This is a genomic window from Mucilaginibacter glaciei, assembly GCF_014773245.1.
GTDB lineage: Bacteria > Bacteroidota > Bacteroidia > Sphingobacteriales > Sphingobacteriaceae > Mucilaginibacter > Mucilaginibacter glaciei.
In genome coordinates, this window is the sequence record NZ_JACWMX010000013.1 from 1 (window position 1) to 57,671 (window position 57,671).

Below are 57,671 nucleotides of genomic sequence, written 5' to 3' on the forward strand. Positions count from 1 at the left end.
AAAAGCGGTAGAGGGCGAGATCTCGGGCGAGGTGCCCGCTACCTTCCTGCAGCTGTCTGATAATGTGGAGTTTGTTTTGGATGCGGATGCGGCTTCTGCCCTGACCCGTTTTGATACGCCCTGGCTGGTGAAGGATTGTGTGTGGGACAACTTGCTGAAGAAAAAGGCGGTGATCTGGTTATCGGAAGCCGTGGGCAAGCCTATTTTGAAATTAACCGAAGAGGATTACAATAATCACGGCATGGCACAGCTGGCTGTGGAGCAGGGACCGGTTTATGAGATCAACATCGATATCTTTAACCAGGTACAGCATACCATTACCGGATGGCCGGGGGGGAAGCCGGGCGCGGATGATTCTCAAAGGCCGGAGCGTGCCGAGCCTGCCCACAAGCGTTCTATCGTCTTCTCTCCTCACCCGGATGATGATGTGATCTCCATGGGGGGTACTTTTATCCGCCTGGTTGACCAGGGGCATGATGTGCATGTGGCTTACCAGACTTCGGGCAATACGGCTGTATGGGACGATGATGTTTTACGCTACATGGAGTTCGCTATCGATTTTAAAGCGAGTGTGGGCGAGGATACGGCTAAACTGAAGGGTATTTATGAGGATATGCGCAAATTCATCGGTACTAAGCTGCCTAACCAGGTGGATACGCCGGAGATCCGCGATGTGAAAGGTTTTATCCGCAAGACGGAGGCGATCTCGGGTGCCCGCTTCGCGGGGCTGCCCGACAGCAATATCCATTTCCAGGCTTTGCCTTTTTATGAAACGGGTAAAACTAAGAAGAACGCGGTGGGGGAAGAGGATATTTTGTTAACCATGGAACTGCTTAAAAAGATCAGACCGCACCAGGTGTTTGCCGCGGGTGATTTTGCTGACCCTAACGGGACGCATATCGTTTGCTTTAACATCATCATTGCGGCTTTGCGCAGGTTAAGGGAAACCGAGGACTGGGTGAACGATTGCTGGATGTGGTTGTACCGCGGTGCCTGGCAGGAGTTCCCTACGCATGAGATCGAGATGGCGGTGCCTCTTTCGCCTGCCGAGGTTTTGCACAAGCGTAACGCGATCTTTAAACACCAATCGCAAAAGGACCGCCCGGTATTCCCCGGTGATGATGCCCGCGAATTTTGGGTGCGTGCCGAAGACCGTAACCGCGAAACAGCCCAATGTTATGATAAACTCGGCCTGGCCGAATATGCTGCTATGGAGGCTTTTGTCAGGTATTATTTCTAAATAATAGAAAGCAATTGTGGGGGATTAGAAATCAGTTACCCATTACAAAGGCTGGTGTTGAATAACACCAGCCTTTGTTTTTTTACACCGCCGGTTTATTTTCAGCCAGCACATATTCAATGATCCGCTCCTGCGGATTAAATGGAGTAAGTTCATCCAAACCCATTGAGGTTACCGCCATATCAATCAGCGCAGCGTCTCCTACCTCAGCAGAACGGCCTCGTTTCTGCAAAAAATAGCTGCCTGCATCCAACATCGCCTTTAGCGGTATCATCCCTATTAATTCGCTTCCGGTTACCTTAACGCCGTGTTTGTTCGCTCTGTCGCAAACTTCATCGTAAGCAATATGGATGGGCGTAATCTTCACGTTTGTTAAATTCATTGATACCTGCGCTTTGCCATATTCTGCAATATACCAGCCAATGGACTTTACACTTTTTAATGAGCCGGAGATGTATTTAGATTTCCCATTTTCATCTGTACCTACCTTTCGGCCCGACTCCCTTACATCAAACGCAATCTCATTAGCCAATACAACCGAGTCGGTATTTAAATTAACGTTGTAAGCTATCAAAAAATCGCGCGCCCCAATTACGGTCGCGCCCCGTTTCAGATCATTCTCGGCCGGGCCGAAATCGGGCGCCCAGCCCTCCCGTTTTATCTTACTAAAAAAGCCCTCATACTCCCCTGCCCTTATTATAGATAGATTACTACGGCGTTTGTCGGGCTGTGAATGTTCATATAAATAAACCGGGATCTGCAGCTCTTCGCCAACCCGCCTTGCCAGTTGCACCGCATACACCACCGTTTCATCCATCGTAATATGCGCTATCGGTATCAGCGGGCATACATCCGTTGCGCCCATACGCGGGTGCTCTCCTTTTTGCACGCGCATATCTATCAGCTCGCCCGCCTTTTTAATCGCTAAAAACGCGGCCTCCACAACTGCCCCCGGCTCGCCGGCAAAGGTGATCACGGTTCTGTTAGCCGCTTTACCGGGGTCTACATTCAGTAGCTTCACTCCGGATATACCAGCTATTTCGCCGGCAATTTGTTTGATGACCATCGCATCAACACCCTCACTAAAATTGGGCACACACTCTATCAGTTGCTTTGCCCTGTTATCTGTGTTAAACATGCGTTAATTCGTTATATTATCGACTTCGAGTTTGGCTATTACCTTGCCTGATAAGTTGAATACCTTAAAATTATCTTCAAGCGCACTTAAAGCAGGTAAGATCTCCGCGATTTTAGGGTCGCTATCTGCCAGGTCCGTCATACTTATGGTGATAGCATCCCATACCGGCAAAATTTGCGTTAACAGGGCCAGTCCCTTGTCGGTAAATTGCACCAATTGCTTACGACCGTCATCAGTACTTACTGTAGTCTCGACCAATTCCCTGCTTTTTAAATTCGTAATGAGCTGGCTGGCAGCCGGGTGCGAAACACCGGTTTGCTCGCTCAATTCTTTTATGGATAGTGAATCATTTTTTGACAGCAAATAAAACACCGGGAACCAGCTCGCATCAAAATCAATCCCCTTACCCTGATAAATCCTGTTTATCTCCGTTAAAAAAGCTTCGCTCATCCGTCTTAAACGACTGCCGAAAACCAAGTAGCCCAAACTCTGATACAAATTCATATCGCAATTTACATAAGCGCTTATTAAATATGGCATCATACATCTGCCATAATACAATTTTTAATTTTCTTGACATCATGGTGGAATATAGAAACAAGAAAGGCTTCCCAAATTGGAAAGCCTTTCTTATTATGATTCGAGAAACTTTAATTATCAACCACCTAATGCTGCTGCACCGCTTACAATCTCGGTAAGCTCAGTAGTGATGGCTGCCTGGCGTGCCTGGTTGTATGAAAGTTTTAAAGCCTTCAGCAAATCACCGGCATTTTCGGTTGCCTTATCCATCGCGGTCATACGTGCGCCATGCTCAGATGCATTTGAATCTAAAACGGCACGGTATAACTGGATCTTAATATTTTTAGGGATCAGTTGTTCAACAATCTCTTCTTGAGAAGGCTCCAGGATGTAGTCAACCTGCACTTGCATTACCTCACCTTTCTTAGGGGCTTCTTTTGGCTTAACCTCTGGTGTTGGAACCGGCAGCAATTGCTCGGCAACCTGAAACTGTACCGCCGCGTTACGGAAGTGGTTATATACAAGCTCTACCCTGTCATAATCACCGTTAATAAAGCCTTGCATAATAGCATCGGTAATCTTTGATGCATTAATAAAGTTCAGGTCGAGGTATAAGTCGTTGTTGTTACCAATCACGTTAAACTTGCGGCGCTGAAAAAACTCCTGACTCTTTTTACCGATAGCTACGATAGATACGTTGCCCGCTCTTAACTGCTCGCTGTATTTTTCGGCAATCAGGTTGTTAGCAGTTTTAATTACGTTGGTATTGAAAGCACCAGCCAAACCACGGTTTGATGATACAACCACCACCAATACACGTACCGGCTCGCGCTGCTGCAAGTATGGCGATGCGCCATCCTCTAAACTTGCCGACAGGTTAGTCAACAATTCATTAAGCTTGTTAGCATACGGGCGTAATTGTACAATAGCATTGGTTGCCCTTTTCAACTTAGCGGCCGAAACCATTTTCATGGCCTTGGTGATCTGCTGTGTTGAGCTTACGGATGCTATTCTGTTTCTTACTTCTTTTAAATTAGCCATTCTTTTTGAGAGGTTCGAGGATCGGGGTGCGTGGTGCGTTGACTAATTTCCACGCACTCCGCACCTCGTACCTCGTAACTAAAATTAATTATATCTTCCGGATAGTTCTTTAGCTACTGTTTCCAGTACGCCTGTTAACTGATCGTCAAACTTACCTGCCTTAAGGGCGGCCAGCACTTCGGGGTGGCGCAGCTCTAACTGGCTGGTGTATTCTGCTTCAAACTCACGGATCTTGTTAACCGGTACGTTACGCATCAGGTTTTTAGTACCCAGGTAGATAATGGCAACTTGTTTCTCCACCGAAACCGGTGAGTACTGGCCTTGCTTCAAGATCTCTACGTTGCGTGCACCCTTGTCAATTACATTTTTGGTTGATGCATCCAGGTCGGATCCGAATTTAGAGAACGCCTCTAACTCACGGTATTGCGCCTGGTCAAGTTTTAGCGTACCTGCTACTTTCTTCATTGATTTGATCTGCGCGTTACCACCCACACGTGATACCGAGATACCTACGTTAATTGCCGGGCGGATACCTGCTAAGAACAAGTTCGACTCCAGGAAGATCTGGCCATCAGTAATCGAAATTACGTTGGTTGGAATATAAGCCGATACGTCACCTGCCTGTGTTTCGATAATTGGCAAAGCGGTTAATGAACCACCACCTTTTACGATGTGCTTGATAGACTCCGGCAAATCGTTCATTTGCTGCGCGATGTTATCATTCGAGTTTACCTTAGCGGCACGCTCTAATAAACGGCTGTGCAGGTAAAATACGTCACCCGGGTAAGCCTCGCGGCCCGGTGGGCGGCGTAACAATAATGACACTTCACGGTAAGCAACCGCTTGCTTAGAAAGATCATCATAAATGATCAAAGCAGGGCGACCTGTATCGCGGAAGTACTCACCAATTGCAGCACCTGCAAATGGAGCGAAGAACTGCATGGTAGCAGAGTCTGAAGCGTTTGCAGCAACAATGATAGAATAAGGCATAGCACCGTTCTCTTCTAATGTGCGTACAATGTTAGCTACAGTTGAAGCCTTTTGGCCACAAGCTACATATATACAAGTTACCGGCTGGCCGGCATCATAAAATTCTTTTTGGTTGATGATGGTATCGATACAAACCGCAGTTTTACCTGTTTGACGGTCACCAATAACCAACTCACGCTGGCCACGGCCAATAGGGATCATCGCATCGATAGCTTTGATACCCGTTTGCAAAGGCTCGGTTACCGGCTGGCGATAGATTACACCCGGCGCTTTACGCTCCAAAGGCATTTCATAAGTTTCGCCGGTGATAGGTCCTTTACCATCAATCGGGGTACCTAAAGTATCAACAACACGGCCAAGCATGCCTTCGCCTACGTTGATAGATGCAATGCGGTTGGTACGTTTTACAGTATCACCCTCTTTAATATTGTCAGATTTGCCTAACAATACCACACCCACGTTATCCTCTTCAAGGTTAAGTACGATACCCTGTAAACCGTTGTCAAATTCAACCAGCTCACCTGATTGTACTTTGGTTAAACCGTAAACACGTGCAATACCGTCACCCACCTGGAGCACGGTACCCACTTCTTCTAATTCAGATTCTGACTTGAAGCCCGCTAATTGCTGACGCAAAATTGCTGATACTTCGTCTGGTTTTACCTCTACCATTTTTGAGATTATTTTAGAGTTTTAATGTTATTATTTGGTTGCAATAGTTGCAAAGTCTTTTTTAATTTTTCTTAAGCTGGTTGATACACTGGTATCAATTTGCCTGTCGCCCACGGTTAGTACAAAACCACCAATTAATGATGGATCTACCTGCGCGTTCAATTTGATAGTACCACCAATTGCTTTCTGCACATCCGCTTCCATCTGTTGCCTGTTAGCTTCAGAAAGTGGCGCGGCCGATACAACCTTGGCGTAAGTGATATTATTTTTAATATCATAAAGGGCAATAAACTCATGCGCTGTCGCATACAAAATTTCGCCGCGGCCTTTGTTAACCATAATATTAAACATGGCTAAACTTACCTTGCTAACACGGGTACCGAATACCTGGGCCAAAATGGCTATCTTTTTACTGTGCGATACAATTGGGTTTGCCAAAACAGCGCCTAACTCAGGGCTGGTTCTTACAGTCTTGTAAAAAAGCACCATATCATCCTTAACCGCTTCAACAGAATTCTGTTCGGCGGCTAAGTCGATCAATGCTTTCGCGTATCTAATGGCTACTGTTACTTCTGACATCGTTTTTTTATTTCGGATTTCGGATTTTCAATTTCGAATTTGACTTTCCTGATCCTATTAAAATTCTTCTTTTCTAAATACGAAATCTTTATAATTTCACTTCTTTAAGCAAATCGGCTACCAATGCATCCTGTTTGCCCTGGTCTTCAAACTGCTTGCGAAGGATCTTCTCAGCAATTTCGATAGACAATGCCGACACCTGATTTTTAACATCAGCCATCGCAATATTTTTTTGATTGTTTATTTCGATACGTGCCAGTTCAATTTGGCGTGCACCTTCTTTTTGCGCTGTTTCTTTAGCTTCGGCAACAATCTGGTCTTTCAGTTTCTTAGCTTCAGACAAGATCAGGTCGCGCTCTGCACGGGTCTTTTTAAGCAATTCCTCATTCTCGTTAGTTAAACGAGACATTTCGTCCTTAGCAGCCTCAGCCCTTAATAAGGCATCTTCAATTGAACGCTCTCTGTCGTCAATGGCACCCATGATAGGTTTCCAGGCAAACTTAGCCAGTAGAAAGAATAGTATTAAAAACGAAATGGTGGTCCAGAATACTAAGCCAATTTCAGGAGTAACTAATTCCATGTTTTATTTAAAGTTAAATGTCCAAATTTAATGTAACCGTATCTGCCGCCAACCGCTGCAGATACGGTTATGATTTTTTTCCGTGGGGAAGATATTATCTTAAGCCCAGGAATGATACAACCACACCGAACAAAGCAGCACCCTCTATAAGAGCGGCAGCGATGATCATTGCAGTTTGGATTTTTGAAGCGGCATCCGGCTGACGTGCAATACCTTCCATTGCTTTACCACCAACCTGACCGATACCGATACCGGCACCAATTACTGCTAAACCTGCACCTAATGCAGCGATACTTCCAAACATTGTTTTAAAATTAAAGTGAATATATAGTATATAGTTATTTACAATTTATTAGTGGTGGTGCTCTTCAATAGCTGTGCCGATAAATAACGCGGTTAACAGCGTAAAGATAAACGCCTGTAATGCCGCCACCAGCAATTCAAGCACATCCATAAACACCACAAACGGTACCGATACTACCGATACGTAGGCGCTTTTGAATACAAATATTAATGATATTAAACTTAATACGATAATGTGACCAGCCGTGATATTGGCAAACAAACGGATCATCAACGCGAATGGTTTTGATATGATACCTACCAATTCAACCGGCCACATAATTGGGTATAACCAAACCGGTACATCTGGCGCAAAAATATGTTTCCAATAGTATTTGTTACCGTTAATGTTTACAATGATAAGGGTGATCAAGGCCAAAACAAAAGTTACGGCGATGTTACCCGTTAAGTTAGCCCCACCCGGAAAAAAAGGCACCAAACCGATCAGATTATTTACCCATATAAAAAAGAATATGGTTAACAGTAACGGCATAAAGCGTTGGTATTTATAACCGATGTTAGGGCGGGCGATATCGTCACGTACAAACATGATGATAGGCTCCATAAAAGATTGCAATCCCTTTGGTGCTTTACCTTCACGTTTCTTATAAGCAGATGATACGCTTAAAAAGATAACCAGCAATATCACTATAGACAACCACATACTTACCACATTGCGGGTGATGGATAGATCGATCAGCTTTTTGTTAAGCTTTAATACAGTAGCCGCCGGCAACAGGGCGTCGGCACCTTCAACAATATTAACCTTGTCTTTAATTAACCGGTAAGTGTAATACTTCCCGGTATAATCTGCATGGCCATGCTCAAACTTTGCTGCCGAAAATGTCTCTAAACCTTTATCAGTATATAAAACAATTGGCAGGGCGATTGACACCTCGCCACCCAGGTGCAAAAAGTGCGAATCTGCAATGTGTTCAAGGATAACCTCACTTGGGTTAAATTCTTTTTCTGTTTCAGTTTTGGCGGCCTCATGAGTGGCCTCTTCCTGCTGTATAGCAAAAGTTTTACAAGTGCAAAAAGTTAAAAAAACGCCTAAAACAAGGCTGAGAGCTATTTTTTTTGTTTTCAAAATGTGGCTAAAATCCATTGAATGAGTGTTTTTTACTTTCAATTTTGGTTGCGCAAGTTACGTAACAAAACATAAATTTCAAAGCCTGTATTTAAGAAATATAAATAAGAAAAGTTGAGCAGAAATACGCCGTTGTCAATGTGTAGTTTTAACACAAAAAGCAAGGCAAAAGCCATGCAGCCTATCATCTTAATAACTGTGGTTGCCAGGAACGCCTGGGCATATAATATCGGCCTCACACGTTGTATAAATAATACCGATGCAATTACGATAAAAGTAAAGCCCGTTATAAAGGAAAACAGTACCCAAAACTTGGCCAGCAGCAGGTTACTATGGCCGGTATAAGCAAGCAGTAGCGGTATCCCCGCAAGTACAACCACAAAAGCCAGAAACGAAAAAAGGACTTTTAACACGCTCAATTTTTTACAGATCTAAATACGAGGTAAAGGGAAGCGAACACGCCTATTAGCGACAAGGCAGCAGTTGCCCATTTGGTAGCGTGCTGCCCGGCCTGGTCTATTTTATAACCGGCAAACGCAAAAACACCTATTACCACAATCATCTGGAAAGCAAGCCCAACGTACTTGGCATACGCATTGGCGTCGTTACCTGCCCCGCCCGATTTATTTTGTTCATTTTCTGGCATCCGCAAATTTATTAATCCTATTGCATACTATTTAGTAAATTAGCGTTTGCTTTTAAAACTAAATGCTATGAAGATTTTACTGGATATAAAGGACGAAAAGGCATCATTTATACTGGAGGTATTAAAAAATTTCAAATACGTTAAAGCCGAGCCATTCAGCAAAGCCGACACTAAATTTTTTGAAGAATTAAAAGAAGCCGTTGATGAAGTAAATTTAATAAAGGCAGGTAAAGCTAAAGGCATCCCTGCAGATGATTGGCTGAATGGACTTTAATGTTACGGTTTTACGCTCATTTGATAAGCAGGCCAAACCACTCTTAAAGAAATATCCGTCGCTAAAAGCTGAAATCGCCTTGTTGATATCTTCATTGAAGAACAATCCGGAACAAGGCGCGTCAATAGGCAACAATTGCTTCAAAATACGTTTGGCTATTTCAAGTAAGGGAAAAGGTAAAAGCGGCGGCGCACGGATAATTACGCACGTGCATCTGGTAGAGGATACTGTTATCTTAATGACAATTTATGATAAATCAGAACAAGGATCTATCTCAGACAAGGCTGTTAAAGAGCTTTTAAAGTTGATATACTAATTATAAACCGTTGAGGCTACCTTCTACAATTTTAAGGTTAAAACATGTCCCCCTGTTTTTATTTACAGTGGCGGCTATGCTTTCCAGCTGCTCTCTCGAAAAGAAAAGCGCGGTTAACCGCGGGCTGCAAAATCTTACAGCAAAATACAACATTCTTTTTAATGCCAACGAGATACTTGACGGTAAGCAGGCCGCCTACGCAGCTACCTATATTGATGATTACAACGAGATACTAAGCGTTTACCGCGACACCATAGCCCAGACCGGCGATCTGGATAAAGATCTGGAACTGGTAAAGCAAAAAGCCAACAATATCATCAGCATAAAAGAACAAAGCCATTACATTGGCGACGCTTATATGTTGTTAGGTAAAGCCAACTTTTTAGAAGGAAACTACTTTGACGCGGTGGAATACTTCAGTTATGTGACCCGCTCTTTTGGCGACAATGCCGACCTGCGGCAATCCGGGTTGGTTTGGAAAGGCCGCTCGCTGCTGTATTTGAAAAAGAATGATGAGGCCCGCCTGTCGTTAGATAGCGCCTTGCAAAGTATCAACCCTAAAAAGAAGGTTAAGGCCGATGTATATGCTGCAAAATTGCAATATGATATCAATACGCAAGACTATGCTGATGGTGAAGAAATGGCTAAACAGGCTATCGCGCATAGCAATAATAAGATCCAGGAATTAAGGTGGACGTTCATTTTGGGCCAGTTGCAGGAAATGAACCAAAAACAAGCCGATGCCATTGTCAGCTACAACCGCATTGCTAAAAGTAACGCCTCTTTTGATATGGCCTTTAATGCCAACCTCAACCGAATCCGAATAGAGGATATGCAAAACGGGGTTAAGGTGAGCCGGCTGGCCAGGCTACGGTCGCTATTAAAAAACCCTAACAACAAGGAATTTACCGATCAGATCTATTACCAGATAGCAACCCTGCAAAATGCAGATAAGGATATAGATGGTGCCATAAAAAGCTACAAGCAATCGGCCCGTAGCAGCGTAAAAAATCAAACACAAAAAGGGCTTGCCTTTTCTAAACTGGCCGATCTGTACTTTCGTAACAAGGCCGACTACGCACAGGCCAAAAACTACTACGACAGCACCATCATGAACCTGCCCCCCAGCTACCCGGGGTTTGCTTCGCTTAAAAAGAAAGCTGACAACCTGCAGCTCCTGGCCGATAGGTTAAACATTATCAGCAGGGAAGACACGCTGCAGATGCTGGCCGCTATGGACGAGGCCAGCCGCAACAAAAAAATAGACGAGATGGTGAACCGTAACACCCTGCAGCAGCAGGCAGTTGCTACCGCTAATGCAAACGCGCAAAACGATCCTTTATTTAATGACCCCGCTTCGCCACAGGCAAGCACACCCAATGGTGATAAATTCTACTTTTATAACGCTACGGCATTAAGCCAGGGTTTCGGTAACTTTAAAAGGGTTTGGGGCAACCGCAAACTGGAAGATAACTGGCGACGGGGCAACCGCACCACGGCAGATATTACCACAAATACATTAGCTGCTGCAACCAATACTGACCCCGACGGACCTGCCGGGCCGCCGTCACCAACCGTAGCAAAAATTACCGCAGGCAATTACCGGCAAGATATCGTACAGAATTTGCCGCTTACACCGGCACAGATGGCGCAATCAAACATGCGGGTTTACAATGCCTATTTGGACATTGCCAACTTTTACCGCGATGTACTGGAAGATAAAAAAGAGGCCATTGCCGAATATGAAGCCATCTTAACGCGTTTCCCAAATAACCCTAACAAACCGGTTATCTATTATAATTTGTACCGTTTGTATAGCGAGCTTAACGCGGAGCAATCTAACAAATACAAAAACCTGGTGCTCACCCAATACCCCGAAACGCCTTTCGCTAAAACCATTCTTGATCCTGATTACAGCAAGCGCTTAAATGAGGAGGATACTGAATTTAGCGGCCTTTATAATAAGGTGTATGATCTTTACGCCACCAAACAATATACACAGGTGATGAACGCAGCTGATGCCCTGATAAGCCAATACCCAAATAACCGTTTTGCCGCACAGCTTTTATATCTGCGCGCCTTTGCGGCCGGTCACCAGGAAAAATTGCCTCCGTTTAAAACAGACTTGGAGCAGATAGCCGCTAAATACCCTGCCGATAAACTGATTACACCATTGGTAAACCAGCATTTAACCTATATCAACACCAACCTGGCCGATTTGGCTGCGCGTCCTATCGTAATTACAGAAAAAGATGCTATCGATCTGGAATTTACCCTGCCTATTGTAGATAAACAGCAAACAGAATACCGCGTACCCTTCACCGGCAAATACGAGCCTGTTGCAGATGTACGCGCGCCCGAAAAGAAACCAACCCCGGCACCCGTTAAACCCGCAGAGCAGCCCGTTGTAAAACAGCCTGTATCACCACAGGTGGCAGTTATCCCGCCAAATGTGGCCAAACAAGATACCGCTAAAGTGCCACCCACACTAAACGCGCAAACTACCGCCCCGGTTTTATCAAATCAAACGCAGCCAGCTGCAACAGTTGTCGCGCCGCCACCGGCACCCGTTAAAGCGATCTCAAAACTTTTCAGTCTGAGCGATAGCATCCGCTATTATTTTGTGGTGAATGTAAGCTCGGGTACAACTAATGTGGCATCATCACGTTTTGGTATTGGCCAGTTTAACCGGGTGCAATACCAGGGCAAAGGTATTAACCATAACCTTAAAAATGCGGGGCCCGATAATCAGCTCATTTACGTTGGCCGCTTTTACAGCCTGGCCGATGTGAAGGATTACGCCCGTGCAATTATCCCGCTAATGCCGGATATTATGAAGGTACCAAAGGATAAATACAGCTTTTTTATAGTAACAAAGGAAAATCTGGATAAATTAGCAGACAAAAAAACACTGGATAGTTATATAGACTATTATCAGGCAACTTATTAATCACATGATCGCTAAAGTTTCACAATACGATATTAAACGCTACAACTGGTATATCTGGCGGTTTGTAATTGCCGGGTTCGCCTTTTTTTTAATTATGATACTACTTATCGCGTTCCAGATCTTTGGAGCACTGCCCTCTTTCCGCGAACTGGAAAACCCGAAAAGCGACCAGGCATCACAAGTAATATCAAACGATAACAAAGTTATAGGCAACTATTACATAAAAAACCGCACCAGCGTTACTTACAGGCAACTATCGCCCAATGTGATTAATGCATTGGTAGCTACTGAGGATGCACGCTTCTACCAGCACTCGGGTATTGATTTTCAAAGGTCGTTTACCATCGTAGCCTATAATCTCATTGGCAAAAAACAAGGTGGCAGTACTATTACACAACAATTAGCCAAAAACCTTTTTACCGAAAAAACGCATAATCCTTTTGTACGCGTTATTCAAAAACTGAAGGAATGGATAACAGCTGTAAAGCTGGAACGCAATTATACTAAAGAAGAGATCCTGACGCTATATTTAAACACGGTAGATTTTGGCGCTTATAATACATACGGTATCAGCTCGGCATCGCGCACCTATTTCAACACCACGCCGGATAGGCTAACGCCCGACCAGGCTGCCCTATTAATGGGAATGATCAACGGGCCGGGTATTTATAGTCCTATCAATCACCCTCAAAACGCCATAAACCGCCGCAACTTTGTTTTGCGCCGAATGAGCGAAGAAGGTTTTTTAAGCGATGGACAGGCCGACGAGTACAAGGCAAAACCACTTGGCCTGACATTTAAACCCACCGATCATAATGACGGTATAGCAACCTACTTTAGGGCGGTATTAAAAAAAGAAGTGCAAAAACTATTGGTTGACAGGGCCATTTTAAAACCCGACGGTGTTACCACTTATGACCTTGACCGCGATGGATTAAAGATCTACACCACTATTGATGCCACTATGCAGCAATATGCTGAGGAAGCACAGCAGGAGTATATGAAGAAATTGCAGGGGCAATTTAACTCGCATTGGAAAGGTATTAGTCTGTGGAAATCTATACCAACCTTTAAGAGTTTACTTGACAAAGGCATGCACCGTAGCGATCGGTATATTTATCTGAAACAATTAGGCAAATCTGACGAGGAGATCAAAGAAGATTTTAACACGCCGGTGAAAATGAACCTGTTTACCTGGCATGGCGATACCGACACGACCATGAAACCTATCGACTCGATAGTGTACTGTAAAATGATGCTGCGTAATGCCCTCATGAGTATGGACCCTACCACCGGTTATATAAAGGCATGGGTGGGCGGCACCAACTTTGAACATTTTAAATACGACCAGGTAAAAATGGGTACCCGCCAGGTGGGGTCGACAGCTAAACCGTTTACTTATGCTGTGGCTGTAGAAAATGGCTTTTCGCCTTGTATGCAGGTACCTAATGAACCTATCACCATCAGTTATGAAGGCCAAGTATGGTCGCCACGGTCATCACCAAGTGAAACTGTGCCGGGTGTAATTACCTTGCGTACCGCGTTAGCCCGGTCACAAAACTGGGTTACAGCCTATGTGATGAACGAGGTTAAACCAAAACCGGTTGCCGATCTAATCAAGCGAATGGGTGTAACCAGCCCGGTTCCTGCCTATCCATCCATCTGTTTAGGCACTTTCGATGCCTCTGTATTTGATATGACAGGCGCCTACTCAGCCTTTGCCAATGAAGGTTTATGGACAGAGCCCACCTTTTTGCTTCGGATAGAAGATAAGAACGGTAACGTTTTATATAACAACACTCCTAAAGTGGTACAGGCTTTAAATCCCGAAACTGCTTATGTAATGACTTACATGCTTAAGGGTGTAATTGACGAGGGTACAGGTTACCGCCTGCGCCGCGATTACCATATCATGAACCCGATAGGTGGTAAAACAGGTACCACTAATGATAACTCCGACGGTTGGTTCATCGGCATAACCCCGCAACTGGTTACCGGCATCTGGACAGGCTGCGAAGACCGCGACATCCACTTCCGCTCTACCCGTTTAGGCGAGGGTGCCAATACCGCCCTGCCTATATTTGCAGGTTATATGAAACGCGTTTATGCCAACACCAACCTGGGCATTAAAAAAAATGTCGACTTTGTTCCGCCGAAATCGGGCGTGAGCATCACCTTAGATTGCGGCGCATACAGCCAGCAGCAAAAGGGAACAAATGAGGTGGAGAAGAAGTTAGACTTTTGATAGTGGTGAGTGAAGAGTTGTGAGTAGTTTCTAACTTATACCTCATCACTCAAAACCCATACCTAATCCAATGGAAAAATTTGATTACAGGGAAGCTTTAAAGAATATCCCGCATAAACCCGGGGTATATCAATATTGGGATAGTGAAAAGGAACTGATTTACATTGGTAAGGCTAAAGATCTGCGCAACCGGGTAGGTTCTTATTTTAATAAAGATACCCAGATCAACGCCAAAACGCGGGTACTGGTGTCAAAGATCCGCGCCATTACCTTTACCATTGTTGATACCGAGGTGGATGCCTGGCTGCTGGAAAACAGTATGATTAAAAAGCATCAGCCGCGCTACAACGTGATGCTCAAGGATGATAAAACTTACCCCTGGATCATCATCAAGAATGAGAACTACCCTCGCATTTACTGGACGCGCCGCTTAGTTAAAGACGGCTCCAAATATCTCGGCCCGTACGCGTCGGTGAGTATGATGCACACCATTTTGGGATTAATTAAAGAAACCTATCCGCTGCGCACCTGCAACCTGCAACTTACCCGCCCCAATATCGAGAAGGGTAAATTTAAGGTTTGCCTGGAGTACCAACTGGGCAATTGTAAAGGCCCCTGCCAGGATTACCAGTCGGAAGCCGATTATGATAATAGTATAAAAGAAATTACGGATATCCTGAGCGGTAAAATAGGCGCAGTGGTACGCAACCTTAAAGGCGACCTGGAAAAAGCCGTAAGCGACCTGAACTTTGAGCAGGCCCATCGGTTAAAGCGCAAGCAGGACCTGCTGGAGAATTACCAGAGCAAATCTACCGTGGTAAACTCCTCCATTACAGATGTAGATGTCTTCAGCATCGCGTCTGAAGAAAAGTACGCCTTTGTTAACTTTTTAAAGGTGATGAACGGCACCATTACCCAAACCCAAACCATCGAATTAAAAAAACGGCTGGACGAAACCGACGAGGAATTATTAACTATTGCCATAACCGAGTTCCGCACCCGGTACAATAGCCACTCTAAAGAAGTTATCGTGCCTTTCGATATCGATGTGGAGGATGCTTCGATCAAATTCACCGTACCCAAACTGGGCGAAAAACGCAAACTACTTGATCTTTCGCAAAAGAATGTAATGTTCTTTAAAAAGGAAAAGATAGATCAGTACGAGAAACTAAACCCCGACGTGCGCACCGAGCGTTTACTTACGCTGATGATGAAGGACCTGCGGATGAACCAGCTGCCTAAACACATTGAGTGTTTTGATAACTCAAACTTTCAGGGAAAGTATCCGGTATCGGCCATAGTGGTGTTCAGGGATGGCAAACCATCAAAAAAAGATTATAGGTTCTTCAACGTAAAAACCGTTGTAGGGCCCGATGACTTCGCCACCATGGAAGAGGCCGTTTTTCGCCGTTACAGGCGCGTTTTAGATGAAGATACCGGATTGCCCCAGTTGATCATTATTGATGGTGGTAAGGGCCAGTTATCGTCGGCCATGAAGAGTCTAAAGCTGTTAGGGATTGAAAAGCAGGTAACCATCATCGGTATAGCCAAACGGTTGGAAGAACTATACTACCCCGGTGATCAGTATCCGCTTTACCTGGATAAACGCTCCGAAACGTTAAAAATAATCCAGCAATTACGGGACGAGGCCCACCGTTTCGGCATCACGGCCCACCGTAAAAAACGCGACAAAGGTACGCTTGCCACCGAACTGGAATTGATAGATGGCATAGGCAAAACCACAGCAGAAAAATTATTGAAATATTTTAAATCTGTTAAAAAGATCCGCGAAGCCAGTGAAACCGATTTGCAGGAAGTAGTAAATTTAAAACAGGCAAAGTCGATAACCCAATATTTTAACCCGGCCGTGAGCGAGGTTACGGGGTTGCAGTAAACGTAAAGCCTTAATAAGCATTCGTCATAAACGAGCGCAATTAGTCAACGAGTGAAAATCCGTTTCAAACAAAAAGCCCATCCGGGAATCCGGATGGGCTTTGATATTTTGGGAACGAGCCAGAATTATTGGCCGTATTTCCAAAGGTTAAACTCGTAATCGAGCAAAGCCTTTTTTACTTTTTCAGATTCGTATAACTTATCTATACCTTGTGCATAATCACGGATACGCTCGTCTTTATCGTTAGATTGTTTAACAATGTAGCTGGAAAAAATGCGTTTCATAAAAACATCGTCGAAACTCAAACCCGTTGCATCGTTATTACGGCTTACGGCCTCTTTAGTAGCCAATACCTGGCGTGCTTCGGGGAAATAGATCCAAAATGCCGGCTGATAATCCAGATCAAGTCCGGCTGCTTTTGGCTTAATTAACGGTGCAATACCTATAATGCGCGGCTCAAAAATAGAACGCTGCTTATCAAAAATCCAATCTTCTTTTATCCTGAACTTGACAACGCTATCCGCATTAAACTCACCGGCACGAATCTCGGATCCGGTTTTGTTCCCGTCTTTGTCAAATTTATCAACCATAGCACTATCCGCCATTTTCGCACGCGCCTGGCCTGCCGTCATCGGTCGCGAAAAACCGTCACCTCCCGGGTCATCCTTAGTTGCTGTCGGGTCATATGCGGTCAGTTCACCAGCATCAATAGCAGTTAATAAGATATCTATGAGCCTTTGTTTAGGCGAACCCATGTATTGGTTCATCTTTTCGCGCAGGTCAATCTCGCGCCAAACACGCTTCGCAAAAGTTACGTCAGCTTCGCGCAGGTTGGCGTAAGGGGTAACCCTTGCGCTTAATATATTGGTTTTTCTGTAATAACCATCCAACGGACGGTCGAAGGGTTTAAGCGGCGCCTTTTTACCGGTATCAAGCACCGCTTGTTGTGCGCTACGGCCGGCATCCGTGACGGTGCTTGGCGTAACCACTTTTTTGGTTTTTGAAGATGCTGCGGTGGTTCTCTTAACCGGCTTCCTGGTCGTGGTCTTTCTCTTTTGCGCGAACGAGGCCGTGCAAGCCAGACAAAGTGCGATGATCAAAAATCTTCTTTTCATATATTTCTTAATTAGCCGATAATACTATCGGGTCCAACCCACGCTGTGTGCCGTCCGGGCCTACTGCAATTATATCCTGGAATACCACTGTTGTACCGGGCGTCACATTAGCCATTGCTGCTTTCATTGCTCCAGAAAGCTCGCTGCCGGTAGTGGTTGCGGTAACAACATCCTGGCGTGGTTTGGCTATTAGTAAAGTAAAACGCGTTACATTAAACTTAGCATCAAACTCAAAACCTTCCAGCTTGGCAAAAATCCTGTCCTGCGCGCGGATATTCGCCGCGCTGGTTTTGCCGCCGCTTTTACCTGCAAACTGCGCTTTAGGGTCGGGTATGCGCTTTACGCGAAACTCCGATGCGCCTAATACAATTCCCTTATCGCCCATTACCGTAACCTTTGCAGTACCTGCACTGGTTACATTGGCGGTGTAATGGCCGCCTGAACCTGTTACCGAGCCACCATCGATGCTTACCTTGATCTGTTCTTTTGGCACACCAGGTGCCGATACAGAGATCGGGTTTGGTACACCTATATAAAGAACGTTCATTTTATCCGGCGATACTACTGCAGATGGTTTTGCTACCATATAGCTACCGCTTACCGGGTAAGTTTTTGGCGGGCCATCTACCTGTTTTACAGATAAGCTACCCGTCCAGGTGCGCAAGCCTTCGCCGCTTGCTGTAACTGTATACGTGCCCACACCGTTAGATGTTGGGATATTTGAACCACCTATTGTAATGCTGGGGTTTGACTTTGAATCGTATGCCGTTAAGTAAACCTCGGCTTTGTATTGCTGGCCTGCCAGTATATAACTGCTTGGTGCTACAGCCACCGCCTTAAATGAGTTTAACGTAACCTGCGCAACATCAACCTTACCCAAAATACGTTTTACAACTTCATTTTCGGCATTCTTATTATCTGCCTGGATCTTAGCTAACGTGGTTAAAGCAGCTCCCAATGGGATACCTTCACCAAAGTATGCTTCTTCCCATTTTTTACCGTTATAGCCAGGCCTTGATTTTAAATCATCGGCGTTTAAAGAAAAATTAACATCGCCGGCGTCCTTACCTAATAAACCAAGTAATTTCGCTTTGGTATCTTTAATTTTCTCTTTTAATACTTCAGCTTTTTTCCCATTAATCATTACCTCTGAAGATATGTCAAGGCTTTCTCTTGCATTCACATCATCAATATCCGGGTTGTAATTGCCGCCTTTTTTTATTAACTCTTTTTTTAATGCATCAATATAACTGTTTAACTCATCTGATACGGCAGTTGCTTGTTTTGCCTGTGCTAAAAGCTTACCAGCTTTTTCGGGTTGTTCTTTGAGTTTTGTGGCTTCAAATGCCGAGTAAGTAGTGCTTAAGCCTTTCGTTACATTGTCTCTCGACGCATCTAAGCTTCTGGTTATATTTTTAAACGAATCAAGTAAACTATCTGGTACGTTAAGGGCAATAAGGCCCAATAATACCAGGTACAGGATACCTATCATCCGCTGTCTTGGGGTTTCTTTACCTCCGGCCATTCTGTAATTTTATGCTAATTTCAGTTTGATTAAATATTGTTAATTAACCCCGGGGTTGGTTCATTGCAGTTAACATGTTACCATAAACCGAATTTAATGAAGCCAGGTTTTTAGCCAAGCGGCCCACCTCATCTTTAAACTGGCGCGAATCATCTAACGACTCGTTGAAGTTGTTCATGGTTGATGATAAGTTTTTATAGAAACTGTTCATCGCCTTTAAGTGCGCGCTTGAATCCTGTAATTCCAATTCGTACACGGCGTTTAACGATGATAAGTTTTTTGCCAGGTTAGTCACCTGATCATGATATGCCTTTGAATCGACATTGCTGTTAGCCATTTCAGACAGGTTAGCGGTTGCCTTATCAAACGCGCTGGTTAAGTTATCGTAGCTGGCAGTGGCCGATTTTACTTTGTTTGTGAAAGCAATGGTAGCATCACCTGCATCGGTTACGCGTGAGATCGCGTTCACCTTATCGCCAAATGTTCTTAAACCATCACCAAGGCTGCTAATCAGTTCCGGACCAATTTTGGCGTCTGCTAACATTTTATCTAAAGCGGCAGTATTTGGAAACCCGTCGCCGGTAGCTACTGCTTTTTGTGAAGACTTTGGTAACTGGCCTGCAAACTCTTCATCCAATTCAGGGTAAACACGTACCCAATCGATGTCTTTATCTTCCCGTTGAAAACCAAGAATAAAAAACAAAAGTGCCTCGGCTATCAAACCGATAGAAATGAAAGTACCGCCATAAGGCCAGTGCTGAATTTTAAATAATAAGCCTATAATCACTACCGTAGCACCCCATGATACCACATTGCTTATTCCGAAAGCCTTCTTTTTCCCAGCCATAAATTTTAGTAAATGATAATTTTATAATTAGTTGTTGTTTGGTTATCGTTTGTCTTTGATATCGCGGCCAAGGAAACTGGTTACGCAACGGAAGCCGATGTATGATTTAGCGGTATCCTGATACTCAAAACTGCGGGTTGAGTTTTGAAGGAAGTAACCGATATCTTTCCATGAACCGCCGCGTACTACTTTACGTTTCAGCACTTCCGGATCGCTTGCCTTGGCTTCATAATTAAATGTAGGTGCAAGGTCATGTACAAATGTTGATGCCGACTCATCATAGGCAGATGAAGTCCACTCGGCTACGTTACCCGCCATGTTGTACAGCCCGAAATCGTTGGGGAAGTACGCACGCACATTAACGGTGTAAGCACCACCGTCGTCGGTATAATTACCACGACCAGGTTTAAAGTTAGCTAATAAACAACCTTTAGCATTTTTGATGTACGGGCCGCCCCACGGGTAATCTGTACCCACCCTGCCACCACGCGCAGCATATTCGAACTGGCTTTCGGTAGGTAATTCAAAAGGCAAATTTTCCGCTATACCCTTAGAGTGTTTGTAAGCATCGCTTAGGCGGGTACGCCATGCAGCGAAAGCCCTTGACTGGCGCCAGGTTACACCCACAACCGGGTAGTTACGATACGCAGGGTGAGAAAAATAACCCTCAACCATGGGCTCGTTACCGGCGTATGAAAAATCGTTAAGCCAAACCAAAGTGTCCGGGTAAACGGTTACGGTATCACGTAAAATGAAATCAGAACGTTTTTTTGTTTTATCGTTACGGTAGTTTGATGCATCACGCAAGCCAAATAAGGCAAAGTTGTATTTTAATAAGCGAACGTCGATTTCGTTACGGTCAAAAACACGATCATCGCCCTGGTAGTATAACCCCTGAAGTTTTTGCAGGTTTGCAGAAGCACTTTTACCCTTACGGCCAAATGGCGGGTTGCTTTCTGCATATTTCCAGTTGATCCATTTCTTACCGTTCGGATCACGGGGTGCACCTTTGCCGGGCTGGGTGTAGTATTTTTGATCATTTAGATAATTGATAGCGATAGAATCGCGAACCCAATTCACGAACTGCTTGTACTTTGTATTGGAGATCTCGGTTTCGTCCATGAAAAATGGCGCAACCGTAACTTGCTTAACCTGTGCGGTTTGCGCAAAGGTAACGTCCTGATCTGTTTGGCCCATTAAAAACGTACCGCCCTTAATGTAAACCATATTTAATGGCACTGTAGCTCTGAAAGATTTAGCGTTACGTACGCCGGTAACCTCACCACGTGTGCCCCCTCCTCCTAAACTACCGCATCCGGATATGGCAACACCAGCTAAAACAACTATTAAAAAGTAAACTTTTTTCATTTATATAAAATCAGTTATATGCTATCAACTAAAATATCTTTAACACAATCCACCCCCGAATATATTAATTTTAGTCCATCCCAATGTAAAAAATGTTTTTCATTCTTCAATAAAAACTATTTTTTAGATTAATAAGTAAAAAACAAGGCCGTAATAAACATTAAAGCAACACTTTAAGAATGTTTCTTTTTTATTAATAAACTTAAGCCTTATACGCTATAAATCAGAAAAAGTTGCAAGGGTTGTAAACTGCTGCTAATTATTTATTAGCCAGCTTAACATACTGGTCTATAGCCATTGTCATGGATGGCGCGGCAGGTGTTGGTGCAGGGATATCTAAAATTAAACCCGCGGCTAAAACAGCTTTGTGCGTAGTAGCACCAAAGGCAGCAATACGCGTGGCGTTTTGTTTAAAATCGGGGAAGTTTTGATATAAGGACTGGATACTTGACGGGCTGAAAAAAGCGATAACATCGTAAAAAACTTCTGCCAGGTCGCTCAGGTCGCTGCATACGGTACGGAATAATACCGCGGGGGTAAAATCATAACCGTTATCCAGCAAAAACTTTTGGGTTTCTTCGGCAGCCACGTCAGAGCATGGGTAAAGGAATTTTTCGCTTGAATGTTTTTTCAAAACTTCGGCCAGGTCGGCCGCGGTTTGTTTGCCAAAAAATATTTTACGCTTACGGTATTGGATGTATTTTTGAAGATAAAGGGCAATGGTTTCTGAAAGGCAAAAATATTTCATTTCTACCGGCACGTCAAAGCGCATTTCCTCACAGATCCTAAAGAAATGGTCGGCAGAATTACGGCTGGTGAAGATCACTGCAGTAAAATCGGCCAGGTTGATTTTCTCTTTACGAAAATCTTTCGCCGGTACGCCTTCAACATGAATAAATGACCTGAAGTCAATTTTCAAATTAAGCTTTTTAGCCAGCTCAGCATACGGATTTTTATCGTTCTCAGGTTTTGGCAGAGTAACTAAAATACTCTTAACCTTTTTCTTTCTGTCTTCCAAAGCTATCGTGTAAACTACCTAAATCCTATATTCAATGCCTTAATTAGTATCAAAATGGGGCAAATTTCGAGGGCACAAAGATACACAAATAAATAAAATTTATGAAATCGAAAATTTGAGATGATGCTTACGCTGCTTCTGAGGTATTGCCAAATAAAAATCACAACAACCAACAGCAAAGTTATAGCTAATAGATAGGGTATAAACTTCTCTGCTATAAGGCTAAAACACAGCGCCACCGGTAGCAAAACAAATGTGATATTGAAGTAAGTTAATGATAGCGTTGATATATACTCGCTCACCAGTTTATTAATATCAAATACAAAACCTAAAAACTTAAGTACCAAAAATTTAGTGGCAAAAAGTAAAATGATAACAATTGACAATGTGGCAAAAAGCTGGAAACCACTTATGGTATAATAAACCTTATAAAAACCGGTGGTGAGCAGATACAAAAAAACGCCGAACGTGAACCCGAATAACAGGAATAAACCAATAAAAGTCCAGGCGTTAATGGGGCTATCTTCCTTGCCGGCCTGCATAGCATTCCGCCTGTTATAAAACGACTGGAATATGTTACTCATATCCTTGCTGGCCGTGATATTTATGGCCGATGAAAACAGCAATAACAGAATGATGATAACGATGACCCAGGCATCACGTGAGGGGCGGGTATGCCCGTAGCCCTGTATGTTTTTTGACCGCGAAGTAGAAAGATCCAGATACTGCATCCCCTTGTAAGCGTCAGTCTTTAAAATACTATCTACAAACATATTTGGCCGGGTAGGATCCGGCGCCACAATATAAACCATGTTTAAAGAATCTGACACATATTGTTGGCGCAATGCACTTGCACGGGCAACAGAATCTAAAAATGGCAGCGGGCCGGTAAACCGCGGGCGGATGCGTACACTATCATTCACTACTACGCCCGAATCGGGCTGCTGGGCATAACCCGCCAAACAAGTAGCAAAAACCAGGAAACATAAAAAAGCAAACCCACGCATTTACTGCAAAAATACCTTAATAAATTTAAAACGCCATGTAACGTTATTGGTAAATTATTGTACCGATTAATGGCGGTTCAATGTCAATTTCATTTTTTTATTAACTGCACCAGTTTCTTAAATATCTCCGTATTACTATAAACCCCTCTAAAATCGAGCGCGTGGGGGCCGTAGGCAAACACGGGCACAGGGGTGCCTGTATGGTCATTAGTGCTAAAGTCGCCCCATACATAACCGTTCTTAATGCTGCCATCCAACAACGTTAACCCGCCGGTTTCATGGTCGGCAGTAACTATAACCAGGGTTTCGCCATCGGCATCTGCAAACTTAAGGGCCTCGCCCACTACCCGGTCAAAGTCGCCATTCTCAGTAATCACCTGGACCAAATTATTATTGTGCCCGCCGTGGTCTATCTGCGAGCCTTCTACCATCATAAAAAAACCTTTCGGGTGGTTCTTAAAAGCTTGGGCTACTTTGTTGAACGCCTGCGGCAAATAGTCACCCCTACCCTCTATTTTCGGTCGCACTACGCTATCGTCCATCAAGGCCAAAATTTTTGGTTGGCCCGATTTCAGAAATTCATCATAATTCCTGATTAGACTATACCCCCGCTGCTGCATTTTGTCAATTGCCGATACGCCGTTTAATTTTCGCGCAAAATTGCCGTAGCCTGCCCCTAAAAATATATCGATGTTAGATTTGGCGATATCATTAGCGATGGCCAATTCGTTACTGCGCTCCATATTGTGGGCATAAAAAGCCGCCGGTGTAGCATCGGCCAGATCGCAGGCGACAATATCAGCCGTTTTTTTGCCGGCTTCAAAACTATAGTCGGCCAGCGACTTTAAGGGCTTACCATCGGGCGTTACACCAATGGCCCTGTCGTTTGTTTTTTGGCCCGATGCAAAAGCCGTTGCCCCAGCCGCCGAATCGGTGATATATGCATCTGCCGAATTGGTTACCGAGAAACCGATATTCAGCATCTTAAAAATGTTAAGGTCGCCCCGGTTAGCCGTGTAAGTGGCATATAGTTGGGATAGCGCGATACCATCACCAATACACAAAATGATGTTCTTCACTTTTTTTACCGCACCATCTGTTTTATAGGTGGGCGTATAAGTACTGTAGGCAAGCGGCGCGGTGTATTCGTTAGCCTTTTTGTGATTCAAAAAATCGCCTAATTCTTCGATCTTATCCGTTCCAATAACGTCGACACCCAATCTGACAAGCGCGAGCCAGCTACTTTTGGTATCGGGCGTTTCATAAAAGCGGATCATTTTACCCGCGCGGTGCACACTATCTATCCCTCCTTTGATGCGGGCCAGTTCATTACCGTTCAATACACCCTTGCCGTTCCAGTGAAGGTATTTGCTGAAGGGCATGCTCACCAGGCCAATTTTATTTAATTGTGCAGGCGTATACCCTTTAATGCTGCCAACGTCAAATGTTATCCAATCCGGGTAGTTAGCCATTTCAGCCGCGGGCGGCACCGCACCCGTCATCACGATTGATAACCTGCCGGGATGGCCCGGGTAAGCTAAATAAGATTGGAGCGGCTTCAATTCACTGATCACCAAAGGCAAAACTGCTTTGTAGTCATTTTTGATCTCGATAAGCAGCCTTAAATTCCGCTGTTTATCAATAGCCAGCTTTTTAATCAACGGGTCGGTGTAAAGCTTCTTTAGTGATCTTTCGGGGTCTATTTCTTTCACGGCATGTGCAACCATTAATTGCCCGTTCACGGCATACACATCTGCCTCTATCGACCCGAAACCTTTTTCATAAGCTCTGTAAAACGGGATGCTGTTTTTATAATCGTTATGCGAATGGGCATCCGCAACCGTGTACGTAGTTTTTTGAGCGGAAACGGTTAGGGTAGCTACAGCAAATAGTGCTGAGAAATATAGCTTAACGGGCGATGTTATCATACGATGATATTTTGCGCAATTTACCCTATTCCTTGTTAAATTAATTTTACGTGATTGTTAAGCGGTCGATATTGATTTACAGCAGTGCTGTGGGCGCCTTACCAAATTTTCTCTTAAAGGAATGCGAGAAGTGCGACAAACTTTCAAAACCCAGATCGAGATAAATGGCTGATGGTTTCTGGTGTTTGGTTTCGATAAGGTGTTTCGCTACCGTAAGTCGTTTATCCTGCAACCAGTGCCGCGGCGGGGCACCGAATTGTTTTTGGAAATCGCGTTTGAAACCCGCCAGACTACGACCGGTAAGTTGTGCAAATTTCTCGATGGGGACGTTAAAATGAAAGTTGCTAAGCATAAATCTTTCCAGGTCGATCTTATACGGGTCTGAAAAGTAGAATAGAAAGTGCCGAAGTCCCGGCAGGGCAAGTAATAATAATTTAATTCCTTCTTTTACTTTCAGAATGCCCATTTCGTCTGTCATATCCGCTCCTGAACTTCTCGCGTACGGAACAATAGACTGAAAATACCCCTGCAGAAATTCGTTGGAAGGAATTAAGATGTTTGGCGGGCCTATATATTTCCGGTCTGTCTCGAACTTGTCTTCTAACACAATCTTGCGCATCAGCTCTTCCTGCAGGGATATCACTATGGTTTCATAATTCGCGCCTGGGAGAGGCGTTTTGGTGAGCGTACCCACTTGATTTTTACCGATCAGCAGCATTTCGCCCCCGCTCATAGAAATAGTTTGTTCGGAGGTTTCTAATGTCAATTGTCCTGATACCTGCAGAACCAAGGTGTGATCCTTCCAGAAACAAACCTTCTCTTTCCGTTCGGCAGAGAGATAAGAATAAAAGATCACACCCGGAATGATTTCTGCTGGACTGGTCATTTAGCGTTGTAAATAAGTGCCGCCAAGGATAGCACCTGGTGCAAAAGTAGTGTTTAAGGCGTTCATTTCTTCAGGAGTAAAAACAATATCCATTGCAGCGATATTCTCCGGCAAGCGCGATCTGCGGCTCATGCTTACTAAAGGCATCATATACTCACCTTGCGCATTTACCCAGGCAATTGCAACCTGCGTTGGCGTATAACCCTTATCGTTAGCTAATTGCTTTAAAACCTCCACCTTTTCCAGATTATGAATTAGGTTTTCGCCCTGGAAACGGGAAAAATGATTGCGGTAATCGTTTTCCGGTAGTGGGGCTTTCATATCACCCGTTAATAAACCTTCTGCTGTATTGGCAAAAGTTACTACTGCAATACCTAACTCGTTTGCAGCAGGTAGCAAGTCACTTTCTATTCCACGTTCGGCCAGTGAATAACCAATTTCCAGGGCGCTTATAGGATAGATGGCGTTGGCCTTGCGAAGCTGATCAGCCGTGATTTCCGATACGCCGATATACCGTACCTTACCTTCTTTTACCAGGTCGGCAACCGTCCCGATGATGTCTTCCACCGGCACACTGTCATCCATTCGGCTGGGCTGATAAAGATCAATGGTGTCAATACCTAACCGGGTCAATGAGTAATTAATAAAATTTTTAATAGCAATGGGGCGCAGGTCCAATCCCAGCCAATGGCCATTATGAAAAATGGCACCGAACTTTACGCTGATAAAGGCATCATCGCGCCTGTCTTTTATGGCTTTACCTATCAGCATTTCGTTATGGCCGGCACCGTAAAAGTCGCCGGTGTTCAGAAAATTGATCCCATTATCCAAAGCTTCATGAATTGTGGCAATACTTTCTGCTTCATCGGGCGTAGGCCCGCCCCAGATAGACGACATACGCATGCAGCCTAAACCAAGTTTGGATACGAACGGGCCATTTTGGCCCAGTTGAATTTTTGCAATGTTTTTCATGATACAAATATCAACCTGTTATCCCCATAGATGGTTTCCTTTAAGGCTCAAATAATTTGCCTGTACGGCTCAATATATACTAATAATTTGTCTGCTTCGCAGTAAACCATTAGTTCTGTTTACCTTTGCAGCATCATGGCCGGCATCTATTTACATATCCCATTTTGCAAACAAGCCTGCCATTACTGCGATTTTCATTTCAGCACTTCGCCTAAATATAAGGACGAAATGGTGAAAGCGCTGGTAAAGGAGATACACCTGCAACGATGTTATCTGGATAACGAGTCTATCGAAACGATTTACTTTGGCGGGGGTACACCCTCTGTGCTATCGGCGGATGAAATTCAGTTACTGATCAATACCATTACCGAACTGCATACCGTATCTGCGGATGCGGAGATCACTTTAGAGGCTAACCCTGATGACCTGGACCACTCCAAGCTAAAGGCACTGCGCCAAACACCAGTAAACCGGTTCAGCATCGGCATCCAATCGTTTTTTGATGAAGATTTGGCCTGGATGAACCGCGTACACCGCAGCAGCGAAGCCGAGGCATCTGTTAAGCGCGCGCAGGATATAGGCTTTGAGAATATCACCGTCGATCTCATTTACGGTTACCCCCTGCTTACTGATGTGAAGTGGAAAAAAAATCTCGATACCGTTTTTGCGCTGCGCATTCCCCATATCTCGGCATATGCCATGACCGTTGAGCCGCAAACCGCATTGGCCGCGTTCATTAGCAAAAAGAAACAACCGCCTATGAGCGAAGAGCAAAGCGCGGGGCAGTTCAGTACCATGTTGGATGCCATGCAAAGCAACAGCTTCGAACAATACGAGATCAGCAATTTTTGCACGCCCGGCCACTATTCAAGGCATAACTCCAACTATTGGAAAGGGGTAAAATACTTGGGTATAGGCCCTTCGGCACATTCTTTTAACGGCGAAACCCGGCAGTGGAACGTAGCCAACAATGCCAAATACACCAAATCGATAATGGGGGACGCCATTCCATCTGAAGTTGAGGTATTGACAGAAGAGAACCGGCTAAATGAATATATCATGACCGCCCTGCGCACCAAATGGGGCATCGACCTGGAACAGTTGGACGCTATTGCAGGCGGATCTGCAAATATATTATTGAAAGCCGCCCGTATTTATTTTGACGATGGCAGCCTGACTCAATCAGGGAATTTATTAACCCTAACCCCTCACGGTAAGCTTTATGCCGACCGGATCGCATCAGAATTATTTTTTTAAATAATACCATATTGTACTAAAACAAAAATACAAGTACAATGTTGAACCACCATAAATGTTATTTGAAAAACCAAACTACTCATTTTGGCGTATCTTATAATGTCCTAACAAAAACAAAATAATAATCTAATCAATGAAAAAATTAATTATCGCTGCGTTTGCTTTAGTAGCTATCGCAATCGCTCCAAATGCTAATGCACAAACCAAAATGGTTGGTGGTGCTGCTATGTACCCAACAAAAAACATTGTTGAAAATGCTGTAAATTCTAAAGACCACACTACTTTGGTTGCCGCTGTTAAAGCTGCAGGTTTAGTAGAAACTTTATCATCTGCAGGCCCTTTCACTGTATTTGCACCAACTAACGAAGCTTTCAACAAAGTGCCTAAGGATGCTTTGGAAAGCCTGTTAAAACCAGAAAACAAAGCTGCATTAACTAAAATTTTAACCTACCACGTTGTGTCGGGTAAAGTTAGCGCGGCTGAACTGGTAGCCAAAATTAAAGCTGGTGGTGGCAAAGCCGAATTAACTACCGTTAGCGGTGGTATTTTAACTGCCATGTTAAAAGGCGGCAAAGTATACCTGGTTGACGAAAAAGGTGGCAAATCATGGGTAACCATTGCCGATGTTAACCAAAGCAATGGCGTTATTCACGTAGTGAATGCCGTTTTAATGCCTAACTAATTAAGTTTTAAGCGATGGTAGATCATCGCTTAAATGTTTAAAAGCCCGGATGATCGTCTCATCCGGGCTTTTTTTTAACTAATTTTTAGGAAACCAATATAAAACGCAAACAATTACCTTAATTATTATTTTTGTATGTTAAATAAATGTAAACATGAGTTTATCATTATCCCCTATTGATAGAGCAGATCATATTACCCGTGAGGATTTTATCAATAATTACCTAAAGCCGCGCAAGCCATTAGTGGTCAGCAAAGCTACAGAAACATGGCCTGCTTTACAAAAATGGACGTTTGACTATTTGAAGGAAACCGTTGGCGACCAGATAGTACCCCTGTACGATAGCTCCAAAGCCGATCCATCGAAACCGATCAATGCATCGGCAGCCGAAATGAAGTTTGGCGATTATATTGACCTGATACAAAAAGGACCGACAGACCTGCGCATCTTTTTGTTCGACCCGATAAAGCACGCACCAAAGCTGCTGGATGATTACCGCTCGCCTACCGATTTGATGGGTGGTTTTTTAGACAAATACCCCAATATGTTTTTTGGCGGGCAGGGTTCCGTAACGTTCCTGCATTATGATATAGACCTGGCGCACATTTTCCATACCCATTTTAACGGCCGCAAGCACATCATCCTTTTCGATAATAAATGGAGCGAACGCCTGTACAAAATCCCTTTCGCAACTTACGCTTTGGAGGATTATGATATCGAAAACCCCGACTTTAAAAAATTCCCCGCGCTGGATGGCATTGATGGGCAGGAAACTATTTTAAATCATGGCGAAACGCTGTTTATGCCCACCGGCTATTGGCATTGGATGAAATACCTGGATGGGTCGTTCTCTATTTCGCTGCGCGCCTGGGATAGTTCATGGGCCATCAAGGGCAAAAGCCTGTATAACTTAACCATACAGCGCAAGTTTGATGATATTATGAAAAAAAACTTCCGCACCAACTATATGGACTGGAAAGAAAGGCTAGCGGTTAAACGTGCAGATAAGGCACTGGCTGCGGGCAGGCCTTAACAGCTTTATGTAATATTAACACGGGCTTAACAATTACGGTAATTTATTTCCGTTTATTTGACAGAACTTCGGGCGAAATGGTTATATTAAGGGTAGCCATTTTTACTTTAATCCGATCATTCACAGACATGAGCTTCATCCTTCGCCCGATAGACACCGTCGAGACCATCACACCCGAAGATTTTAAGGAAAACTACCTGAAACCACGCCGCCCGCTGGTAATAAAAGGGCTAACCAAAAACTGGCCCGCCCGCGAGAAATGGACACCCGAATATTTGAAAAAGGCGGTAGGCAGCAAAGTGGTGCCATTGTATGATAATTCCAAGGCCGACCCATCGAAACCGATTAATTCATCCGCAGCAGAAATGCCCTTTGATGATTACATGGACCTCATCATGTCGACCCCTACTGAGCTGCGCATCTTCTTCTTCAATATATTCAAGCAAAACCCGGAGCTGTTGAACGATATCGCCTTCCCCAAAGAATTAATGGGTGGTTTTATCGAAAGCATGCCGTCTATGTTTTTTGGAGGCAGCAACTCCGTTACCTTTTTACATTACGATATCGATCTGCCGCACATTTTCCACACGCACTTTGGTGGTAGCAAACATGTGATACTTTTCGAGAATAAATGGAAACGCCGTTTATATTGTATCCCTAACGCTACTTACGCGTTAGAAGATTATGATGTAGCCAACCCGGATACTAAAAAGTTCCCTGCACTGGAAGGTGTTGAAGGCACCGAAGTTTTCCTGGAGCATGGCGATACCTTGTTTATGCCTACCGGCTACTGGCACTGGATGAAATACGTAGAGGGCGGTTACTCGTTAAGCCTGCGCGCCTGGGATGCCTCCATCAGCCGCAAAGCAGCCAGCATATATAACCTGGCCGTAAAGGGTGGGTTAGACAGCTTGCTGAAAATGGCATTTAAGGCCAACTACGCCCAATACCGCGAAAAGCTGGCCGTTAAATGGGCCAACAAAGAACTGGCAGCTGGCAAACCATATTAGCATAAGTCAACACATCTGGCTTACTACCGTATAGAATGAAATTTTGACTTCGATTTAATCAGACGCGGTAGTGCTGTTGAAGTAGATCAGCAGATCAAAGTTTTCTGCTATGGCGAGTTTCCAATTGGTCACATCATCGGTACCCCCAATCATTCGCATATCAAGCTTTTTATTAAAAAATTGCTTAAGCACCAGATTTGATTGCGCAGTGGCAATGTCTATAATAAAGTTTTTGTAGCGGCATTGTTTAAAGTAAAATTCATAGGCTTTAATTGACATAACATCAGGGTAGTTGACTTTTTGAAGCTTTCTGTTAACAAATAAATTAACGTTGCCGGTATTAAAATCTGTTGCTACCGACAGATACTTTGAACCATACCTTTTACTTAGCAAATTACCTAATGACGGCTGCTTAAATAAAGACGATTTGGCTACATGCCCATTATGCGCCCATATAATTAGCTTTGAATTGCCCGATTGGTTTATCACCCAATTGGCGTTCTCAAAAAGATAGCCATCCCTGTCACCAAATTTATAATGCAGAAAATTTGCAGCGGTTTGTTTCAAAAGGTCAACGTAATGCAGGGTAACCGAGCTATCGGGTGCCGAGCGGGCCGTTTGGTAAATAACGGGCATAATTTTCACTAATTGATTGATATCTTCTTTTTTTAAATTACGGTAATCAGCAATTTCAATATCGTGCAGGCGCAACGCAACATCTCGCGGCAGTACCGGCAAGGCCGCTAAAACCTGTTTAATGATGTTGCTAAACCCTCTTGCCTCCAACCCGTAGATATGCACCCGCTCTCCCGGTGGCTTATCATCATTATACTGCCTGAGCCAGTTTAGCATGATTTTAGTTTCAAGGATGAGTGGAAACCCACCACCATCAAATTTAAGCTGGTCGGTTTTCTTGTTAATAAAATCATCAAGCTGTTGCGTAGCCGAAAAATCGCTTTCAAACGCAATCGACTTATAGCCCAATGTGGTCACCATGTAACGGATCAGCCTGTCTTTGTAAACAAAAAATTCGTGGGTGCCATGTGTGGCCTCGCCGAGTGCAACAATGTTTTTTTCTTGTATAATCGGCCTCAAAAAAGCAAGATCGGTAAAAGGGGCCGCGGCGTCCAGTGTGGCTATAGGTCTAATTACTTCGTTTAAACTATTAACCAAAGCAACGTTTTCCTGCGCAACTAATTTAAAATGCACCAGGCTGAGTACGATAAAAACCGGAATTTTAAACTTAATCAATTGAGCTATAATTTAAAGGCTAAGGTAATGCAAAAAACCTGGGTGTTCATAATAGCAACAGCGGTAACAAAACCTTAACAACCCTGCCAAAATGAAAAAATAACGTTTCAAATCGGTAGGAATCCCCCCCGGTTTATGTATCTAAAAAATATATATTCAGCGTTTACAGTGCCTAAAACGCACTTTTTTTGTTTTTGGCAGAATGGGCATCCTTTTGGCGACCATGTGTTTTTTAAACAGGGGCAATCAAATTACCGGCGATTTTAACACAAAAAACCAATGGACGACGGACGAATTATTGTAAGGTTGGCACAACCTTCAGATCATATTTATGCACAACAAATAGCCGACGAAACAGAACGCTCTGCCATAGCAAGGGGTTCGGGCATCTCTAAAAGGTCGGCCGGCTCTGTTAACGAGAAGATAGCCGCGGGCAAAGCCATCATGGCGGTATCAGCTACCGGCGACTGGGTAGGTTTCTCTTATTTCGACGTATGGGACAACGGTAAATTCGTATCTAACAGCGGCCTTATCGTATCGCCCGGGTACCGGCAAAACGGCGTGGCTGCCGAAATTAAGGAACAGGTATTTAACCTTTGCCGCCAAAAACACCCCGAGTCGCTTGTGTTCTCCATCACATCGGGCGCTGCTATTATGAAACTGAACACCCGCTTGGGTTTTGAGCCGGTAACTTATGACCAGATTACGCATGATGAAACCTTTTGGGCCGGTTGTAAAAGCTGCGTTAACTATGATGTTTTAACCGGCAAAAACAAATGTAATTGCCTTTGCACTGCTATGCTTTTTAACCCGGCAAATAACTAAGCGCCCTTAAATTCAAAAATTTCAAGAAATGGCCTACCAGGAAAAACAACACCCGCTTACCGATGACGAGCAGCTTATTAACGTATTAGACGCCGATGCACTGTTTCTTTTAAAACAACTGATCAGCACACCATCGCCCAGCGGGCAGGAACATACCACTGCCGATCTGATACAGCAATTTATGCAGGTAAGAGGGATTAAAACCCACCGGTTGCACAACAACATATGGGCTTATAATAAATACTATAACAGCAGCAACCCAACCATCCTGCTCAATTCCCACCACGACACCGTGAAACCCAACGAGAGCTACACGCGCGACCCATTCAAAGCCGATACGATAGAGGGCAAACTATTTGGCCTGGGCAGTAATGATGCGGGCGGATGTTTGGTATCGCTGCTGGCAGTTTTCAGCTACTTTTACAACCATCCAAACCTATCGTACAACCTTTGCTTTGCTGCCACGGGCGAGGAAGAAAATTCGGGAGATAACGGTATCCACGCCATACTGCCCCGGATTGGCCCGATAGACTTCGCCATAGTGGGCGAACCTACGCAAATGCAGATGGCCACTGCCGAAATGGGAAACATGGTGCTGGATTGCACCAGTTATGGCGTCGCAGGCCACGCCGCCCGCAACGAGGGTGTTAACGCTTTGTACAAAGCACTTGCCGATATTCAGTGGTTCTCTACTTACCAATTCCCCAAACAATCTGCCTTCATGGGGCCTGTTAAAATGACGGTGACACAAATAAATGCCGGGCTGCAGCACAACATCATCCCGCACGAATGCCGTTTTACGGTAGATGTTAGGCTGAGTGATTGCTACACGCCTGACGAAGTTTTGGCCGCAGTAAAACAGCACACCAACTGTGCTATCACCGTAAGGGATGGCATCCTTAAACCATCCTGTATCGATCATATCCATCCTTTAGTACGGGCGGGTATGGCAATGGGCTTAAAAACCTATGTATCGCCAACCAGCAGCGACCAGGGATGGCTAAATATGCCTTCGCTAAAAATGGGGCCCGGCGATTCGGCACGCTCGCACATGGCTGATGAATTTATTTATATAGATGAGATACGCGAGGGCGTAAACAGCTACATCGGCCTGCTTAAAAGCATGATGTATTGCCTTATCCATAACCCGGCCAATGGTAAAACAATAACTAACCCGCAGCAAAATGCAAACTAAGCAACACACCGGCAGGCACGTTAACCCGGTTATCGACCCTAAGAAACTGGTATTTAATGCTGACAATAAAAAGGAATTTTTGTTGCTACTAAAAAAACGGGAAGACCAGGTACAGGGCATGCTGCTTTGGTGCAGCATTATTGTATTGGTAAGCTACGTGGCGGTTGTCATCAGCATTATTAAATATTACACCAGCCTAACCAGCGGGCATCCCGGGTACCTGGTAGCCCTGCTCACGGTGATCATGGCCTTGCTGGGCTGGTTTATTTGGTTGCAATACCGCTGCACAACCTACCAGCCATCCGCCTCGGCAATGGTGATGAAAGAACTTTTAAAGTTTAAGGCACATGTAGCCACCCGTCAGCTAAAATTGCTGATCACCTATATAATAGGCTACTCGCTCATCGTTGCAGGGTCTTGCTTTTTATGCTGGTGGTATGTAGAGGGCGGGCCGCAAAAAATAATCGAGGCAACAGCACCCATCAGTATAATGGTTTACGCTGCCGGCCTTTTCCTGCTTATGAAACTGGCTTTTAAAAGGCGCACCTACCTTAACTATATCGGCTCGATAGATAAAAGTATTATAGACGGTTTTAGCAAGCAGTAGAAAATTGTTCTGGCAGCACCTAAGGCAAGCACCGTGCCTTTTTGATGGGTGCTTAACCTGTCTTGGCGATTGCATGCTATAAAAAGTGTCTTAGGTGTAAATATTCGTAGCTGCAATTATATAAAGCTTATGTATTATTTGCCTTTATTTAATATCTCCAAAGCTTTCTCTTTAGCTGCATCTTTGCCGCTTTGCAGGTCTTTTATCGTTTTCTTCACCACTATATCGGGCATAATACCTACGCCTACAAATTCTTTTCCATCCGGATAAGTATCCCGCTTACCACAAACGCGGGCACTACCACCACCTGGTAAATTAAACGGTACAGGCTGGCCGGTGCTTCCGCCTGTCGCAGTACCTATTAACTTTCCTCTTTTCATATAATCAAAGGCTACTGCAAAATCCTCCGCTGCCGAGAACGTACGCGGGCCGATTAAAACTATAACTGGTTTATCATAATATATCTTCCCATTAGCCGCCCAATCATATGGCTTGCTAATTTCCCATCTGGGTTCGTCACCAGGGCGTGATGTGTGCTGTAAAGTTTTTGATGCAGAAGTTTTGAAAGACTTGTTGGTCAGCTTACTGATGATGTTAAACCCAATATTGCCAGACCCGCCTCCATTATATCTGATATCAATAATTAGCCCACGGGTCGCCGCTATTTGAGTATAAAGCGAGTCGAAATTTTTGTTTATGCGGTTGTTTTCGAAATCGTTAATGGTCAAGTAGCCAACATTACCAATCGTCTGATATTCTAAAGATTTCTTTGATTTAATATCATGGTAACCCGTACGGGCAGCGGTGCGTTCAGTTATTTTACCCATCTTGTCTTTTAATTGAAACACTATTGGTTTTTCTTTAGGTCCGCTTAGGAGGCCATAAGTAAACTGACGCACTTCCAGGTCTTGTGGTGTTGAACTACTTTGATAAGGTTTAACAACCCGATCGGAATAATCGATTACGGGTTCGTTATCAATTTTTACAATCTCGAGCCCTGGCTGTACCCCTGCCTTGTAAAGGCTATCGCTTGAAACCTCTGTAATAAAAACGCGCCCTTCTATCAATTCTGTACGCATTGGCGGGCGGCTGTAAAATTGTGTACTTAGTGAATCTGGCGGATAAACGTTGGTATGCCCGTCTTTTAGCTGTGCATAAAAATTCATTAGCACGCGGTAATATTCTGCTGTGCTTTTTGTGGTTTGAACTTTGGGAATATAATCGAGGTAAGTTTGGTTCCAGTCGTTACTCAAATGGTCAAAATAAACAAAATTATATTTTGCCTGCGACCACAGCAGCGATAGCCCGGCTATTTTCTCTGTAAGTGTAAGATCGTTTTTATAAGAGGTGTTTAAGGCTGTGTTTTCCCACAATTCACCCTGCATTTTCATTTTATTGATAACGGCAAGATACCGCGATTCGGTACGGATAGATGCAAGCGACGGATTTTTTTGAATATAATTAAGCACCCCACTCGGCTCGCCCAAAGCAAACATGTTTTCTAACGAAGTAAGTGCAGAATCCCTTTGATTAGCCAGTGCATAGGCTTGCGCCATATCCAAATAAATATCGTTACGGCGGGCTTTTAAATAAATATTGCCGTTTGCTAATTCGTTAACGGGTATGCTATCTAAAAATATTACAGCTTTTTTTAAAATGGTAATACCCTTTTCTATTTCGAGGCCGGTGGCTCCTTTTTTCTCCCACAAATCGTTTGCATCAGAACGCGCCTGCTGTGCCCGGTCATAAGCATCCATGGCAGATAATGTTTTTTGAATGGGAGCTGTATATGCGGTACTTTTGGATACTTGCTGCGCTGTGCTCCTAATAAATGCAGCCAGGCAAAACGTCATCAAAATAAAATATCTGAATTGCATAATATAGTTTTTTTATTGATAATTAAAAAACATGCCGAATTCGCAATTCATTAATTATAAGGCGATTAAATATCTATAACAGTTTCAAGTGTTCGTAAACGAACACTTGACGAATGAAAACGATACAGTTAAATGATCTGACCTCAGTTTTTATTAACTTTCGCGCCCTTTTTTTCCGATGGTTAACCCGGCTTCACGATTGCATCGCCACCCTTCCGTATCTTTCCAAAACGTACCAAAGCTGAGTTAACTCATTATTAAACAATTGTTAATAATAAATAAAGTTAGTTATTGTAAATTTAACACGGATTACTGTAAATCCTTTTTAGCTTTACGCACTTTTACTGGTCCTTATTTATGAAAAAACAGGTTTTATGTTTCGGCGAAGTTTTATGGGATGTTATCGGCAAAGAAAAGAAAGCCGGTGGCGCGCCTATGAATGTAGCAAGGCATCTGGTGCAGCAGCATGTTGATGTACAATTTGCCAGCCGCATAGGTGCCGATGAATTAGGGAAAGAGCTTACCGATTTCCTGAAAAATAACGGCTTATACAGCAACCTGATCCAGGTAGACGAAAAACTGACTACCTGCGAAGTAAAGGTAAAACTGGATGCACAGGGGCAGGCCACTTATGTATTCCCTGAGCGTACCTCATGGGATAACATTCAGCTGGATGCAAATTTAATACACGCCGCCAAAAACGCTTCGTCGATTGTGTTTGGCAGTTTAGCTTGCCGCGATAAAGTAACGCACGATACCCTATTGAACCTGCTTGACGAGACCGACGCTGTCAAGATTTTCGACGTGAACCTGCGCCCGCCGCATTATACCTTAGCTACTATTGAAACTTTAGCTGCACGTGCAAGTGTGGTTAAAATGAATGAAGAGGAAGCACAACTATTAGTTGGCGGCAGCAGCGGCGACTTAAAGGAGATGATCACCGAGTTCCGTAAAAAGTACCATACCAAAACGATCTGCGTAACCCGCGGGGAGAACGGGGCCATTATCTGGCACGATTATGAATTTTTTGAACACCCGGGCTTTCACGTAAATGTAGAAGATACCGTTGGTGCGGGTGATGCTTTTCTGGCCAGCTTTATTGCAGGCATAGTGGCTAACAAACCTATTCAGCGTTTATTGGATAACGCCTGCGCCATTGGTGCCTATGTAACTACTAAACGTGGTGCTAACCCCGTTTACATTCGCGACGAGATAGACAACATTAAAAAAAGCCTTACCGGTAAATAGTACTGCGGTTGTTCCCGGTTTTTTTCTTTTACGTGCCTATTGTCATGCTTAATTAACAATTGGCGTAAAATAGCTTGTTTTCAAACTTTTCAGTTAAATAATCCGTTACTTTAAACTAAGAAAGGGTACAACATGCGCGGATTTGGATTTTCACAATTTAAACCCAATCAAACCCCTAAAGGCGGGTTTGAAGAATTACTTAAATTATTCCTGGAGTTACTGAATTATACCGCAGGCGATGCCGCCGAGGCTTTATCGTGGCTTAATGAATTAGATAAGCAATACAACATCACCAATGACGAATACGGCATGGGCGATTTTATTGACGAGCTAAAACAAAAAGGCTACCTGGATGAGGACAAGCAAAGCGGCGAGATGAATATCACCGCTAAAACGGAGCAGAGTATCCGTACATCGGCCCTGGAGGAGATCTTCGGTAAACTGAAAAAATCGGGTAAGGGCAACCACCGTTCGCCGCAAAGCGGGCAGGGTGATGAAAAAAATGCCGAACGCCGCGAGTTTGAGTTTGGCGACAGCCTGGACCAGATAGACATGACGCAATCCATCCAGAATGCGCAGGTTAACCACGGTATAGGCGGCGATTTCATGATGACCGAGAAGGATTTGGAAGTGGAGGAGATGGACTATAAAACCCTTACCTCTACCGTGCTGATGATCGATATATCGCACTCCATGATACTCTACGGCGAAGACAGGATAACCCCGGCCAAAAAGGTGGCAATGGCACTGGCCGAACTGATCCGCACGAAATACCCTAAAGATACTTTAGATATTGTGGTGTTTGGTAACGATGCCTGGCCGATAACTTTGCAGGATTTGCCTTATTTACAGGTAGGGCCGTATCACACCAACACTTATGCAGGATTAGAACTGGCAACCGATATGCTCCGCCGCCGTAAAACGCACAACAAGCAAATTTTTATGATCACAGATGGTAAACCAACCTGTTTAAAGGAAGGTACTAAGTATTATAAAAACAGCATCGGGCTTGATCGTAAGGTGGTGAACAAAACGCTGAATATGGCAGCGCAATGCAAAAGGTTGAAGATCCCTATCACCACTTTTATGATAGCGAAAGACCCTTACCTGCAGCAATTTGTGCGCAAGTTTACCGAAACCAACGGCGGCAAAGCGTTTTACAGTTCATTAAACAACTTGGGCGAATACATTTTTGAAGATTACGCCCGTAACAGAAGGAAGAACGTGAGGTAGATGTGCGGGTTTGCTAATATGCAGATATGCGAACTATCCACAATTAATAGAAAAATCGGTGTTATCGGTAAATCAACCTTAAAATCGGTGAAATAAAAACAACGAATGAGCAAATTATTAAATATAAAAACACTTGGCGAGTTAAAAAAAACAGGCTACGTAAGCCGCTCGGTTAAGGATGAATTAAGGGCTAACCTGATTACCCAGCTTCAGAATAAAGAGGGTGGATTTGAGGGTATTGTTGGTTTTGAGGATACCGTTATCCCCGATCTGCAAACCGCTATATTATCGCGTCACAACATTTTATTGCTGGGCCTTCGCGGTCAGGCAAAAACACGTATCGCACGCTTATTGGTTAACTTGTTAGACGAGTATGTGCCTTATATAGCCGGCTCAGAATTGTTTGATGACCCTTTGGCACCTATCTCGTGGTTTGGCCACCAGGCTGTTGAAGAACATGGGGATGCTACCCCGATTGGCTGGGTACACCGCAGCGAACGCTACACCGAAAAACTGGCTACGCCCGATGTTACCGTTGCCGACCTGATTGGTGATGTAGACCCGATCAAGGCTGCCACTATGAAACTGACCTACTCTGACGAGCGTGTGATCCACTTCGGGTTAATACCACGTGCGCACAGGGGTATCTTTGTGATCAACGAGCTGCCCGATCTGCAGGCGCGTATCCAGGTATCGTTATTCAACATTTTACAGGAACGCGATATCCAGATCCGCGGGTTTAAATTGCGCTTGCCTTTAGACCTTCAGTTTGTATTTACTGCCAACCCCGAAGATTATACCAACCGTGGCTCGATCGTTACGCCATTAAAGGACCGTATCGAAAGTCAGATCTTGACGCACTACCCGCGGTCTGTCGAGATCTCTCGTAAGATCACCCAACAGGAGGCCATGCTTACACAAGATCAGCGCACCAATATCGAGGCTGATGGATTAGTGAAAGATTTAGTGGAGCAGATCGCTTTTGAGGCGCGTGCTTCAGAATATATCGACAAAAAATCGGGCGTGTCGGCCCGTTTAACGATCTCTGCCTACGAGAACCTGATCAGCAATGCTGAACGCCGGATGATCATCAACGGAGAAAAAAATACGTTTGTGCGCATTTCTGATTTCCTGGGTGTTATTCCGGCCATTACCGGTAAAATTGAGCTGGTTTATGAAGGCGAGCTGGAAGGCCCGGGCAAGGTGGCCAACATCCTGATAGGTAAAGCCATTAAAACCCTGTTGCTGCAATTCTTCCCCGATCCGGAGAAGGCTAAAAAAGCAAAGGCACCAAACCCTTATGCCGAAATTGTAAACTGGTTTGGTGATGGTAACAGTATCGCACTTGTAGATGACCTGCCTTTAGCTGAATACAAAAAATTACTGAACGCCGTACCGGGATTAAAAGACCTGGTGAAAAAGTTCCACCCGCGTTTGAGCGAGAACCAGCAGTTATTGCTGATGGAATTCATTTTACATGGGCTGGCAGAGTTTTCACAACTGAACAAAGGTTTCCTGGATAATGGCTTTGCGTTTTCAGATATGTTTAACAGTTTGTTTAACCTGGAGCCGGATGATGACGCCGACCTTGATGACGACCGCTACTAATCTTATATTTGTAGCTTATTAATTTCATTGAATGCAAGGACCTGCGATCTCCATACTCGTTATCATCGTACTGTTAGCGGCCGATTATTATATTTTACGGGGCCTGCAAACGGCCTTCGCTAAAACAAAATTTATAAATAAAAGATGGTTCCTGGTATTATACTGGGGGGCATCTTTTTTTTTGATCACCGCACTATTTACCAGTATTTACGTACAGATGGGCGGCGTTGGCTTACGCGGCGCGTTGCTGTTCCTGTTTTTCATTACCTTTTTATTCAAGATATTTTACATCCTGTTTATCGCGGTTGACGATTTTAGGCGGTTTGTGATCTACCTGATCCGCAAAAATAAAAAGCAACAGCCTACAGCCTCAAAAACCGTTGAAGAGCAAGCAAAAGAAACTACCTTTAAATCCATCCCCCGGTCGGAGTTTTTGATGAAGGCGGGCATCCTGGCAGGGGCTGTGCCCCTGTACCTTATCAAGCACAACATGTCAAAGGGTTTGTATGATTATCAGTTGCAGAACGTAACGCTGTACCTGCCCAACCTGCCTAAAAAGTTTGATGGCATGCGAATCGGGCAGATCTCTGATATCCACTCGGGCAGCTTTCACAGCAAACGCCAGATGCGCACCGGCGTAGAGATGTTGCTGAACCAAAAAACCGACATGATATTCTTTACCGGCGACCTGGTGAACGGCCAAACCTGGGAGGTGAACCATTATATGGACGTATTTAATAAGGTACGTGCGCCTTTGGGCGTTTACTCCATTTTAGGCAATCACGATTATGGCGACTATGGTAAATGGCCTTCACCGCAGGATAAGATCAAAAACAACCTGGATATGATCAAAGCCCATAAAGAACTGGGCTGGGACCTGTTGGTTGACGAGCACCGCCGTATTAAGGTAGAGGGCGAGGAAATTGGGGTATTGGGTATCGGTAACTGGGGCGAAATGAGCCGTTTTCCTAAATATGGCAAAATGGAGCTGGCGACCAAAGACACTGCCGACCTCCCAGTAAAACTCCTGATGTCGCATGATCCTTCGCATTGGCGGGCACAGGTGATCCCGGAGTATAAGGATATCGACGTCATGTTTTCCGGCCATACCCACGGCATGCAGTTTGGCGTACGCACGCCCGATTTTCAGTGGAGCCCTATTGAATATGTTTATACCGAATGGGCCGGCCTTTACCGCGAGCAGCACCAGCAGATCTATGTAAACGTAGGCTACGGCTTTTTAGGCTATCCCGGCCGGATTGGAATATTGCCGGAGATCACTATTTTTACGTTGAAAGCCGCGCAAGACCCATCACTTAAAGCCTGATGTTACTCATGCCGACGGATCATCCTGCCAACAGATGAAACAAATACTCCGGTCTGCATTTGATTTTCTGCTTTTCAGCAATGTGTTCATGGCGCTTTGTGCGGTGGCGCAGGCTTTGGTCACCTTTCATTTAATTGATGCACAACCTGTTTACACCGTAACCGGCTTACTATTTACCTCTACGCTGGGTATCTACAATTTCAGCATCCTTTTAAGTAAGCCAAAGCAGCCTCAAAAATCGCCATACAGGCGGGTAAGGTGGTTCTTTGCGCATTACCGGCTCATGGTTACATTTACCATCGTATCGCTGCTCTCGCTCATCCCGCTGTTCTTTTTACTCTCGATGCAGTCGCGCATTTTATTGGTATTCCTTTCTATCTTGTCCTTTTGCTACAGCCTGCCCCTTTTTAGTGTAGGCGAACACAAGTTCGGCCTGCGCAATATCACCGGCTTAAAACCCTTTTTGATCACCACAGTATGGACACTTAGTTGCGTATTGCTGCCTATACTGGAGGCGCAGGATCAGCACCTGGCCGATATATCTATGCGGGATATTACCATACTGATAGCCAAACGCTTTTTATTGATAGGCGCGCTAACAGTGCCCTTCGATATCCGCGACCTGTTTCAGGACAAGCAATACGGGCTCAAAACCATTGCCGTATCCTGGGGTGAAAAGAACGCGTACCTTTTTTGCCAGGTATTGTTGGCGGGCTATGTGGCGCTGCTGTTCCTGTTTCGCAACAATGGCTTTAATGCCGATTTTTTTGCGCTTACCCTTACAGCCGTATTAATGGGCTGGCTCATCTTCCGCTCTAAATGGGAGAAGAACGAGTACTACTATTTCTTTTATTTAGATGGCGTACTGGTGCTGCAGTATGTTTGCCTGGTAGTTGTTGGTTACCTGTTCAGATAATGCGTGGCAACTATGATAATTCCGCACCGTTTTATGACCGCCTTTCGCGGCTGGTTTTCGGCAAGGCATTAGTTAACGCGCAGAAACATTTTATCCCTAAGATTCCGGCAAATTCGTCTGTATTAATTATTGGCGGTGGCACCGGCTGGATCCTGGAAGAGATCACCAAGGTACACCCTGCGGGATTGAATATGACTTATGTGGAGGTATCGGCAAGGATGACAGCCTTATCTAAAAAAAGAAAAATTGGTCTTAACAACGTAACCTTTATTAATCTCCCTATCCAACAGGTATACACGGACCAGCACAATGTGATCATCACCCCTTTTTTGTTCGATAATTTTACAGAAGCTAATTTATCGCCTTTATTCGCTCATATCCAAGCCCTGCTTAAACCCGGCGGATTATGGTTGAATACCGATTTCCAACTCACCGGCAAATGGTGGCAACACGTGCTACTTAAAAGTATGCTGTTATTTTTTAAAGTATTGTGCGGGGTAGAATCATGGCGGTTGCCGGATGCGGGCAAGCAGTTTAGGTTGCATGGTTACATAACAGAAAGCGAAAAAACCTTTTATGGTGATTTTGTGGTGACGAGGTTGTATAGGAAATCCTAAAATGATATCATTACGAGCGATAGCGTGGCAATCTAAGAGGATAGGCGGATACGCTAAGATTGCCACGTCGCTGCGCTCTTACAGCAATGACACTTTTTCGTAGCGATAGATAACTTAAAAAACAACGTCATTGCGAGCGGTAGCGTCGCAATCTCAGAGGACAAGCGGATAGGCTAAGATTGCCACGTCGCTACGCTCCTCGCAATGACACTTTTTCGTGGCGATAGATAACTTAAAAAACCATGTCATTGCGAGCGATAGCGTGGCAATCTAAGAGGATAGGCGGATAGGCTAAGATTGCCACGTCGCTTCGCTCCTCGCAATGACACTTTTTCGTGGCGATAGATAACTTAAAAAACCATGTCATTGCGAGCGATAGCGTGGCAATCTCAAAGGATAGGCGGATAGGCTAAGATTGCCACGTCGCTACGCTCCTCGCAATGACATGACTTACTTATTTCGAAGATATTTGAGAGAAAAATGCACAAAAGGACTTACTCTCCATTTATTAATAAACAAATTTATATCCTATTCCCCTTACCGTTTGCAGGTACATAGGCGAATCGGGGTTGTTCTCTATTTTTTTACGTAAGCGCACAATGTGCATATCCAGTGTGCGGGTGTTTACATCGGCGTTGTAACCCCAAACTTCCATCATCAATTCTTCGCGGTTAATTACCTTGTTCTTGTTCTTTAGAAAATAAAGTAAGATACGGTTCTCTAAAATGGTCAGCTCCGTTTTGCGGCCATCGCGTATCAGCAGGTGGGTATTTGGCAAATGCTCCATATTCCCAAACTTGTGCGATTCGGCCTTTTCGCTGTTTAGCGAAAATTTAATCTTGCTGTCAATCATCGCCACCAACACATCCATATTAAACGGCTTGTTAATGTAGTCAGATACGCCAAAATTGTACGCCTCTATCTTATCAATGTCCTGCGCTTTGGCGGTCATCATTATAACCAGTTTATCAAAACCCTGCTCGCGCAGGCTGGCGCATACTTCAGAACCCTGCTTGCCCGGCAGCATCCAGTCTAACAAAACAATGTCGGGCTGCTCCTCTAATATTATTTTCTCGGCATCGCTCCCATTGCCGCTTTCCAGCACTTTATATCCTTCGCTTTGTAAACGCTCGGCCACTAAAAACCTTAAGTTTTCATCATCTTCAACCAGCGCTATTTTAATTTCCTTGTTCATGTGTGCTTTATTATCGGTGGGGTATTAATAACTACTAAATTATATAATTATTTAACATTTTCTAAAGGTAAGGTTACCACAAAAGTCGAGCCTTCATTTGGCCTGCTGTTAACGCCAATATCGCCGTTCATAAAGTTTACCAGCTCCTTGCAAAAGGCCAGCCCAAGGCCAACACTTCCGTTTTGATTATACTGGTTCTCGATACGGTAAAATTTTTTGAACACATCGCCTTGCTCTGCTTTAGCCATACCTATACCTTTATCGGCAAAAAACAAGACCACCTTTTGCCGCTCCTGTTTGATGGTGATGGCCAGCTCCTTTTTACCGGGGTGCGAATACTTGTAGGCATTATCCATCAGGTTTTGAAACACGCTGCCTAATAACACCGGGTCGCTGTAAAAGTTGGTAATCTCCTGGGCGGTAAGGGTAAGCACAAAATCGGGGTATTTAATTTTAAAGGTATCAATATAGCCCTGGGCAAAGGCTTTCAGATCAACCGCTTCACTTTTCACACTGATAGACCGGTTTTCCAGTTGCGTAAAGGAGAGCAACTTGTTCATCAGGTCGTTCAGTTTATCAGCTTCCTCATCCAGTATTTTACCGTAATGCCTGCGCTGGCGGTCGCTCAGTTCCGCATCGCCCTTCAGGTTTGATCCTGCTATTTTTATTACGCTTACCGGTGTTTTAAACTCATGGGTAAAGTTGTTAATAAAATCGTATTGCAGCTTAAACACCTTTAGGTTTACATTAAGGTTGCGGTATATGAGCCAGCCAATAAGTACCAGGAAAAAATAAATAAGCAATACGATAGAGCCTATAGGTAAAAAACGCCGGTCTATCTCTTTTTTTAAGTGCGTAGATGCCGAACTAAAGTATAATTTAAAGTTAGCGAAAGCACCGGGCAGGGCAACCTCGGTAAAAATGCGGCCACCCTCTATCTCCAGCGGGTCATACACTATCGGCTGGATGGTTACCTGTTGGTAAAGCTCGGGGTGCGAGTTTTTTACTTTAAGCTCGTGCACATCCAGCAAAAAGGTCATCATGTTTTGATAATAAATGGCTGCCGACTTTTTATTCTTAAAAAGCGCCCGGTAGTTTTTGATATCCTCGCGGCGTGGAATGTTAAGGTAAGTGATCTTATCGGGCTTAACATCATAAAAGGTCTTAAAGATCTCATCCTGCGTGGGCAGGCGGGTGGTATCGCCAATAGCGATGAAATTATTTAGGCGGGCGGCCATTTCTTTAAAATCGTCCTCGTATACAGAGGTAATATCCTTTAAACCCGACACCACCCCGTGTTTTGATTTATACCGGTAAATTGCCTTAACCGCAATGCCTGCATTGTTGTTAAGCTTTAAATTTTGTTGCTGGTTGCCTATCTGGATATCGTAAAAAAGCACCCGGCGCACAAACGGGTAAGTATTAAAAACGCCGGCCGAATAGTTGGCCGCCGATGCCGAATCTAAAAAACCCTGGTAGGACGTGATCTGGGGGATCTGTAACTGGAAAAAATCCTGATAAGGCTTAATGGTTTGCTCCCAAACTTCAATTTTTTTAGAGGCAAATTCGTTCTCTACATACTTGGTGGTAAGCCTGTATGAAATAATAACGGCTATTACAAGGCTTACGGTTATAACCACCAAAAAGGCGGTTATTAAAGAAAAATTTATGCGGTATATGCTTTTAGGCGCTTGCATTACAGGTTATTGCTTAACCTGCATGTTGGCATCCAAAAACTTCTCTATCTCGGCATACATCTCCATACGGTTATGTTCGCTTTTAAAATAGGCGCGTTCGTTTTCCTTTAACCTGTAAATAACCGGTACACCGCGTTTATTCAACTCACGTACAAACTGGTTAAGCTCACTAATGTTGGCACGCGGATCTTTAGCCCCCTGAAAAATGAGCAATGGGCTCTTGATCTTATCAGTATGGAAAACCGGCGATATGGCCCGCAGTTGCTCGGCATCTGTTTCGGGGTTGCCCACCATCTCATAGGTCATTTGTAAAAATGGCTTAAATGCCGGCGGGGCATCTTTTAAATAGGTAAAAAAGTTGATAAGCCCATATTTTACAATAGCACAATTATACGTTTGCGGATGGAACGACACCCCATATAAAGCCGAAAAGCCGCCAAAGCCACCGCCAAAAATAGCTATCTTTTTAGGGTTGGCTACCTTGGTTTTAATTAACCATTGCACACCATCATTGATATCACTCTGTATTTTACCGCCCACCTGTTTGAAACCCGCATTACGGAATGCCTTGCCATACCCGGCAGACCCCCTGTAATTTACCTGGAAAACAGCATAGCCCCTATTGGCCAAAAATTGTACTTCGGCATCATAATCCCACGAGTTACGGTTCCAGATCCCATCATGTGGCATTACTACCACCGGCAGGTTATTTTTATCTTTCCCTTTAGGCACCGTCAGGTACCCATTTATCAATAAGCCATCGCTTGCCTTAAAGGATACCGGCTCCATATCGCATAACTCGGCAGTGCTTATCTCAGGGTTTTTATCGGCAAGTTTGGTCAGTTTATCGGAAGCTCTTTCGTACAAATAGTAAGAGCCGGGATTTTTGTCTGTGTATGTACTGATGATCAGCTTGTTCTCGTCACTATCGCGGTCAACAATATCTATCTCACTATCGGCTAACCTGGCCGAGAGCTTTTGGTAGATGCCTTCTACCTCGCTGTTCAAAAAATGCTTTTGCGGTTTAGCGTCTTCATACGCTGCCAACTCCAACCGGCGCTTGTTGCGCGAGTAGGCCACATCTAAAATATCGGCTTTATCATTAGCGTAAACTACCTTCTCATCCTTCGCGTTATCGGCATTTATTTCAACCAGGGCTGTTTTATCCCGGTTAACGTTTGATAGTGCGTAAAAATAATTTTTATCGCCAGAGAAGGCTATCGGCTCTACCCTATCCTTAAAGTTATTTTTGATAATGGATTTAAATGCGTCCTTATCATTGGTACGGTACAAAATGCTCTCGTTAACCCCGTCACTTACCTTTGCAAGGCGAATGCTGCCATCAGGGTCTGAATACCATTTGGTAACATTACCGGGGTTAATAATGTAGGGTTTTAGCTCGCCGGTTTTTACATTTAAACGCAACACATCAAAATTACCGGGGTCGCGCTGATTCATTGCTATGGTCAATACATCGGGCTGATTGCGGTTACGGTTAATGATGCGGATCCGCACTTTGGGCAAACTCAGCAAGTTTTTAAGCTTATGGGTGGCTACATCAAGGGCGTACATTCTAAAAACATCGTCGGCAATTATATCCTGCGAAAACACCAGCTGGTTATTAAACGTCCACGAATAATCGCGTACAGAGTAATCTTCAAATGATGTCGCCATCTGTTCGGCACCGGTTGCTAACGATTGTATGTATATATTTTGCTTATCTTTATAAGGCTTTAAGTAAGAGATGTACTCGCCATCGGGCGAGATTTTAAAGACACTTTTTTCGGGAGTTTTGAAAAAATCACTTACAGGGATTTGCCTTACGCTATTTTGTTTACAGGCGCAAAGTAAAGCCACAAAGCATATTAATAAAATTGATCTTAAGCGATCTGTACTGAACATAACTTAATTTATAATCAAGGTCAAATTAGGTATTTTAATTAAGCAAGCTGCAAATGTCACTACAATTTTACCCTGTTATTGCGTTATAATAAAATAACGGGAGTTGCTAAATATATAAAAAGAATGAAGTTTTTGTTAACCTGTTTAGTGGTATTTTTTTTCCTTATAAACACGGCGCAGGCGCAGGATAATGAACTGGCCTTAGCCCGGCAGTACAGCCAAAACGGCGAAACCCAAAAGGCGCTCGATATCTATCAAAAGCTCTATAAGCAAGACAATGAAACCTATTACCCGGCCTATTTAAGCAGCCTGGTTGCCGCCAAAAAATTTGATGAGGCCGAGAGCACCGCAAAGAAAATGATCCGCAAACATCCGGGGGTGAATGAATATCTGATCTCTTTAGGTTCTGTTTATACCCAGCAGGGCAATGATGGCAAGGCTGATGCTTTATACAACGACCTGATCAAAAATTTAAAGGCCGATCAAAACGAGATCTCGCTACTGGCCTCCCAATTCTATCAAAATTCAAATGCCGATTACGCCATTCGCATTTTTTTACAGGGCCGCAAGCTGCTAAACAATGATGCCTTATTTTCTTTTGAGCTGATCAACCTGTACCGTTATAAGCGTGACAAGGTGGCCCTGACCGAAGAATACCTGAATTTTTTACCCGCCAACCCGGTTTACTTGAGCCAGGCCCAAAATATGCTCTCTACCCTATATGAGGGCAATACCGATTACGACATGCTTAAGGTAGCCCTGCTCAAACGGATCCAGAAAGACCCGCAGCAAGTAGTATATGTAGACATGCTTACCTGGCAGTTTTTACAGCAAAAAGAATTTGACCAGGCCCTTAACCAGGCCCTGGCGCTAAGCCGCCGGCAAAATAATGATGGCGGTAGCGTGTTTGACCTGTGCCGTACGCTGGTAGCTAACGAAGCCTTTGATGCCGCTATCCGCGGGTATGGGTTTCTGGTAGAGAAGGGTAAGGATAATCCGTATTACATATCGGCTAAGATAGAGCTGATCAATACTGAAAATTTAAAGGTTACAGCGGGCAAGTACACCCAGGCCGACCTGCTGGTTTTAGAGCATGATTACATTGCCCTGCTCGACGAGTTTGGCCGCACACCAAGCACCGTTTTTGCCATGCAGAAACTGGCCGCCCTGCAAGCCTTTAAACTGCATAAACTAAAAGAAGCACAAGCCCTGCTGGAGGCTGCCGTAGCTGTACCGAATGTAAGGCCGGCACTGCTGGCATCCTGCAAACTGGACCTGGGCGATATCGGTTTGCTAAACAACCAACCCTGGGATGCTACCTTGTTGTATAGCCAGGTAGAAAAGGCAAACCCAGCCACTGCCATTGGGCAGGACGCATTGCTGCGCAATGCCAAACTGGCCTACTACACCGGCGATTTTAACTGGGCACGCAGGCAATTGGATATCCTGAAGTCAGCGACTACCCAGCTTATCGCTAACGATGCCTTAAACTTATCTTTACTCATATCAGACAACCTGGCTGTTGATAGCACCGCTGCGGCACTTAAGGTTTATGCCCGTGCCGATCTGTTGATATTTGCGGGCCAAACCGATAAGGCACTGCTAACGCTGGATAGCATCGATAAAAAATACCCCGGAAACCCGCTGGTGGCCGATATATTGATGGCCAAAGCAAAGATCGCTCTGCAACAAAAAGACTACCCTGCGGCTGTATCCCTGCTTAAACAAATAGTTACCGACCATGCCTATGATCTTTGGGCCGATGATGCCGTTTATATGCTGGGCGATATTTATGAAACCAAACTGAATGATACGGCCCTTGCAAAAACATATTACCAAAAAATCATAACCGATTATCCTGCCAGTCTTTGGCTCAACGCAGCCCGTAAGAGGTTCAGGGTATTGCGGGGAGATAAGAATGAGGCTTCCTGAGCTGAAATTGCACAAATTAAAAACAATCCAAAATCAAATCGTACTTTTGCGGCATGATTGTTTATAACGATACATTTATCCTGGAAGATACGGTAGAGCAGGAATGGCTGGAATGGATGAAAACTGTTCACATACCCGCTATTATGGCTACGGGGCACTTTAGCTCGTACCGTATCCTAAATATTATCGACTCACCTAATGACGGGGTTACCTATTGCATCCAATATAACGCCGATAACCAAGAAGCATTTAACCTATATTATACCCATCACCTGTTTGGCTTTCAACAATTGCACCAGGAGCGTTTTGCCGATCGCTTTGTGATGTTTAACACTTTAATGAAAACGGTAGACTAATGAAATTTACAGAAACTATTATACCCGGTGTGGTTATTATCGAACCAAGGGTTTTTAAAGATGACCGCGGTTATTTTTATGAAAGCTACAGCAAAGCTAAATTAACTGAAGCAGGCATCGATGCTGATTTTGTACAGGACAACCAATCCTTTTCGCAAAAGGGAACGGTACGTGGCTTACATGCACAAGCCAACCCCTTTGCACAGGGTAAACTGGTACGCGTGATACAAGGTGCAGTAATGGATGTTGCGGTCGACGTGCGCGTTGGCTCGCCTACCTATGGCAGGCATGTAGCTGTTGAATTGACGGCCGACAATAACCTGCAGCTATGGGTACCACCCGGCTGCCTGCACGGGTTTGTAACCTTGGCAGATGATACCATCTTTGCCTATAAAGTAACCAATTACTACGATAAGGCATCTGAAGTAGGTATTTTATGGAACGACCCCACCCTGGCTATTGGCTGGGGGATTGACGAGCGCGACGCGCTGCTATCGCCTAAAGATCTGGAATTAGCTGATTTTAAATCATTTAAAAGTCCCTTCACTTTTTAACTGCAATTTTTCAAAAAAATATAAAGCGGCACAACCATTGGTTGGCCGCTTTTTTATTTGGCAGTTATTTAAAAAATACTATGCATGCAGTATATTATTTCGCCGGTGTTTAATTTCCCACTCCTTTTAGTTATAAAGTAATTTTTAATTTAATTATCTGTTAAAAACCCGGTAACTTTATTTGTGTAACAAACGTATACGCATAAAAGGCTGGCCAGCTTTAGTTCTATTAACTAACAAATTAAACTAACTAACACACTCACATTCTCATGAAAAAAAAGTTATTGTTTAGAACCGGTGTTGCCACCGTGTTATTGGCTACTGCATTATTTGCATGTAAAAAAGGCAATCAAACTGCCGAAGTTCAGGCTGTATCAAGTACCGGAATTTCTGCAAGTACATTAAAAAGCATCTCAGAGTTGGGTTTCAGTACAACTGATGCCCGTAAAGTTAACGGCGGTTACCTGGTAGAGGGCGACATTTTATTAACAGATGAAAACCTTACCACACCAAGTACAAGCCCTAACCTGCGCATTGCCGAAGAAGAGCAGTACCGCACCACCAACGTGGTGAAAAACCTGCCGCGTACCGTAACCGTATCTGTATCTAATGTGCCTACTGTTTATGCAACTGCTACACAACAGGCCATTGCACGTTACAATGCGCTTAACCTTACCCTTAAATTCCAGTACGTTAGCAGCGGCGGCCAGATCCAGGTGGTTGGTTTTAACGAGGGCCCAAGCGGTGGTTACATCACTTTAGGTTCATCAGGCTTCCCTACCTCATCGGGTAACCCTTACAGTCAGATCCAGATGAATACTAACTCTGCAGCTTATGGTTCAAACCCTAATGTAGGTTACCTTACATCTGTTTTACAGCATGAAATGGGCCATTGCATTGGTTTCCGCCATACTGATTACTTTAACCGTGCCTACAGCTGTGGTGGTACCGCTACTAACGAGGGTGCCTCAAATGTTGGTGCAGTCCGTATCCCGGGTACACCTTCAACTGCTGATGCCGCTTCATTTATGTTAGCCTGCTCAAACGGCGGCGACCGTACGTTCAATGCCAATGATAAAATTGCTTTGAACTATTTATACTAAAATTTGATTTAAGTATATAATTTTACCTTAAGGGGGAGTATAACGCTCCCCCTTATTTTTGTGCCCGCTATTACCTATGATCAAACGTTTCGCCTGTTTTTTGTTTTGCCTCTGCAGCTTCCATTTTTCATGGGGGCAAACTATTGCAGACGATCAACTGATTGCCAAAACATACGCAGCGTCACCAGATATTCAACCCGTAAAACCCGGTACCGATCGTTACTACTTAGTACGGTTTAAAGGCGTACCAAACAAGCAACTACACCTTCTAAAACAAATCAGCAGAAACTATTATGTCGTGACATCGCGCGATAGTCTACCTGCCGATAAAAATATTTTAAGCGCCACTCCCGCAAACAGCTTATGGAAAGCTGATGACGGCCTGGCACAGCTTACCCAAAAACGCCCCGGCACCACCCGTTTGGTAGATCTGGTAATTAAACAAAAAAGCCCGGCCCTGCTTAATGAACTTTCAAATACAGGTGATATCATCGCCACATCGGGCAACATCATCACCCTGAAAGTAGCCCTAAAAAAACTGCCCGCACTTTTAAATAACACAGCTATTGAATTTGCCGGCATGCAACGCCGCGCGCACGAAGAACTGGTGATCAACGATATTGACCTGGGCAGTAACAACCTTTCGGCAATTGCCGATAACTACCCTGCCATTAACGGCACAGGAATAAACGTTAGCGTTAAGGAAGAAAAGTATGACCTGACTGATCTCGACCTGCTGGGCCGGTCGTTCACCTCCATCACTCCATCAGATAAGGTAACCGGGCATGCCACCATTATGGCTACGCTGATTGGTGGTAACGGCAATTCGTTTATTCGCGGGCTGGGTGCTGCCCCGACGGTTAAATTCACCTCGTCTACTTTCGCCAGGCTGCTTCCGGATACCATTACTATTTTCAGGAGCAATAACATCAGCGTACAAAATCACTCATACGGCACCGGGATCGAAAACTTTTACGGTATCGAAGCGCAGGCTTACGATAAACAAATTTATGAGGCCGATACCCTTATCCATGTTTTTTCGTCGGGCAATATCGGTACATCCACACCGGCAACAGGTGTATATAAGGGGCTGGCCAATATGGCTAACCTATCGGGCACATTCAAGCAGGCCAAAAATGTGATCGTAGTTGGCGGTACTAACCGGCTTAATATCCCCGAGGCCTTGAGCTCATCGGGCCCGGCTTATGACGGCCGCATTAAACCCGAAGTAATTGCCGGTGGCGAAGATGGAACCTCGGGCGCGGCGGCATTAACCAGCGGCACGGTGGCCTTGCTGCAACAAGCCTATAAAAAGCAAACCGGTAAATTACCATCTGCAGCATTGATAAAAAGTGTGTTAATTAATGCTGCCGATGATATCGGGCTGCCAAATCCCGATCATAAAACAGGCTACGGCAAACTAAACGGACTGGAAGCGGTAAGGACAATCACCGACAACCGTTTTAAAATCGGCTCGCTGGCTAACAGGCAGCAGCTAACCTATCAAATTACGGTACCTGCAAACAGCAGGGAGTTTAAAGTTTCATTAGCCTGGAATGATATTGCAGCGGCACTGAATGCCCCCTCGGCATTGATCAATGATCTGGACCTGTCTGTCCGCTCCCCTTCCGGTCAGGTGATACTACCATGGACGCTAAGCAGCTTCCCTAATATTGATTCGTTAGTTAAACCCGCTAAACACAGCCGCGATTCGTTAAACAACACCGAGCAGGTAAGCATACCCAACCCCGATGCAGGCGTGTATACTGTAACCATATCGGCACGTAATATTACCACCCCGGTGCAGGCTTTTTACATCGCCTATCAAACTAAATTATCAGATCAGTTCGAGTGGACCTATCCATCGGGCAGCAACCAGCTATTCGCTGCCGAAGATAATTACCTGCGTTGGCAAAACACCCATAACGCAGCAAGCGGCACCCTAAGCATCAGTTATGACCACGGCGCAACTTACAACAAAGTGGCCGACTTAGCCCCTGCAAACAATTTATACCAATTTGCAGCACCGGATGTATTTACCCGTGCTATATTGAAAATGACAGTTAATGGTACGGATCACATCAGCAAGGAGTTTAGCTTATCAAAACCCCTTAATGTAAACGTTGGTTTTGATTGTGCCGATGGCACGCTGCTGCACTGGAACCCCCAACCCGGAGCTACCGGCTATGTGGTTTATACGATCAAAGACAATATCCTGCAAAAACTAACAACCGCTACAGATACGTCGGTAGTTATCCCCGTACAAATGCAAATCTCCAAATACTTTGCGGTGAGTGCACTTGGTAACGGTTTTGAAGGTTTAAAAAGTTTTACCATCAACGCTACAACGCAAGGCGTCGGCTGTTATGTAAAAACACTCCTGGCCAATGTAATTGACGATAAAAGTATCGGGTTGACCCTGAGCCTGGGCAGTATTGTTAACCTCAAATCCATCACCTGGGAGCGGTTAACCGGCACTAATACATTCACCACGCTGGGCAACACCATCATCAACCCAAATGCACTTACCTACAACTTTACAGATGCCGCCCCTAAAAAAGGCTTAAATTATTACCGCGCAACGCTCACCACTACCGATGGCCGGTCTATCTACTCAGATCTTGCAAACGCCACCCTGCTGCAAAGTAACCAGTTTACCCTATACCCCAACCCGGTTACTACCCAGGTAACGATACTAACCGGCGAACAAAAAGATTTTGAAATTAAGTTTTACGACATGGCCGGAAAGTTAAGCCTAACGAAAACTTTTAACGGACTGCAAAATACCGTACCTGTTAATTTGATCCCCGGATCATATGCCTACGCCATTACCCTCGGCGGCAAAACTATTTCTACAGGCAAAATTTTAAAAGCACTGTAACGAAAACCGCTATTTAACACTCTTACCATAGATTTTAACATAAATTAACATTCTATTTATTTGTACGACTAAGATTTTAGTTATAAATTGCCCTTGCCTAATCACCCAATATGAAATTAACCTGTACCTTACTATCTTTCTTACTTTTATGTTCCGTTACCGCGTTTTCGCAAACATCGTTTAACACCAAGGGGCCTAATTTAATCAAGGGTTTAATAATCGATAGCGCATCAAACGCTAAACTGATCAATGCATCTGTCAGCGTTTTACGCGCAAAAGACTCAACCCTGGTAAAGTTTACCCGTGCAACTAACGGCGGTGCCTTTACCATTAATAACATTGGCACCGGCAAATTTATATTGCTGGTTACTTACCCCCAATATGCTGATTATGTGGAGGATTTTACCTTGGACTCTGTAAAGAACCAAAAGAATTTTGGCAGTGTTGATCTGCAATTAAAATCGCGGTTATTAAGTACCGTTATTGTAAAAGGCACTGTAGCTGCCATCAAAATAAAGGGCGATACCACCGAGTTTAATGCCAAAGCCTTTGCAATTGAACCAAATTCGAAGGTTGAAGACCTCCTAAAACAACTACCGGGCATACAGGTAGATAAAGACGGCAAGATAACTGCCCAGGGCCAAACGGTAAGCAAAGTACTGGTAGACGGGGAAGAGTTTTTTGGCGATGACCCTACGCTGGTTACCAAAAACATCCGTGGCGACATGGTAGATAAAGTGCAGCTTTACGACAAAAAAAGCGACCAGGCTACTTTTACCGGCATCGACGACGGTAAAAAGACAAAGACGATAAACATTAAACTGAAAGAAGATAAAAAGAGCGGCTACTTTGGTAAGATTGATGCCGGCGTAGGTACAGATGGCTTTTACCAGGGTCAGGGACTTTTTAACAAGTTTAAGGGCAAAAAGAAAATGTCGGCCTATGGCACAATCGGCAATACCGGCAAAACAGGTTTAGGCTGGAATGATAACAGCAAATTAGGAACCGGTGGCGGCGGCGAGATGAACGAAGATGGCAACATCTACTTTAGTGGCGGCGATGGCGGGTTGGACTCTTTTGGCGGCCAATATGACGGGCGCGGATTACCAATAGCGCGTACCGGCGGATTACATTACGACGATAAGTGGAAAAATGATAAATACACCCTTAACACCAACTATAAAATAGGATCGTTAGAGGTGGATGGTAAAAGCAATACGATACAGCAGCTAAACCTGCCGGGCAATGTGCTTAATACCAATACCGACGAAACCTTTAACAACTACGCTTTCAGGCAAAAGCTGGATGTAACGTATTCTATCAAACTGGATACAACATCAACCTTAAAGATCTCTGTAGACGGAACTTTAAAAAACACAAAGACCAACAGCAATAATTTTGCTACCAGCACCCGCGAAGATGGCAGCCTGCTAAACACCAACGGCCGTAATTTAACTAATAATGTAGACCAGCAGTTATTTAACGCCAGCGCATTTTATACTAAAAAATTAAAAAAACCGGGCCGCACCATTTCATTTAACGTTACTACGGGGCTAACCGATAGTAAAGCAAACGGTTTCCTGAAATCGACCCTTAACCTTTACAATCAGCAAGGCCAGCTGGATAGCGCCCAGGTGATAGATCAGCAGAAAACTGATAAAACCAAAACATCAAAACTAACTACCAACCTAATTTATACCGAACCGCTTAGTAAATATCTGTCGATGATATTGAATTACGGCATTGGTTTAAATAACAGCAATGCCGATCGTAAATCGTTCGATCAGTCGTCCCCCGGCGTGTACAACGTTTTAAACGACTCGTTAAGTAACCATTACGTTTTTAATCAAACGTCAAACATTGGTGGCTTAAACTTCAACTTAAAAAAGGGTAAAACCATCTTCCGTTTCGGATCGGGCATTGCCAACATCCATTACAAACAGGTTGATGAAATAACCGGCAACTTTGCCGAACGTAACTTTACAAACTTAAGTCCGCAAGCCAATTTAAGTTACAAGTTCTCTACCTACAGTAATTTAAACATTGGCTACAACGGTAACCAAACACAACCTACTATTGATCAGTTGCAACCCATCCGTGTAAATACCAACCCGCTAAATGTTATCATCGGTAACCCTGCCCTGCGCCCGGCTTTCCGCAACTCGTTTAACCTGTGGTATAAC

Annotated in this window: 49 protein-coding genes (1 of these 49 running past the window's edge); 25 read left to right on the forward strand and 24 right to left on the reverse strand. The window is 44.2% G+C overall.

Annotated features, from left to right (window positions below; genetic code table 11):
* The coding region (locus IDJ76_RS20230; RefSeq protein ID WP_191166092.1) for a PIG-L family deacetylase at positions 1 to 1,240 on the forward strand (1,240 nt) is incomplete at its 5' end.
* Between the two features lie 82 nt (positions 1,241 to 1,322).
* Here IDJ76_RS20230 and ftcD read toward each other — a convergent pair.
* The 10 genes from ftcD to IDJ76_RS20280 form a co-directional block, all read right to left on the reverse strand.
* Positions 1,323 to 2,378: a glutamate formimidoyltransferase gene (gene ftcD / locus IDJ76_RS20235; RefSeq protein WP_191166095.1), complete on the reverse strand. Its 1,056-nt coding sequence runs from the start codon at positions 2,376 to 2,378 to the stop codon at positions 1,323 to 1,325.
* A 3-nt stretch (positions 2,379 to 2,381) separates the two neighbouring features.
* Complete coding sequence (locus IDJ76_RS20240) at positions 2,382 to 2,882, reverse strand: MarR family winged helix-turn-helix transcriptional regulator (RefSeq protein ID WP_191166096.1); 501 nt, start codon at positions 2,880 to 2,882, stop codon at positions 2,382 to 2,384.
* Positions 2,883 to 3,035: 153 nt separating this feature from the next.
* Complete coding sequence (gene atpG, locus IDJ76_RS20245; RefSeq protein ID WP_191166098.1) at positions 3,036 to 3,938, reverse strand: ATP synthase F1 subunit gamma; 903 nt, start codon at positions 3,936 to 3,938, stop codon at positions 3,036 to 3,038.
* Between the two features lie 84 nt (positions 3,939 to 4,022).
* A complete protein-coding gene (gene atpA, locus IDJ76_RS20250) occupies positions 4,023 to 5,600 on the reverse strand; it encodes a F0F1 ATP synthase subunit alpha (protein WP_191166111.1) in 1,578 nt (525 codons plus the stop codon).
* 30 nt (positions 5,601 to 5,630) lie between these two features.
* Positions 5,631 to 6,179: an ATP synthase F1 subunit delta gene (atpH, locus tag IDJ76_RS20255; protein ID WP_191166113.1), complete on the reverse strand. Its 549-nt coding sequence runs from the start codon at positions 6,177 to 6,179 to the stop codon at positions 5,631 to 5,633.
* Between the two features lie 88 nt (positions 6,180 to 6,267).
* Positions 6,268 to 6,759, reverse strand: a complete 492-nt coding sequence (gene atpF / locus IDJ76_RS20260; RefSeq protein ID WP_191166115.1) for a F0F1 ATP synthase subunit B — start codon at positions 6,757 to 6,759, stop codon at positions 6,268 to 6,270.
* A gap of 94 nt (positions 6,760 to 6,853) precedes the next feature.
* Positions 6,854 to 7,063, reverse strand: a complete 210-nt coding sequence (gene atpE, locus IDJ76_RS20265) for an ATP synthase F0 subunit C (RefSeq protein WP_191166117.1) — start codon at positions 7,061 to 7,063, stop codon at positions 6,854 to 6,856.
* Between the two features lie 48 nt (positions 7,064 to 7,111).
* Positions 7,112 to 8,209 carry a F0F1 ATP synthase subunit A gene (gene atpB / locus IDJ76_RS20270; protein WP_191166119.1) on the reverse strand — a complete coding sequence of 366 codons (1,098 nt, stop codon included), beginning with the start codon at positions 8,207 to 8,209 and terminating at the stop codon, positions 7,112 to 7,114.
* Positions 8,210 to 8,229: 20 nt separating this feature from the next.
* Positions 8,230 to 8,604, reverse strand: coding sequence for a hypothetical protein (locus IDJ76_RS20275; protein ID WP_191166121.1), 375 nt, complete (start codon positions 8,602 to 8,604; stop codon positions 8,230 to 8,232).
* A gap of 2 nt (positions 8,605 to 8,606) precedes the next feature.
* Positions 8,607 to 8,837, reverse strand: coding sequence for an AtpZ/AtpI family protein (locus IDJ76_RS20280; protein ID WP_191166123.1), 231 nt, complete (start codon positions 8,835 to 8,837; stop codon positions 8,607 to 8,609).
* Between the two features lie 67 nt (positions 8,838 to 8,904).
* On the opposite strand from IDJ76_RS20280, the gene IDJ76_RS20285 reads away from it, so the two are divergent.
* The 5 genes from IDJ76_RS20285 (at position 8,905) to uvrC (ending at position 16,516) form a co-directional block, all read left to right on the forward strand.
* Positions 8,905 to 9,111 (forward strand): hypothetical protein, encoded by a 207-nt coding sequence (locus IDJ76_RS20285; protein WP_191166125.1) that lies wholly within the window; start codon positions 8,905 to 8,907, stop codon positions 9,109 to 9,111.
* On the forward strand, positions 9,101 to 9,427 hold the full coding sequence (locus IDJ76_RS20290) for a type II toxin-antitoxin system RelE/ParE family toxin (RefSeq protein WP_191166127.1): 327 nt from the start codon (positions 9,101 to 9,103) through the stop codon (positions 9,425 to 9,427). Before IDJ76_RS20285 ends, IDJ76_RS20290 begins: the two co-directional genes overlap by 11 nt.
* Positions 9,428 to 9,503: 76 nt before the next feature.
* Entirely contained in the window at positions 9,504 to 12,377 is a 2,874-nt protein-coding gene (gene porW / locus IDJ76_RS20295) for a type IX secretion system periplasmic lipoprotein PorW/SprE (protein ID WP_191166129.1), read from the forward strand.
* Between the two features lie 4 nt (positions 12,378 to 12,381).
* Entirely contained in the window at positions 12,382 to 14,622 is a 2,241-nt protein-coding gene (locus IDJ76_RS20300) for a penicillin-binding protein 1A (protein WP_191166137.1), read from the forward strand.
* Positions 14,623 to 14,692: 70 nt separating this feature from the next.
* A complete protein-coding gene (gene uvrC, locus IDJ76_RS20305; protein WP_191166139.1) occupies positions 14,693 to 16,516 on the forward strand; it encodes an excinuclease ABC subunit UvrC in 1,824 nt (607 codons plus the stop codon).
* 125 nt (positions 16,517 to 16,641) lie between these two features.
* On the opposite strand, the gene porN is transcribed toward uvrC, so the two are convergent.
* The 9 genes from porN to IDJ76_RS20350 all read right to left on the reverse strand — a co-directional run bounded on the left by porN (position 16,642) and on the right by IDJ76_RS20350 (position 27,182).
* The gene (porN, locus tag IDJ76_RS20310) at positions 16,642 to 17,631 is read right to left on the reverse strand and encodes a type IX secretion system ring subunit PorN/GldN (RefSeq protein WP_191166141.1); all 990 of its coding nucleotides are present in this window, start codon (positions 17,629 to 17,631) and stop codon (positions 16,642 to 16,644) included.
* 7 nt (positions 17,632 to 17,638) lie between these two features.
* The gene (gene porM / locus IDJ76_RS20315) at positions 17,639 to 19,156 is read right to left on the reverse strand and encodes a type IX secretion system motor protein PorM/GldM (RefSeq protein ID WP_191166142.1); all 1,518 of its coding nucleotides are present in this window, start codon (positions 19,154 to 19,156) and stop codon (positions 17,639 to 17,641) included.
* Positions 19,157 to 19,199: 43 nt separating this feature from the next.
* On the reverse strand, positions 19,200 to 20,003 hold the full coding sequence (porL, locus tag IDJ76_RS20320) for a type IX secretion system motor protein PorL/GldL (RefSeq protein ID WP_191166144.1): 804 nt from the start codon (positions 20,001 to 20,003) through the stop codon (positions 19,200 to 19,202).
* Positions 20,004 to 20,045: 42 nt separating this feature from the next.
* Entirely contained in the window at positions 20,046 to 21,371 is a 1,326-nt protein-coding gene (gene porK, locus IDJ76_RS20325) for a T9SS ring complex lipoprotein PorK/GldK (protein ID WP_191166152.1), read from the reverse strand.
* Positions 21,372 to 21,630: 259 nt separating this feature from the next.
* Complete coding sequence (locus tag IDJ76_RS20330) at positions 21,631 to 22,395, reverse strand: uroporphyrinogen-III synthase (RefSeq protein ID WP_191166227.1); 765 nt, start codon at positions 22,393 to 22,395, stop codon at positions 21,631 to 21,633.
* 8 nt (positions 22,396 to 22,403) lie between these two features.
* A complete protein-coding gene (locus tag IDJ76_RS20335; protein WP_191166154.1) occupies positions 22,404 to 23,396 on the reverse strand; it encodes a DUF4271 domain-containing protein in 993 nt (330 codons plus the stop codon).
* A gap of 89 nt (positions 23,397 to 23,485) precedes the next feature.
* Positions 23,486 to 25,324 carry an alkaline phosphatase gene (locus IDJ76_RS20340; protein ID WP_191166156.1) on the reverse strand — a complete coding sequence of 613 codons (1,839 nt, stop codon included), beginning with the start codon at positions 25,322 to 25,324 and terminating at the stop codon, positions 23,486 to 23,488.
* Positions 25,325 to 25,400: 76 nt separating this feature from the next.
* Positions 25,401 to 26,210 (reverse strand): helix-turn-helix domain-containing protein, encoded by an 810-nt coding sequence (locus IDJ76_RS20345; RefSeq protein ID WP_191166158.1) that lies wholly within the window; start codon positions 26,208 to 26,210, stop codon positions 25,401 to 25,403.
* Positions 26,211 to 27,182 carry an aldo/keto reductase gene (locus IDJ76_RS20350; RefSeq protein ID WP_191166160.1) on the reverse strand — a complete coding sequence of 324 codons (972 nt, stop codon included), beginning with the start codon at positions 27,180 to 27,182 and terminating at the stop codon, positions 26,211 to 26,213.
* Positions 27,183 to 27,317: 135 nt separating this feature from the next.
* On the opposite strand from IDJ76_RS20350, the gene hemW reads away from it, so the two are divergent.
* The 4 genes from hemW to IDJ76_RS20370 all read left to right on the forward strand — a co-directional run bounded on the left by hemW (position 27,318) and on the right by IDJ76_RS20370 (position 31,164).
* The gene (gene hemW, locus IDJ76_RS20355) at positions 27,318 to 28,439 is read left to right on the forward strand and encodes a radical SAM family heme chaperone HemW (protein WP_191166162.1); all 1,122 of its coding nucleotides are present in this window, start codon (positions 27,318 to 27,320) and stop codon (positions 28,437 to 28,439) included.
* A 133-nt stretch (positions 28,440 to 28,572) separates the two neighbouring features.
* Positions 28,573 to 29,121, forward strand: coding sequence for a fasciclin domain-containing protein (locus IDJ76_RS20360; protein WP_191166163.1), 549 nt, complete (start codon positions 28,573 to 28,575; stop codon positions 29,119 to 29,121).
* 154 nt (positions 29,122 to 29,275) lie between these two features.
* Positions 29,276 to 30,154 (forward strand): cupin-like domain-containing protein, encoded by an 879-nt coding sequence (locus IDJ76_RS20365; RefSeq protein WP_191166165.1) that lies wholly within the window; start codon positions 29,276 to 29,278, stop codon positions 30,152 to 30,154.
* A 128-nt stretch (positions 30,155 to 30,282) separates the two neighbouring features.
* Entirely contained in the window at positions 30,283 to 31,164 is an 882-nt protein-coding gene (locus tag IDJ76_RS20370) for a cupin-like domain-containing protein (RefSeq protein ID WP_191166167.1), read from the forward strand.
* A gap of 54 nt (positions 31,165 to 31,218) precedes the next feature.
* Here the strand turns inward: IDJ76_RS20370 and IDJ76_RS20375 are convergent, their stop codons facing one another.
* The gene (locus IDJ76_RS20375; protein ID WP_191166169.1) at positions 31,219 to 32,415 is read right to left on the reverse strand and encodes an erythromycin esterase family protein; all 1,197 of its coding nucleotides are present in this window, start codon (positions 32,413 to 32,415) and stop codon (positions 31,219 to 31,221) included.
* 279 nt (positions 32,416 to 32,694) lie between these two features.
* Between IDJ76_RS20375 and IDJ76_RS20380 the strand changes: the two genes are divergently transcribed.
* From IDJ76_RS20380 to IDJ76_RS20390, 3 genes are read left to right on the forward strand one after another with little or no spacing between them, the layout of a single operon-like run.
* Positions 32,695 to 33,240, forward strand: coding sequence for a GNAT family N-acetyltransferase (locus IDJ76_RS20380; protein WP_191166171.1), 546 nt, complete (start codon positions 32,695 to 32,697; stop codon positions 33,238 to 33,240).
* A gap of 28 nt (positions 33,241 to 33,268) precedes the next feature.
* Complete coding sequence (locus tag IDJ76_RS20385; RefSeq protein ID WP_191166173.1) at positions 33,269 to 34,435, forward strand: M20 family metallo-hydrolase; 1,167 nt, start codon at positions 33,269 to 33,271, stop codon at positions 34,433 to 34,435.
* Positions 34,425 to 35,042: a hypothetical protein gene (locus IDJ76_RS20390; protein WP_191166175.1), complete on the forward strand. Its 618-nt coding sequence runs from the start codon at positions 34,425 to 34,427 to the stop codon at positions 35,040 to 35,042. The genes IDJ76_RS20385 and IDJ76_RS20390 overlap by 11 nt, the downstream gene beginning before the upstream one ends.
* Before the next feature lie 134 nt (positions 35,043 to 35,176).
* Here the strand turns inward: IDJ76_RS20390 and IDJ76_RS20395 are convergent, their stop codons facing one another.
* On the reverse strand, positions 35,177 to 36,919 hold the full coding sequence (locus tag IDJ76_RS20395) for a S41 family peptidase (RefSeq protein WP_191166177.1): 1,743 nt from the start codon (positions 36,917 to 36,919) through the stop codon (positions 35,177 to 35,179).
* 357 nt (positions 36,920 to 37,276) lie between these two features.
* Here IDJ76_RS20395 and IDJ76_RS20400 point away from each other — a divergent pair, with 357 nt between their 5' ends.
* From IDJ76_RS20400 to IDJ76_RS20425, 6 genes are all read left to right on the forward strand, one after another.
* Positions 37,277 to 38,167, forward strand: coding sequence for a carbohydrate kinase family protein (locus IDJ76_RS20400; protein WP_191166179.1), 891 nt, complete (start codon positions 37,277 to 37,279; stop codon positions 38,165 to 38,167).
* A 132-nt stretch (positions 38,168 to 38,299) separates the two neighbouring features.
* A complete protein-coding gene (locus IDJ76_RS20405; protein ID WP_191166181.1) occupies positions 38,300 to 39,400 on the forward strand; it encodes a vWA domain-containing protein in 1,101 nt (366 codons plus the stop codon).
* A 105-nt stretch (positions 39,401 to 39,505) separates the two neighbouring features.
* Positions 39,506 to 41,008: a sigma 54-interacting transcriptional regulator gene (locus IDJ76_RS20410; protein WP_191166183.1), complete on the forward strand. Its 1,503-nt coding sequence runs from the start codon at positions 39,506 to 39,508 to the stop codon at positions 41,006 to 41,008.
* 31 nt (positions 41,009 to 41,039) lie between these two features.
* Positions 41,040 to 42,335: a metallophosphoesterase gene (locus IDJ76_RS20415; RefSeq protein ID WP_191166185.1), complete on the forward strand. Its 1,296-nt coding sequence runs from the start codon at positions 41,040 to 41,042 to the stop codon at positions 42,333 to 42,335.
* A gap of 34 nt (positions 42,336 to 42,369) precedes the next feature.
* Positions 42,370 to 43,251: a UbiA prenyltransferase family protein gene (locus IDJ76_RS20420; RefSeq protein WP_191166187.1), complete on the forward strand. Its 882-nt coding sequence runs from the start codon at positions 42,370 to 42,372 to the stop codon at positions 43,249 to 43,251.
* Positions 43,251 to 43,868, forward strand: a complete 618-nt coding sequence (locus IDJ76_RS20425; protein WP_191166189.1) for a class I SAM-dependent methyltransferase — start codon at positions 43,251 to 43,253, stop codon at positions 43,866 to 43,868. Before IDJ76_RS20420 ends, IDJ76_RS20425 begins: the two co-directional genes overlap by 1 nt.
* 508 nt (positions 43,869 to 44,376) lie before the next feature.
* On the opposite strand, the gene IDJ76_RS20430 is transcribed toward IDJ76_RS20425, so the two are convergent.
* From IDJ76_RS20430 to IDJ76_RS21185, 3 genes are read right to left on the reverse strand one after another with little or no spacing between them, the layout of a single operon-like run.
* Entirely contained in the window at positions 44,377 to 45,063 is a 687-nt protein-coding gene (locus IDJ76_RS20430; protein ID WP_191166191.1) for a response regulator transcription factor, read from the reverse strand.
* A 47-nt stretch (positions 45,064 to 45,110) separates the two neighbouring features.
* The gene (locus IDJ76_RS20435; protein WP_191166193.1) at positions 45,111 to 46,760 is read right to left on the reverse strand and encodes a sensor histidine kinase; all 1,650 of its coding nucleotides are present in this window, start codon (positions 46,758 to 46,760) and stop codon (positions 45,111 to 45,113) included.
* A gap of 6 nt (positions 46,761 to 46,766) precedes the next feature.
* A complete protein-coding gene (locus IDJ76_RS21185; RefSeq protein ID WP_191166195.1) occupies positions 46,767 to 48,617 on the reverse strand; it encodes an alpha/beta hydrolase family protein in 1,851 nt (616 codons plus the stop codon).
* Between the two features lie 168 nt (positions 48,618 to 48,785).
* Between IDJ76_RS21185 and IDJ76_RS20445 the strand changes: the two genes are divergently transcribed.
* The 6 genes from IDJ76_RS20445 to IDJ76_RS20470 form a co-directional block, all read left to right on the forward strand.
* Complete coding sequence (locus IDJ76_RS20445; RefSeq protein WP_191166197.1) at positions 48,786 to 50,594, forward strand: tetratricopeptide repeat protein; 1,809 nt, start codon at positions 48,786 to 48,788, stop codon at positions 50,592 to 50,594.
* A gap of 53 nt (positions 50,595 to 50,647) precedes the next feature.
* Positions 50,648 to 50,950, forward strand: a complete 303-nt coding sequence (locus tag IDJ76_RS20450; RefSeq protein WP_191166198.1) for a DUF4286 family protein — start codon at positions 50,648 to 50,650, stop codon at positions 50,948 to 50,950.
* Positions 50,950 to 51,504, forward strand: a complete 555-nt coding sequence (gene rfbC, locus IDJ76_RS20455) for a dTDP-4-dehydrorhamnose 3,5-epimerase (protein ID WP_191166200.1) — start codon at positions 50,950 to 50,952, stop codon at positions 51,502 to 51,504. Before IDJ76_RS20450 ends, rfbC begins: the two co-directional genes overlap by 1 nt.
* A gap of 269 nt (positions 51,505 to 51,773) precedes the next feature.
* Positions 51,774 to 52,607, forward strand: a complete 834-nt coding sequence (locus IDJ76_RS20460; RefSeq protein ID WP_191166202.1) for a M57 family metalloprotease — start codon at positions 51,774 to 51,776, stop codon at positions 52,605 to 52,607.
* A 76-nt stretch (positions 52,608 to 52,683) separates the two neighbouring features.
* A complete protein-coding gene (locus IDJ76_RS20465; RefSeq protein ID WP_191166204.1) occupies positions 52,684 to 55,488 on the forward strand; it encodes a S8 family peptidase in 2,805 nt (934 codons plus the stop codon).
* Positions 55,489 to 55,598: 110 nt separating this feature from the next.
* On the forward strand, positions 55,599 to 57,671 hold the 5' portion of the coding sequence (locus tag IDJ76_RS20470; protein WP_191166206.1) for an outer membrane beta-barrel protein. 750 nt of this gene lie beyond the right edge of the window; the window shows 2,073 of its 2,823 coding nt (coding positions 1–2,073); the start codon lies at positions 55,599 to 55,601; the stop codon falls past the right edge of the window.

Coding starts and splice junctions, on each gene's coding strand:
- ftcD (WP_191166095.1), bottom strand. CDS start 2,378: ATGTTTAACACAGATAACAGGGCAAAGCAACTGATAGAGTGTGTGCCC.
- IDJ76_RS20240 (WP_191166096.1), bottom strand. CDS start 2,882: ATGAATTTGTATCAGAGTTTGGGCTACTTGGTTTTCGGCAGTCGTTTA.
- atpG (WP_191166098.1), bottom strand. CDS start 3,938: ATGGCTAATTTAAAAGAAGTAAGAAACAGAATAGCATCCGTAAGCTCA.
- atpA (WP_191166111.1), bottom strand. CDS start 5,600: ATGGTAGAGGTAAAACCAGACGAAGTATCAGCAATTTTGCGTCAGCAA.
- atpH (WP_191166113.1), bottom strand. CDS start 6,179: ATGTCAGAAGTAACAGTAGCCATTAGATACGCGAAAGCATTGATCGAC.
- atpF (WP_191166115.1), bottom strand. CDS start 6,759: ATGGAATTAGTTACTCCTGAAATTGGCTTAGTATTCTGGACCACCATT.
- atpE (WP_191166117.1), bottom strand. CDS start 7,063: ATGTTTGGAAGTATCGCTGCATTAGGTGCAGGTTTAGCAGTAATTGGT.
- atpB (WP_191166119.1), bottom strand. CDS start 8,209: ATGGATTTTAGCCACATTTTGAAAACAAAAAAAATAGCTCTCAGCCTT.
- IDJ76_RS20280 (WP_191166123.1), bottom strand. CDS start 8,837: ATGCCAGAAAATGAACAAAATAAATCGGGCGGGGCAGGTAACGACGCC.
- IDJ76_RS20285 (WP_191166125.1), top strand. CDS start 8,905: ATGAAGATTTTACTGGATATAAAGGACGAAAAGGCATCATTTATACTG.
- IDJ76_RS20290 (WP_191166127.1), top strand. CDS start 9,101: ATGGACTTTAATGTTACGGTTTTACGCTCATTTGATAAGCAGGCCAAA.
- porW (WP_191166129.1), top strand. CDS start 9,504: ATGCTTTCCAGCTGCTCTCTCGAAAAGAAAAGCGCGGTTAACCGCGGG.
- IDJ76_RS20300 (WP_191166137.1), top strand. CDS start 12,382: ATGATCGCTAAAGTTTCACAATACGATATTAAACGCTACAACTGGTAT.
- uvrC (WP_191166139.1), top strand. CDS start 14,693: ATGGAAAAATTTGATTACAGGGAAGCTTTAAAGAATATCCCGCATAAA.
- porN (WP_191166141.1), bottom strand. CDS start 17,631: ATGAAAAGAAGATTTTTGATCATCGCACTTTGTCTGGCTTGCACGGCC.
- porM (WP_191166142.1), bottom strand. CDS start 19,156: ATGGCCGGAGGTAAAGAAACCCCAAGACAGCGGATGATAGGTATCCTG.
- porL (WP_191166144.1), bottom strand. CDS start 20,003: ATGGCTGGGAAAAAGAAGGCTTTCGGAATAAGCAATGTGGTATCATGG.
- porK (WP_191166152.1), bottom strand. CDS start 21,371: ATGAAAAAAGTTTACTTTTTAATAGTTGTTTTAGCTGGTGTTGCCATA.
- IDJ76_RS20335 (WP_191166154.1), bottom strand. CDS start 23,396: ATGCGTGGGTTTGCTTTTTTATGTTTCCTGGTTTTTGCTACTTGTTTG.
- IDJ76_RS20340 (WP_191166156.1), bottom strand. CDS start 25,324: ATGATAACATCGCCCGTTAAGCTATATTTCTCAGCACTATTTGCTGTA.
- IDJ76_RS20345 (WP_191166158.1), bottom strand. CDS start 26,210: ATGACCAGTCCAGCAGAAATCATTCCGGGTGTGATCTTTTATTCTTAT.
- IDJ76_RS20350 (WP_191166160.1), bottom strand. CDS start 27,182: ATGAAAAACATTGCAAAAATTCAACTGGGCCAAAATGGCCCGTTCGTA.
- hemW (WP_191166162.1), top strand. CDS start 27,318: ATGGCCGGCATCTATTTACATATCCCATTTTGCAAACAAGCCTGCCAT.
- IDJ76_RS20360 (WP_191166163.1), top strand. CDS start 28,573: ATGAAAAAATTAATTATCGCTGCGTTTGCTTTAGTAGCTATCGCAATC.
- IDJ76_RS20365 (WP_191166165.1), top strand. CDS start 29,276: ATGAGTTTATCATTATCCCCTATTGATAGAGCAGATCATATTACCCGT.
- IDJ76_RS20370 (WP_191166167.1), top strand. CDS start 30,283: ATGAGCTTCATCCTTCGCCCGATAGACACCGTCGAGACCATCACACCC.
- IDJ76_RS20380 (WP_191166171.1), top strand. CDS start 32,695: ATGGACGACGGACGAATTATTGTAAGGTTGGCACAACCTTCAGATCAT.
- IDJ76_RS20385 (WP_191166173.1), top strand. CDS start 33,269: ATGGCCTACCAGGAAAAACAACACCCGCTTACCGATGACGAGCAGCTT.
- IDJ76_RS20390 (WP_191166175.1), top strand. CDS start 34,425: ATGCAAACTAAGCAACACACCGGCAGGCACGTTAACCCGGTTATCGAC.
- IDJ76_RS20395 (WP_191166177.1), bottom strand. CDS start 36,919: ATGCAATTCAGATATTTTATTTTGATGACGTTTTGCCTGGCTGCATTT.
- IDJ76_RS20400 (WP_191166179.1), top strand. CDS start 37,277: ATGAAAAAACAGGTTTTATGTTTCGGCGAAGTTTTATGGGATGTTATC.
- IDJ76_RS20405 (WP_191166181.1), top strand. CDS start 38,300: ATGCGCGGATTTGGATTTTCACAATTTAAACCCAATCAAACCCCTAAA.
- IDJ76_RS20410 (WP_191166183.1), top strand. CDS start 39,506: ATGAGCAAATTATTAAATATAAAAACACTTGGCGAGTTAAAAAAAACA.
- IDJ76_RS20415 (WP_191166185.1), top strand. CDS start 41,040: ATGCAAGGACCTGCGATCTCCATACTCGTTATCATCGTACTGTTAGCG.
- IDJ76_RS20420 (WP_191166187.1), top strand. CDS start 42,370: ATGAAACAAATACTCCGGTCTGCATTTGATTTTCTGCTTTTCAGCAAT.
- IDJ76_RS20425 (WP_191166189.1), top strand. CDS start 43,251: ATGCGTGGCAACTATGATAATTCCGCACCGTTTTATGACCGCCTTTCG.
- IDJ76_RS20430 (WP_191166191.1), bottom strand. CDS start 45,063: ATGAACAAGGAAATTAAAATAGCGCTGGTTGAAGATGATGAAAACTTA.
- IDJ76_RS20435 (WP_191166193.1), bottom strand. CDS start 46,760: ATGCAAGCGCCTAAAAGCATATACCGCATAAATTTTTCTTTAATAACC.
- IDJ76_RS20445 (WP_191166197.1), top strand. CDS start 48,786: ATGAAGTTTTTGTTAACCTGTTTAGTGGTATTTTTTTTCCTTATAAAC.
- IDJ76_RS20450 (WP_191166198.1), top strand. CDS start 50,648: ATGATTGTTTATAACGATACATTTATCCTGGAAGATACGGTAGAGCAG.
- rfbC (WP_191166200.1), top strand. CDS start 50,950: ATGAAATTTACAGAAACTATTATACCCGGTGTGGTTATTATCGAACCA.
- IDJ76_RS20460 (WP_191166202.1), top strand. CDS start 51,774: ATGAAAAAAAAGTTATTGTTTAGAACCGGTGTTGCCACCGTGTTATTG.
- IDJ76_RS20465 (WP_191166204.1), top strand. CDS start 52,684: ATGATCAAACGTTTCGCCTGTTTTTTGTTTTGCCTCTGCAGCTTCCAT.